This is a genomic window from Pseudomonas sp. 91RF (assembly GCF_003576265.1).
In the GTDB taxonomy this organism is placed as follows: Bacteria; Pseudomonadota; Gammaproteobacteria; order Pseudomonadales; family Pseudomonadaceae; genus Aquipseudomonas; species Aquipseudomonas kribbensis.
This window is the reverse complement of sequence record NZ_QWFC01000047.1, coordinates 284,472-342,142: the sequence shown is the minus strand read 5'-3', so window position 1 is coordinate 342,142 and position 57,671 is coordinate 284,472. Positions and strand designations below refer to the sequence as shown.

At 62.0% G+C, this 57,671-nt stretch carries 49 protein-coding genes and 1 pseudogene (2 of these 50 cut by a window edge); 28 read left to right on the top strand and 22 right to left on the bottom strand.

Annotation, left to right across the window (positions count from 1 at the left end; all coding sequences use genetic code 11):
• The 13 genes from hutH (DXT77_RS24820) to DXT77_RS24760 form a co-directional block, all read left to right on the top strand.
• Positions 1-1,507, top strand: the 3' portion of a protein-coding gene (hutH, locus tag DXT77_RS24820; protein ID WP_119429556.1) for a histidine ammonia-lyase. The gene continues 17 nt to the left of window position 1, outside the view; the window shows 1,507 of its 1,524 coding nt (coding positions 18-1,524); its start codon lies beyond the left edge, outside the window; the stop codon is at positions 1,505-1,507.
• 129 nt (positions 1,508-1,636) lie between these two features.
• Positions 1,637-3,169, top strand: a complete 1,533-nt coding sequence (gene hutH / locus DXT77_RS24815; RefSeq protein ID WP_119429555.1) for a histidine ammonia-lyase — start codon at positions 1,637-1,639, stop codon at positions 3,167-3,169.
• A gap of 100 nt (positions 3,170-3,269) precedes the next feature.
• Positions 3,270-4,475, top strand: coding sequence for an imidazolonepropionase (gene hutI, locus DXT77_RS24810; RefSeq protein ID WP_114881114.1), 1,206 nt, complete (start codon positions 3,270-3,272; stop codon positions 4,473-4,475).
• Positions 4,476-4,485: 10 nt separating this feature from the next.
• Positions 4,486-5,289, top strand: coding sequence for an N-formylglutamate deformylase (gene hutG, locus DXT77_RS24805; protein ID WP_119429554.1), 804 nt, complete (start codon positions 4,486-4,488; stop codon positions 5,287-5,289).
• 258 nt (positions 5,290-5,547) lie between these two features.
• Positions 5,548-6,495 carry a choline ABC transporter substrate-binding protein gene (locus DXT77_RS24800; protein WP_119429553.1) on the top strand — a complete coding sequence of 316 codons (948 nt, stop codon included), beginning with the start codon at positions 5,548-5,550 and terminating at the stop codon, positions 6,493-6,495.
• Positions 6,495-7,400, top strand: a complete 906-nt coding sequence (locus tag DXT77_RS24795; RefSeq protein ID WP_119429552.1) for an alpha/beta hydrolase — start codon at positions 6,495-6,497, stop codon at positions 7,398-7,400. Before DXT77_RS24800 ends, DXT77_RS24795 begins: the two co-directional genes overlap by 1 nt.
• 104 nt (positions 7,401-7,504) lie before the next feature.
• Positions 7,505-8,476: a prolyl aminopeptidase gene (pip, locus tag DXT77_RS24790; protein WP_119429551.1), complete on the top strand. Its 972-nt coding sequence runs from the start codon at positions 7,505-7,507 to the stop codon at positions 8,474-8,476.
• Positions 8,473-8,910, top strand: a complete 438-nt coding sequence (gene dtd / locus DXT77_RS24785; RefSeq protein WP_065260939.1) for a D-aminoacyl-tRNA deacylase — start codon at positions 8,473-8,475, stop codon at positions 8,908-8,910. The genes pip and dtd overlap by 4 nt, the downstream gene beginning before the upstream one ends.
• 321 nt (positions 8,911-9,231) lie before the next feature.
• On the top strand, positions 9,232-11,046 hold the full coding sequence (locus tag DXT77_RS24780) for a glucan biosynthesis protein G (protein ID WP_119429564.1): 1,815 nt from the start codon (positions 9,232-9,234) through the stop codon (positions 11,044-11,046).
• On the top strand, positions 11,039-13,609 hold the full coding sequence (mdoH, locus tag DXT77_RS24775) for a glucans biosynthesis glucosyltransferase MdoH (RefSeq protein ID WP_119429550.1): 2,571 nt from the start codon (positions 11,039-11,041) through the stop codon (positions 13,607-13,609). Before DXT77_RS24780 ends, mdoH begins: the two co-directional genes overlap by 8 nt.
• Positions 13,610-13,798: 189 nt before the next feature.
• Positions 13,799-14,596: a transporter substrate-binding domain-containing protein gene (locus DXT77_RS24770; protein ID WP_085711037.1), complete on the top strand. Its 798-nt coding sequence runs from the start codon at positions 13,799-13,801 to the stop codon at positions 14,594-14,596.
• A 136-nt stretch (positions 14,597-14,732) separates the two neighbouring features.
• Positions 14,733-15,692: an amino acid ABC transporter permease gene (locus DXT77_RS24765; protein WP_007952431.1), complete on the top strand. Its 960-nt coding sequence runs from the start codon at positions 14,733-14,735 to the stop codon at positions 15,690-15,692.
• A complete protein-coding gene (locus tag DXT77_RS24760; protein ID WP_114881121.1) occupies positions 15,685-16,419 on the top strand; it encodes an amino acid ABC transporter ATP-binding protein in 735 nt (244 codons plus the stop codon). The genes DXT77_RS24765 and DXT77_RS24760 overlap by 8 nt, the downstream gene beginning before the upstream one ends.
• Before the next feature lie 147 nt (positions 16,420-16,566).
• Here DXT77_RS24760 and DXT77_RS30465 read toward each other — a convergent pair whose 3' ends face one another.
• The 11 genes and pseudogenes from DXT77_RS30465 to ubiE all read right to left on the bottom strand — a co-directional run bounded on the left by DXT77_RS30465 (position 16,567) and on the right by ubiE (position 24,661).
• Positions 16,567-17,280 carry a methyl-accepting chemotaxis protein gene (locus tag DXT77_RS30465; protein ID WP_372238689.1) on the bottom strand — a complete coding sequence of 238 codons (714 nt, stop codon included), beginning with the start codon at positions 17,278-17,280 and terminating at the stop codon, positions 16,567-16,569.
• Positions 17,281-17,421: 141 nt separating this feature from the next.
• A pseudogene (locus DXT77_RS30460) lies at positions 17,422-18,366 on the bottom strand (methyl-accepting chemotaxis protein); the annotation flags it as partial.
• Positions 18,367-18,588: 222 nt separating this feature from the next.
• On the bottom strand, positions 18,589-19,296 hold the full coding sequence (locus tag DXT77_RS24750) for a 16S rRNA (uracil(1498)-N(3))-methyltransferase (protein ID WP_085732552.1): 708 nt from the start codon (positions 19,294-19,296) through the stop codon (positions 18,589-18,591).
• The gene (gene tatC, locus DXT77_RS24745; RefSeq protein WP_065261773.1) at positions 19,293-20,081 is read right to left on the bottom strand and encodes a twin-arginine translocase subunit TatC; all 789 of its coding nucleotides are present in this window, start codon (positions 20,079-20,081) and stop codon (positions 19,293-19,295) included. Before tatC ends, DXT77_RS24750 begins: the two co-directional genes overlap by 4 nt.
• Complete coding sequence (tatB, locus tag DXT77_RS24740; protein WP_119429548.1) at positions 20,078-20,545, bottom strand: Sec-independent protein translocase protein TatB; 468 nt, start codon at positions 20,543-20,545, stop codon at positions 20,078-20,080. Before tatB ends, tatC begins: the two co-directional genes overlap by 4 nt.
• Before the next feature lie 10 nt (positions 20,546-20,555).
• Entirely contained in the window at positions 20,556-20,834 is a 279-nt protein-coding gene (locus DXT77_RS24735) for a twin-arginine translocase TatA/TatE family subunit (protein ID WP_119429547.1), read from the bottom strand.
• A 25-nt stretch (positions 20,835-20,859) separates the two neighbouring features.
• Positions 20,860-21,192 carry a phosphoribosyl-ATP diphosphatase gene (locus DXT77_RS24730; RefSeq protein ID WP_007952422.1) on the bottom strand — a complete coding sequence of 111 codons (333 nt, stop codon included), beginning with the start codon at positions 21,190-21,192 and terminating at the stop codon, positions 20,860-20,862.
• The gene (hisI, locus tag DXT77_RS24725; RefSeq protein WP_025110285.1) at positions 21,185-21,586 is read right to left on the bottom strand and encodes a phosphoribosyl-AMP cyclohydrolase; all 402 of its coding nucleotides are present in this window, start codon (positions 21,584-21,586) and stop codon (positions 21,185-21,187) included. Before hisI ends, DXT77_RS24730 begins: the two co-directional genes overlap by 8 nt.
• Before the next feature lie 80 nt (positions 21,587-21,666).
• Positions 21,667-23,271, bottom strand: coding sequence for a ubiquinone biosynthesis regulatory protein kinase UbiB (ubiB, locus tag DXT77_RS24720; RefSeq protein ID WP_085683997.1), 1,605 nt, complete (start codon positions 23,269-23,271; stop codon positions 21,667-21,669).
• On the bottom strand, positions 23,268-23,891 hold the full coding sequence (locus DXT77_RS24715) for an SCP2 domain-containing protein (RefSeq protein WP_039772453.1): 624 nt from the start codon (positions 23,889-23,891) through the stop codon (positions 23,268-23,270). The genes ubiB and DXT77_RS24715 overlap by 4 nt, the downstream gene beginning before the upstream one ends.
• Entirely contained in the window at positions 23,891-24,661 is a 771-nt protein-coding gene (gene ubiE / locus DXT77_RS24710; protein WP_119429546.1) for a bifunctional demethylmenaquinone methyltransferase/2-methoxy-6-polyprenyl-1,4-benzoquinol methylase UbiE, read from the bottom strand. Before ubiE ends, DXT77_RS24715 begins: the two co-directional genes overlap by 1 nt.
• Positions 24,662-24,826: 165 nt before the next feature.
• Between ubiE and DXT77_RS24705 the strand changes: the two genes are divergently transcribed.
• The 3 genes from DXT77_RS24705 (at position 24,827) to DXT77_RS24695 (ending at position 26,550) form a co-directional block, all read left to right on the top strand.
• Positions 24,827-25,102: a polyhydroxyalkanoic acid system family protein gene (locus DXT77_RS24705; protein ID WP_119429545.1), complete on the top strand. Its 276-nt coding sequence runs from the start codon at positions 24,827-24,829 to the stop codon at positions 25,100-25,102.
• 160 nt (positions 25,103-25,262) lie between these two features.
• Complete coding sequence (locus tag DXT77_RS24700; protein ID WP_119429544.1) at positions 25,263-25,685, top strand: phasin family protein; 423 nt, start codon at positions 25,263-25,265, stop codon at positions 25,683-25,685.
• Positions 25,686-25,695: 10 nt separating this feature from the next.
• Complete coding sequence (locus DXT77_RS24695; protein ID WP_119429543.1) at positions 25,696-26,550, top strand: phasin family protein; 855 nt, start codon at positions 25,696-25,698, stop codon at positions 26,548-26,550.
• A 58-nt stretch (positions 26,551-26,608) separates the two neighbouring features.
• On the opposite strand, the gene DXT77_RS24690 is transcribed toward DXT77_RS24695, so the two are convergent.
• The 10 genes from DXT77_RS24690 to DXT77_RS24645 form a co-directional block, all read right to left on the bottom strand.
• Positions 26,609-27,229 carry a TetR/AcrR family transcriptional regulator gene (locus DXT77_RS24690; protein WP_119429542.1) on the bottom strand — a complete coding sequence of 207 codons (621 nt, stop codon included), beginning with the start codon at positions 27,227-27,229 and terminating at the stop codon, positions 26,609-26,611.
• A gap of 30 nt (positions 27,230-27,259) precedes the next feature.
• Positions 27,260-28,942 (bottom strand): class II poly(R)-hydroxyalkanoic acid synthase, encoded by a 1,683-nt coding sequence (gene phaC, locus DXT77_RS24685; RefSeq protein WP_119429541.1) that lies wholly within the window; start codon positions 28,940-28,942, stop codon positions 27,260-27,262.
• Between the two features lie 149 nt (positions 28,943-29,091).
• The gene (gene phaZ / locus DXT77_RS24680; protein WP_065259455.1) at positions 29,092-29,946 is read right to left on the bottom strand and encodes a poly(3-hydroxyalkanoate) depolymerase; all 855 of its coding nucleotides are present in this window, start codon (positions 29,944-29,946) and stop codon (positions 29,092-29,094) included.
• A gap of 155 nt (positions 29,947-30,101) precedes the next feature.
• Positions 30,102-31,781 (bottom strand): class II poly(R)-hydroxyalkanoic acid synthase, encoded by a 1,680-nt coding sequence (phaC, locus tag DXT77_RS24675; protein WP_085711047.1) that lies wholly within the window; start codon positions 31,779-31,781, stop codon positions 30,102-30,104.
• A gap of 257 nt (positions 31,782-32,038) precedes the next feature.
• Positions 32,039-32,410, bottom strand: a complete 372-nt coding sequence (locus DXT77_RS24670; RefSeq protein ID WP_119429540.1) for a gamma-butyrobetaine hydroxylase-like domain-containing protein — start codon at positions 32,408-32,410, stop codon at positions 32,039-32,041.
• Between the two features lie 144 nt (positions 32,411-32,554).
• The gene (hslU, locus tag DXT77_RS24665; protein ID WP_085711049.1) at positions 32,555-33,892 is read right to left on the bottom strand and encodes an ATP-dependent protease ATPase subunit HslU; all 1,338 of its coding nucleotides are present in this window, start codon (positions 33,890-33,892) and stop codon (positions 32,555-32,557) included.
• Positions 33,893-33,940: 48 nt separating this feature from the next.
• A complete protein-coding gene (gene hslV / locus DXT77_RS24660; RefSeq protein ID WP_085683990.1) occupies positions 33,941-34,477 on the bottom strand; it encodes an ATP-dependent protease subunit HslV in 537 nt (178 codons plus the stop codon).
• 155 nt (positions 34,478-34,632) lie between these two features.
• Positions 34,633-35,349, bottom strand: coding sequence for an SPOR domain-containing protein (locus DXT77_RS24655; protein WP_085711050.1), 717 nt, complete (start codon positions 35,347-35,349; stop codon positions 34,633-34,635).
• Between the two features lies 1 nt (position 35,350).
• Positions 35,351-37,087: an arginine--tRNA ligase gene (argS, locus tag DXT77_RS24650; protein ID WP_119429539.1), complete on the bottom strand. Its 1,737-nt coding sequence runs from the start codon at positions 37,085-37,087 to the stop codon at positions 35,351-35,353.
• A 142-nt stretch (positions 37,088-37,229) separates the two neighbouring features.
• A complete protein-coding gene (locus tag DXT77_RS24645) occupies positions 37,230-39,449 on the bottom strand; it encodes a primosomal protein N' (protein ID WP_119429538.1) in 2,220 nt (739 codons plus the stop codon).
• A 169-nt stretch (positions 39,450-39,618) separates the two neighbouring features.
• Between DXT77_RS24645 and rpmE the strand changes: the two genes are divergently transcribed.
• From rpmE to DXT77_RS24630, 3 genes are all read left to right on the top strand, one after another.
• Entirely contained in the window at positions 39,619-39,837 is a 219-nt protein-coding gene (rpmE, locus tag DXT77_RS24640) for a 50S ribosomal protein L31 (RefSeq protein WP_007952398.1), read from the top strand.
• 41 nt (positions 39,838-39,878) lie between these two features.
• Entirely contained in the window at positions 39,879-40,661 is a 783-nt protein-coding gene (locus tag DXT77_RS24635; protein ID WP_119429537.1) for a thermonuclease family protein, read from the top strand.
• A 184-nt stretch (positions 40,662-40,845) separates the two neighbouring features.
• Positions 40,846-42,114: a malic enzyme-like NAD(P)-binding protein gene (locus DXT77_RS24630; protein ID WP_085711053.1), complete on the top strand. Its 1,269-nt coding sequence runs from the start codon at positions 40,846-40,848 to the stop codon at positions 42,112-42,114.
• A 163-nt stretch (positions 42,115-42,277) separates the two neighbouring features.
• On the opposite strand, the gene DXT77_RS24625 is transcribed toward DXT77_RS24630, so the two are convergent.
• Entirely contained in the window at positions 42,278-44,725 is a 2,448-nt protein-coding gene (locus DXT77_RS24625) for a penicillin-binding protein 1A (RefSeq protein WP_119429536.1), read from the bottom strand.
• Between the two features lie 216 nt (positions 44,726-44,941).
• Here DXT77_RS24625 and DXT77_RS24620 point away from each other — a divergent pair, with 216 nt between their 5' ends.
• From DXT77_RS24620 to gltB, 9 genes are all read left to right on the top strand, one after another.
• A complete protein-coding gene (locus DXT77_RS24620; RefSeq protein ID WP_119429535.1) occupies positions 44,942-46,006 on the top strand; it encodes a pilus assembly protein PilM in 1,065 nt (354 codons plus the stop codon).
• Positions 46,006-46,572, top strand: coding sequence for a PilN domain-containing protein (locus DXT77_RS24615; protein WP_119429534.1), 567 nt, complete (start codon positions 46,006-46,008; stop codon positions 46,570-46,572). Before DXT77_RS24620 ends, DXT77_RS24615 begins: the two co-directional genes overlap by 1 nt.
• Positions 46,569-47,192 carry a type 4a pilus biogenesis protein PilO gene (gene pilO / locus DXT77_RS24610; protein ID WP_119429533.1) on the top strand — a complete coding sequence of 208 codons (624 nt, stop codon included), beginning with the start codon at positions 46,569-46,571 and terminating at the stop codon, positions 47,190-47,192. Before DXT77_RS24615 ends, pilO begins: the two co-directional genes overlap by 4 nt.
• The gene (locus tag DXT77_RS24605; RefSeq protein WP_119429532.1) at positions 47,189-47,713 is read left to right on the top strand and encodes a pilus assembly protein PilP; all 525 of its coding nucleotides are present in this window, start codon (positions 47,189-47,191) and stop codon (positions 47,711-47,713) included. The genes pilO and DXT77_RS24605 overlap by 4 nt, the downstream gene beginning before the upstream one ends.
• A gap of 13 nt (positions 47,714-47,726) precedes the next feature.
• Entirely contained in the window at positions 47,727-49,805 is a 2,079-nt protein-coding gene (pilQ, locus tag DXT77_RS24600; protein WP_119429531.1) for a type IV pilus secretin PilQ, read from the top strand.
• Between the two features lie 4 nt (positions 49,806-49,809).
• Positions 49,810-50,328 (top strand): shikimate kinase AroK, encoded by a 519-nt coding sequence (aroK, locus tag DXT77_RS24595; RefSeq protein ID WP_011332081.1) that lies wholly within the window; start codon positions 49,810-49,812, stop codon positions 50,326-50,328.
• Positions 50,329-50,470: 142 nt separating this feature from the next.
• Complete coding sequence (gene aroB / locus DXT77_RS24590; RefSeq protein WP_119429530.1) at positions 50,471-51,571, top strand: 3-dehydroquinate synthase; 1,101 nt, start codon at positions 50,471-50,473, stop codon at positions 51,569-51,571.
• 10 nt (positions 51,572-51,581) lie between these two features.
• Positions 51,582-53,180 carry an AAA family ATPase gene (locus DXT77_RS24585; protein WP_114881134.1) on the top strand — a complete coding sequence of 533 codons (1,599 nt, stop codon included), beginning with the start codon at positions 51,582-51,584 and terminating at the stop codon, positions 53,178-53,180.
• A gap of 350 nt (positions 53,181-53,530) precedes the next feature.
• On the top strand, positions 53,531-57,671 hold the 5' portion of the coding sequence (gltB, locus tag DXT77_RS24575) for a glutamate synthase large subunit (RefSeq protein ID WP_119429529.1). 305 nt of this gene lie beyond the right edge of the window; 4,141 of the gene's 4,446 nt are visible here — the first part of the coding sequence; the start codon lies at positions 53,531-53,533; its stop codon lies beyond the right edge, outside the window.

Below are 57,671 nucleotides of genomic sequence, written 5' to 3'. Positions count from 1 at the left end.
AATCGTTATCGCCGACGCCCCGATGCGTTGGCAGGATGTGGTCGCGGTAGCCCGTCATGGCGCGCAGCTCGAGCTGTCGGCCCAGACCTGGGCGCGCATCGAAAATGCTCAGGGCATCGTCCAGCGCATCGTCGCCAGCGGCGAGCGCGCCTATGGCGTCAATACCGGGCTGGGCGGTCTGTCCAATGTCTCGCTGCAGGGCGAACAACTCAGCCAGTTGTCGCGCAACACCTTGCTCAGCCATGCCTGCGGCGTCGGCCCGGTACTGGCCGACGAGCAGACCCGCGCCATCATGTGCGCCGCAATCCGCAACTACAGCCACGGCAAATCCGGGATACATCGCCAAGTAGTCGAAGCACTGCTGGCGTTGCTCAATCGCGGTATCACTCCGCAAGTGCCGTCCCAGGGTTCGGTCGGATACCTGAGCCATATGGCGCACATCGGCATCGCGCTGCTGGGCGTGGGCAATGTCAGCTATCGCGGGCAAGTAATCTCCGCGCAGCAGGCGTTGGCCGAAGAAGGCCTGCAACCGGTGCAACTCGGGGCGAAGGATGGTTTGTGCCTGGTCAACGGCACGCCGTGCATGACCGGTCTCGGCTGCCTGGCGATTGCCGATGCCACGCGGCTGGTGCAATGGGCCGACGTGGTCGGTGCCATGAGTTTCGAAGCGCAACGCGGCCAGATCGCCGCGTTCGACGCCGAGATCATCGCGCTCAAGCCGCACCCGGGCATGCAGCAGGTCGGCGTCAATCTGCGGGCGCTGCTCGATGGCAGTGAAGTGATCGCGTCGAGCAAAGGCATTCGCACCCAGGATGCGCTGAGCATCCGCTCGATCCCGCAGGTGCACGGCGCCGCACGCGATCAACTGGAGCACGCGATCAAACAGATCGAAACCGAACTCAACGGCTGCACCGACAACCCGTTGCTGCTGGGCACGCCGGATGACTTCCGTGTCATGTCCCAGGCCAACCCGCACGGGCAATCGGTGGCGCTGGCGGCGGACTTGCTGGCGATCTCGATGGCTGAAATCGGCTCGATTGCCGAGCGGCGTCTGGACCGTTTGATCAACCCGCACGTCAGTGGTCTGCCGGCGTTTCTGGTGGCCAATCCGGGGGTTAACTCCGGGATGATGATCGTGCAATACGTCGCCGCGTCGCTGTGCGCGGAAAACCGTCAGTTGGCGCAACCGGCGGTGCTCGACAACTACGTCACTTCCGGCCTGCAGGAAGACCACCTGAGCATGGGCACCAACGCCGCGCTGAAGCTGCATCGCGCACTGGAAAACTGCACGCAGATCCTCGCCATCGAGTACCTGCTGGCGGCTCAGGCCTTTGAATTTCTCAAGGAACAGCGCTTTGGCGCCGGCACCGATGTGGCGTGGCGACTGCTGCGCGAGAAGGTCCCTGCTTACGATCAGGACCGCTGGCTGGCGCCGGATATCGCTGCTGCAGCGAGCGTGTTGAAAGACCCGGATCTGTTGCACAACGTACTGCCGAATTTGCACTGACAATTACCCATACCAGCGTGCCAAGGCGCGGATCGTCCAAAAGACGAGAGGCGACGGATAACGGAATGCTCCGGAGCGACTGGTAGTTTCTCTTTATTCAAGAGACGAACTCACAAAAGGAGCACATAAATGACTGCGCTGAACCTGATCCCCGGCCAACTGAGCCTGGCCCAACTGCGTGATGTCTACCAGCAACCGGTCAAGCTGACTCTCGACAACAGCGCCTCGGCCCAGATCGAAGCCAGCGTCGCCTGCGTCGAGCAGATCCTCGCCGAGAACCGCACCGCCTACGGCATCAACACCGGTTTCGGCCTGCTGGCCTCGACCCGCATCGCCAGCGAAGACCTGGAAAACCTCCAGCGTTCGCTGGTGCTGTCCCACGCTGCCGGCGTTGGTCAGCCGATCAGTGATGAGCTGGTGCGCCTGATCATGGTGCTCAAGGTCAACAGCCTGAGTCGTGGTTTCTCCGGCATCCGTCGCGTGGTGATCGACGCGCTGATCACCCTGATCAACGCCGAGGTTTACCCGCACATTCCGCTGAAAGGTTCGGTCGGTGCGTCCGGTGACCTGGCACCGCTGGCGCACATGTCGCTGGTGCTGCTGGGCGAGGGCAAGGCGCGCTACAAGGGTGAGTGGATGGAAGCGACCGAGGCGCTGAAAGTCGCCGGTCTGACCCCGCTGACACTGGCTGCCAAAGAAGGTCTGGCGCTGCTCAACGGCACCCAGGTGTCTACCGCATTCGCGCTGCGCGGTCTGTTTGAAGGTGAAGACCTGTTTGCCGGCGCACTTGCGCTGGGCGGTCTTACAGTTGAAGCAGTATTGGGCTCGCGCTCGCCGTTCGACGCACGCATCCACGCCGCCCGTGGCCAGAAAGGCCAGATCGACACCGCCGCCGCTTACCGCGATCTGCTCGGTGAGCGCAGCGAAGTCTCCGACTCGCACCAGAACTGCGAAAAGGTTCAGGATCCGTACTCGCTGCGTTGCCAGCCACAGGTCATGGGCGCCTGCCTGACCCAGTTCCGTCAAGCCGCTGAAGTGCTGGTCATTGAAGCCAACGCGGTCTCCGACAACCCGCTGGTATTTGCCGCTGAAGGCGACGTGATTTCCGGCGGCAACTTCCACGCTGAACCCGTGGCCATGGCTGCTGACAACATGGCTTTGGCCATCGCTGAAATCGGCTCACTGAGCGAGCGTCGCATCTCGCTGATGATGGACAAGCACATGTCGCAACTGCCGCCGTTCCTGGTGGCCAATGGCGGCGTGAACTCCGGTTTCATGATTGCCCAGGTGACTGCGGCGGCACTGGCCAGCGAGAACAAGGCGCTGGCCCATCCGCACTCGGTGGACAGCCTGCCGACCTCCGCCAACCAGGAAGACCACGTGTCGATGGCCCCGGCTGCCGGCAAGCGTTTGTGGGAAATGGCCGAGAACACCCGCGGCATTCTCGCGGTGGAATGGCTGGCGGCGGTGCAGGGTCTGGACCTGCGCAACGGCCTGAAGACTTCGACCAAACTGGAACAGGCCCGGGGAATCCTGCGTCGCGAGGTGCCGTTCTACGAGAAGGACCGCTTCTTCGCGCCGGACATCAATGCGGCGAGCGAGCTGCTGGCTTCGCGCATTCTGACTGAACTGGTTCCGGCGAAACTGCTGCCGAGCCTGTGATGCACTCATCGCCAGCAGGCTGGCTCCCACAAGAGCACCGCGCAACCTGTGGGAGCCAGCCTGCTGGCGATTCGATTTTGAATACTGTGGAGACTAAGGGATGAAAACCCTCTGGCAACACTGCCACGTCGCAACCATGGCGCAAGGCGTCTACTCGATCATCGAGGATGCGGCCATCGTGACGTCCGGTGCACACATCGAGTGGATCGGCCCGCGCACTCAATTGCCGTCCGGCGAATACCCGGCGGTCAACGATCTGCAAGGCGCGTGGGTCACCCCCGGCCTGATCGACTGCCACACCCACACCGTGTTCGGCGGTAATCGCAGCGGCGAGTTCGAGAAACGCCTGCAAGGCGTCAGCTACGCCGAGATCGCTGCAGCCGGTGGCGGCATCGCCAGCACCGTGCGCGCCACCCGCGAAGCGTCGGAAGACGAACTGTTCGCCAGCGCCGCCAAACGCCTGAAAAGCCTGATGCGCGATGGCGTGACCACAGTCGAAATGAAATCCGGCTATGGCCTCGATCTGGCCAGCGAGCGCAAGATCCTGCGAGTCATCCGTCGCCTCGCCGACGAGCTGCCGATCAGCGTGCGCAGCACCTGCCTGGCCGCTCATGCGCTGCCACCGGAATACAAGGATCGCGCTGACGATTACATCGATCACATCTGCGCCGAGATGCTGCCTGCGCTGGCTGCCGAAGGGCTGGTGGACGCGGTGGATGCCTTCTGCGAATACCTGGCGTTCTCCCCGGAGCAGGTCGAGCGGGTGTTCATCACCGCGCAAAAACTCGGTCTGCCGGTGAAGCTGCACGCCGAGCAACTTTCGTCGCTGCACGGTTCCAGCCTCGCGGCGCGCTATCACGCATTGTCCGCCGATCACCTGGAGTTCATGGATGAAGACGACGCCATCGCCATGGCCAAGTCCGACACCGTCGCGGTGTTGTTGCCGGGCGCGTTCTACTTCCTGCGTGAAACCCAGTTGCCGCCGATGGAAGCACTGCGCAAGCACAAGGTGAAAATCGCCATCGCCAGCGACCTCAACCCCGGCACGTCGCCGGCGCTGTCGTTGCGCCTGATGCTGAACATGGCCTGCACCTGTTTCCGCATGACCCCGGAAGAAGCTTTGGCCGGCGCCACGATTCATGCGGCGCAAGCCCTGGGCATGGCCGATACCCACGGTTCGCTGGAAGTTGGCAAGGTCGCGGATTTCGTCGCCTGGCAGATCGACCGGCCGGCGGACCTGGCGTACTGGCTGGGCGGTGAACTGGACAAACGCGTCGTGCGTCACGGCGTTGAATCAAGTCTGTAGGAGAGCGGTTGTGGATAAGGTTCTGAACTTCAAACAAGGTCGCGTACCGCTGCTGATCAGCATGCCTCACGCGGGTGTGCGCCTGACCCCGGCGGTCGAGGCCGGGTTGATCCCGGACGCGAAAAGCCTGCCGGACACCGACTGGCATATTCCGCAGCTCTACGACTTCGCCGCCGAACTGGGCGCCAGCACCCTGGCGGCCGAGTACTCGCGGTTCGTCATCGACCTGAACCGGCCGTCCGACGACAAGCCGTTGTATGCCGGTGCCACCACCGGGCTGTACCCGGCGACGCTGTTCGATGGCATTCCGTTGTTCAAGGAAGGCAAGGAACCGTCGAAAGAAGAACGCGCGACCTATCTGGAGCAGATCTGGACGCCGTACCACCGCACCTTGCAGGAAGAGCTGGCGCGGCTGAAGGCCGAGTTCGGTTACGCACTGTTGTTCGATGCGCACTCGATCCGTTCGATCATCCCGCACCTGTTCGACGGCAAGCTGCCGGACTTCAACCTCGGCACCTTCAACGGCGCCAGCTGCGATCCTCAACTGGCCACGCAACTGGAAGCGATCTGCGCACGCCACGGCGATTACAGCCATGTGCTGAACGGACGCTTCAAGGGCGGCCACATCACCCGTCACTACGGCAAACCGGCCGAAAACATCCACGCCGTGCAACTGGAACTGGGCCAGTGCACCTACATGGAAGAGTTCGAACCGTTCCGCTACCGCGCCGATCTGGCGGAGCCGACGCGGGTGGTGCTCAAGGAGTTGCTGCAGGGGCTGCTCGCGTGGGGCAAAACCCACTACGCCGCATAAGGTTCCCCCCTGTGGGAGCGAGCCTGCTCGCGATAGCATCATTACATTCAACATCTCGTTGACTGACAGAACGCTATCGCGAGCAGGCTCGCTCCCACAGTTTTTGGTGGTCACAAGAAAGGGGCCGACAGTCGCCACCGTGCAAATCCCGGTCGCCACAGGTCGCTTTTCCGTCTCGCCTGCTGCGTAATGTTTCGGCCACGGTGCAAGAAGACACCGATCCGAACAATAAACCGCTGCCGCACGAGACGATCCCACATGAAAAAACTGTTCACTCGTTGTGCGTTAATCCTCACCGGCAGTGCGCTGCTCAGCGCCGGCGCCATGGCTTCCGACGATGCTTCCTGCAAAACCGTGCGCATGGGCGTGGTCAACTGGACCGACGTGATCGCCACCAGCGGCATGGCCGACGTGCTGCTCAACGGCCTCGGCTACGAAAGCAAGCAGACCAGCGCCGTGCAGCAAATCATCTTTGCCGGCATCCGCGACAAACGACTCGATATCTTCCTCGGCTACTGGAAACCGGCGATGGACAAGAACATCGCGCCGTTCCTCGCTGCCAATCAAGTCAAAGTGATGGACAAGCCCAGTCTGGCCGACGCCCAGGCAACCCTGGCAGTGCCGGACTACGTTGCGGCGGCGGGGCTGAAGACCTTCGGCGACATTGCGAAATTCAAGGATCAACTCGGCGGCAAGATCTACGGCATCGAGCCCGGCAGCGGCGCCAACACCACGATCAAGACCATGATCGAAACCAACCATTTCGGCCTGAAGGATTTCAAGATCATCGAGTCCGGTGAAGCCGGCATGCTCGCCGCCGTGCAGCGGGCGGTGAATCGCAAGGAGTTCGTGGTGTTCGTTGGCTGGACCCCGCACCCGATGAACATCAACATGAAAATCACCTACCTGACCGGCAGCGAAGACGTCTACGGCCCGAACGAAGGCGCCGCCACCGTTTCCACGGTCACCGCGCCGGATTACGCCGAGCGCTGCCCGAACGTCCATCGACTGCTGGAAAACCTGACCTTCACCGCCGCTCAGGAAAGCCAGTTGATGGTGCCGATCATGGAGCGCAAGACACCGCAGGACGTGGCGAAGAACTGGCTGCGTGAACATCCGCAAGATCTGCAGCGCTGGCTGGCGGGTGTCAGCAGTTTCGACGGCAAGGACGGCGTGGCCACGGTCCAGGCCAGCCTGAAAAACTGATGGGCACTTATCCGCTTTCTCCGGCGATGGCGGCGTTTGTCGCCAGAACCGAAAGCTTCGCCAGCGATGAAAGCAGCTTCGCCGGATTGCGCCGGGGTTATGACGAGATGTGCCGGGCGTTCACTCCGCCGCGCCCGGCAGGACTTGAGGTAGAGGACTTTCGGTTGGGGGCGGTGCCGGTTCGCGCTTATCGCCCACCTGCGGCGTCACCATCCTGCGTGGTGTACCTGCACGGTGGCGGCTGGGTGGTCGGCGGGCTGGATTCCCACGACTTTATCTGCTGCGAACTGGCCATGGCGCTGGGGGCTATGGTGGTGGCGGTGGATTACCGGTTGGCGCCGGAGCATCCGTTTCCCGCCGGGTTCGACGACTGCCTGAGTGTCTGGCGTGCCCTGCGCAGCGGATCGTTCGGCTTCGACCGCGAGCGGATGCTGGTGGCCGGCGACAGCGCAGGTGGCAATCTCGCCGCTGCATTGTGTCTGGCTCTGCGCGATGCCGGCGAGCCGTTGCCCAGTGCCCAAGTGCTGATCTATCCCGGACTGGGCGGTGACGAGCATCTGCCGTCACGCAGCGAATGCGCCGATGCGCCGTTACTCTCCAGCAGCGACGTGGATTGTTATCACGCGTTGTACCTGCGCGGCACACCAAAACCGAATGCCCGGGCCATGCCGTTGCTTGCCGATGACTTAAGCGGACTGCCCCCGGCCTGGATCGCCGTGGCGCAGTTCGATCCGTTGCGCGACGACGGTGTGCGCTACGCCGAACGACTGTCCGCCGCCGGGGGCGAGGCCACGCTGTATTACGGCGAAGGGCTGGTGCACGGCTGCCTGCGGGCGCGGCATCAGGTCGCCGAAGTCGATCGCCTCTACGAAAACCTGCTGGGGTTCATGGCTGACAAAATGTGACAGCGTGCGGGCATGCTCATTGACGTAAATCGGGTTTATGATGCCGGACGGCAGAATAATAGAAGTCCCCCCAGGGATGACCTCGACCCCTTACGGAGCGCGCAATGCAGACTTTGTTTCCGCAGATCAAACCTCACGCACGGCACGATCTGGCCGTCGACGACACCCATACGCTGTACGTCGACGAAAGCGGTTCACCGGAAGGTTTGCCGGTGGCGTTCATCCACGGTGGCCCGGGCGCGGGGTGCGATGCCCAGAGCCGTCGCTACTTTGATCCGAATCTGTATCGCATCGTCACCTTCGACCAGCGTGGCTGCGGACGCTCCACCCCCCACGCCAGCCTGGAAAACAACACCACCTGGGATCTGGTCGAAGACCTTGAGCGCATTCGCAAACACCTGGGCATCGATAAATGGGTGCTGTTCGGCGGCTCCTGGGGTTCGACCCTGGCGCTGGCTTACGCGCAGACCCACCCGGAGCGCGTGCTTGGTCTGATCCTGCGTGGGATCTTTCTCTGCCGCCCGCAGGAAATCGAATGGTTCTACCAGGCAGGGGCCAGCCGTCTGTTCCCCGATTACTGGCAGGACTACCTCGCGCCGATCCCGCTGGACGAGCGCGACGACCTGCTCAGCGCTTTCCACAAACGCCTGACCGGCAACGACCAGATCGCCCAGATGCATGCCGCCAAGGCCTGGTCGACCTGGGAAGGACGCACCGCGACCCTGCGCCCGAACCCGCTGGTGGTCGACCGTTTCTCCGAGCCGCAGCGCGCCTTGTCGATTGCGCGGATCGAATGCCACTACTTCACCAACAATGCCTTCCTCGAACCGGACCAGCTGATTCGCGACATGGGCAAGATCGCTCATCTGCCGGGCGTGATCATCCATGGCCGTTACGACGTGATCTGCCCGCTCGACAATGCCTGGGAACTGCATCAGGCCTGGCCGAACAGCGAGCTGCAGGTGATCCGCGATGCCGGTCACGCCGCGTCCGAACCAGGCATCACCGATGCACTGGTGCGCGCCGCCAGCAAAATGGCCCGGCGCCTGCTCGACCTGCCGCCCGAAGAAGCATGAAGGGGCTTTTGCAGCGCGTGAAAGGCGCGCGGGTCGAAGTGGCGGGAGAGGTAGTCGGCAGCGTCGATCAGGGTTTACTGGTGCTGGTGGCGGTCGAACCCGACGACACGCAGGCCAGCGCCGACAAACTTCTGCATAAGCTGCTTAACTATCGAGTATTCAGTGACGCCGAGGGCAAGATGAATCTGTCTTTGGCGGATGTGGGCGGCGGGCTGCTGCTGGTCTCTCAGTTCACCCTGGCTGCCGACACCAAAAGCGGGCTGCGTCCGAGTTTCTCGACCGCTGCCCCTCCGGCGCTGGGCGAGGAATTGTTCGACTATCTATTAAGCAAAGCGAAACAGATGCATGGCACTGTGGCATCAGGTAGATTCGGCGCGGATATGCAGGTGCACCTGGTCAACGATGGCCCGGTAACCTTCCTGTTACAGACATGAAAGCGCTTGAAACAAGTTTTTAAGGGCTTTTCGACTGAAAACAGGGAATTTTCGCGATAAATACTTTGTTACCCCTGATGCGTTGTCACGCGGGCTACTAGATAATCGCGCGCTACGGGGATCAGCGTTCGTTGGTCCATTTTGACTTAGGTAGAGACTTGTCCGGATCCGATTGGGGAATCATTTTGCCCCAGCGGAGTCGGAACAATGCTCGCCAACTTGGCAAGGGTGCCCTGCAAGGCCGGTATTTTTGTACCGAAAACCTCACAGGCACTTCATCTGGCCGTTGGTTTATTGATCTGTTTTCGGCGAGGGTTGCTCGTGATTGTTAGTCCCTGTAATGCAGCAAAATTGTCTGCCAAACGCTTGCGCAGCGCTCTGGTAGCGGGCTCGGCAGTACTCTGCCTGCTCAGCGCCGGCCAGCTTTGGGCATTCAATCTTGACGATGTGTCGGCCAAGGCCAAAGAGCTGGCCGGGCAGAAATTCGAAGCCCCGCGCAGCAACCTGCCGAACGAATTCCGTGACATGAAGTTCGCGGATTATCAGAAAATTCGTTTCCGCACCGAAAAGGCCGAGTGGGCTGATCAGAAGACCCCGTTCAAGCTGTCCTTCTATCATCAGGGCATGCACTTCGATACACCGGTGAAAATCAACGAAATCACCGCGAACACCGTCGAAGAGATCAAATACGATCCGTCTCGCTTCGATTTCGGCGATCTGCAGTTCGATCCGAAGGCCACCGAACAACTGGGCTACGCCGGTTTCCGTGTCCTGTACCCGATCAACAAGGCGGACAAGCAAGACGAGATCATGACGATGCTGGGCGCGAGCTATTTCCGCGTCGTCGGCAAGGGTCACACCTACGGTCTGTCGGCCCGTGGCCTGGCGATCGATACCGCTCTGCCGTCCGGCGAAGAGTTCCCGCGTTTCCGCGAGTTCTGGGTGCAGCAGCCGAAGCCGGGCGACAAGCACCTGGTGATCTTCGCCCTGCTGGACTCGCCGCGTGCTACCGGTGCGTACCGTCTGATCGTGCGTCCGGGCAGCGACACCATTGTCGACGTCAAAGGCCAGATGTTCCTGCGTGACAAGGTCGGCAAACTCGGCATCGCGCCGCTGACCAGCATGTTCCTGTTCGGCGCCAACCAGCCGTCGAAAGTGCTCAACTACCGTCGCGAACTGCACGACTCCAGCGGTTTGTCGATCCATGCCGGCAACGGCGAGTGGATCTGGCGCCCACTGAACAACCCTAAACATCTGGCCGTGAGCCAGTTCAGCGTCGAGAACCCGCGTGGTTTCGGCCTGCTGCAACGTGGCCGTGACTTCAGCCACTACGAAGACCTCGACGACCGCTACGACAAGCGTCCAAGCGCCTGGATCGAGCCGAAGGGCGAGTGGGGCAAGGGTACTGTCGATCTGGTAGAGATTCCTACCGCCGATGAAACCAACGACAACATCGTTGCCTTCTGGAACCCGGAAAAACAGCCGGAGCCGGGCCAGCCGCTGGACTTCGCGTACCGCATGCACTGGACTAACAACGAGTCCAACATTCACGCCATCGACAGTGCCTGGGTCGAGCAGACCCTGCGTTCTACCGGTGACGTCAAGCAATCGAACCTGATCCGGCAGCCGGATGGCACCGTTGCCTACCTGGTGGACTTCGAAGGTCCGTCCCTGGCGGCATTGGCGCCGGATGCCGATGTGCGTAGTCAGGTCAGCGTCGGTGACAACGCCGAGGTGGTCGAGAACAGCGTGCGTTACAACCCGGAAACCAAAGGCTGGCGTCTGACCCTGCGCCTGAAGGTCAAGGATGCGAGCAAGGCCACCGAAATGCGTGCTGCGCTGGTGCAACACGTGATTCCCGTGGATCTGGCCAAAACCTCGGTGCCGGCGTCGAACTCGTCCGTTGCCAAGGCCGACAAGGTTGCCGCCAAACAGCAGGAAAAAACCGACAAGGAAGCCCAGGCAGCCGAGGCCAAACAGGCCGACGCCAAGCCAGCGGCACAAGCCAAGGACAAGGCCAACAAAGACGCCAAGCAGCCAGCGGCTGCGGACGCGGCCCCAGCCACACCGGAACCGGCCTCGACTGAACAAGTCCTGACCGAGACCTGGAGCTATCAGTTGCCTGCCGATGAGTAACTCTCAAGTACAGCCAGAGACTCTGTCCGAGTATCTGGCGCATCTGCCGATGACCGACGAGCAGCGCGCGGAACTCGCGGGCTGCCAGTCCTTCAGCGAATTGCATCAACGCCTGTCGTCCTCGACGTTCGACGCACCGACCGAAGCCGCCCAGGCTTCGGTGGGCAAGCGCCTGACCCTGAGCACTGCCGAAGAGCTGGAAGACGCGGAAATGCTGGTGCTCGACGCCAGCGGCCGGGTCAGCCTCAAGGCCACGCCGCCGATCCGTCGGACCAAGGTCGTGCCGGAGCCGTGGCGCACCAACATTCTGGTGCGTGGCTGGCGCCGGCTGACCGGCCGGACCAACCCGCCGCAGCCGCCGAAAGACCAGAACGTGCTGCCGGCCGCCCGCTGGCGCACCGTCGGTTCGATCCGTCGCTACATCCTGCTGATCCTGATGCTCGGCCAGACCATCGTCGCCGGCTGGTACATGAAAGGCATCATGCCGTACCAGGGCTGGTCGTTCGTCGATCTGGAAGAAGTCCTGCATCAACCGCTGCTGCAGACCGCCACGCAAGTGCTGCCGTATGCGCTGCAGACCAGCATCCTGATCATGTTCGGGATTCTGTTCTGCTGGGTGTCGGCCGGTTTCTGGACCGCGCTGATGGGCTTCCTCGAGTTGCTCACCGGTCACGATAAATACCGGATCTCCGGTAAAAGCGCTGGCAACGAGCCGATTCCGAAAGACGCGCGCACCGCACTGGTGATGCCGATCTGCAACGAAGACGTGCCTCGGGTGTTTGCCGGTCTGCGCGCGACCTTCGAGTCCGTTGCGGCTACCGGTGACCTGGACCGCTTCGACTTCTTCGTCCTCAGCGACAGTAACGACACCGATATCTGCGTTGCCGAGCAACAGGCCTGGCTGGACGTCTGCCGTGAAGCCAAGGGCTTCGGCAAGATCTTCTATCGCCGCCGTCGCCGTCGCGTCAAACGCAAGAGCGGCAACCTCGACGACTTCTGCCGTCGCTGGGGCGGTGACTACAAGTACATGGTCGTGCTCGACGCCGACTCGGTGATGAGCGGCGAGTGCCTGACCAGTCTGGTGCGTCTGATGGAAGCCACGCCGGACGCCGGCATCATCCAGACCGCGCCGCGCGCTTCGGGCATGGACACGCTGTATGCACGCATGCAGCAGTTCGCCACTCGCGTTTACGGCCCGTTGTTCACCGCCGGCCTGCACTTCTGGCAGCTGGGTGAATCCCACTACTGGGGCCACAACGCGATCATCCGCATGAAGCCGTTCATCGACCACTGCGCCCTGGCGCCGTTGCCGGGCAAAGGTGCGTTCTCCGGTGCGATCCTCTCTCACGACTTCGTCGAAGCCGCGCTGATGCGCCGTGCCGGCTGGGGCGTGTGGATTGCCTACGATCTGCCGGGCAGTTACGAAGAACTGCCGCCGAACCTGCTCGACGAGCTCAAGCGTGACCGTCGCTGGTGCCACGGCAACCTGATGAACTTCCGCCTGTTCCTGGTAAAAGGCATGCACCCGGTGCACCGCGCGGTGTTTCTGACCGGCGTGATGTCTTACCTGTCGGCGCCGCTGTGGTTCTTCTTCCTGGTGCTGTCTACCGCGCTGCTTGCGGTGAACACGCTGATGGAGCCGCAGTACTTCCTTGAGCCGCGCCAGCTCTATCCGCTGTGGCCACAATGGCACCCTGACAAGGCCATCGCGCTGTTCTCGACGACCATCGTGCTGCTGTTCCTGCCGAAGCTGTTGAGCATCATCCTGATCTGGGCCAAGGGCGCGAAAGAGTTCGGCGGCAAGTTCAAGGTGACCCTGTCGATGCTGCTGGAGATGCTGTTCTCCATGCTGCTGGCGCCGGTGCGGATGATTTTCCACACCCGTTTCGTTCTGGCCGCGTTCCTTGGCTGGGCCGCGACCTGGAACTCGCCGCAGCGTGACGACGACTCCACGCCATGGAGCGAAGCGGTCAAGCGTCACGGTCCGCAGACCCTGCTGGGCTTCTTCTGGGCGCTGCTGGTGATCTGGCTGAACCCGAGCTTCCTGTGGTGGCTGGTGCCGATCGTCGGTTCGCTGATGCTGTCGATTCCGGTGTCGGTGATTTCCAGCCGTGTGGGCCTGGGCCTCAAATCCCGTGACGAGAGCCTGTTCCTCATCCCCGAGGAATACAATCCGCCACAGGCACTGCTGGCCACCGATCAGTACACCCACGAAAACCGCTGGCATGCGCTGAACGACGGCTTCGTCCGCGCCGTGGTCGATCCACAGCAGAACGCCCTGGCGTGCTCGCTGGCGACCTCGCGTCACGGTCAGGCCGAGCCGATCGAGTGGCTGCGTCAGGAACGTGTGCGTCACGCGATCAAGGTCGGCCCGGCCGGGCTGAACAACCATGATCGCCTGCAACTGCTGAGCGACCCGGTGGCCCTGGCCCGTCTGCACGAGCAGGTGTGGGCCGAAGGTCACGCCGAGTGGCTGGACGCCTGGCGGGCGTCGGTGAAAGCCGATCCCCATGCGCCGCTGTTGCCGCTCAAGCCTGTGAGCTTGCAGGCACAACCGGCCTGATGAAGAAACCCCGCGCAAGCGGGGTTTTTTTTGCCTGCCGAATGCTGGCATCGGTCAGCCACCCATCAAAAAACCTTGTGCAAACGGACGAGTGCGTTAGCATCCGTCCCCGAATTGGCGCACCCGGACGCTTTTGTCCATCTCTGTCGGTTTTCGCGCCGCAAACGCAATGGTTTTGGGGACTTGAAGATGAAGAAGTATCTGTCGATGCTGCTGGTCGGCGTCACGGCACTGGTTGCAGTCAATGCGGCGCAGGCCGGCGCAATCGATGACGCGGTCAAGCGCGGCACATTGAAAGTCGGCATGGATCCGACCTACATGCCGTTCGAGATGACCAACAAGCGCGGCGAGATCATCGGTTTCGAAGTCGACATCCTCAAAGCCATGTCCAAGGCCATGGGCGTCAAGCTGGAGCTGGTTTCGACCGGTTACGACGGCATCATCCCGGCGCTGATGACCGACAAGTTCGACATGATCGGCAGCGGCATGACCCTGACCCAGGAACGCAACCTGCGCCTGAACTTCAGCGAACCCTTCATCGTGGTCGGCCAGACCCTGCTGATCCGCAAGGAGCTGGAAGGCACTATCAAGTCCTACAAAGACCTGAACACCGCCGACTACCGCATCACCTCCAAGCTCGGCACCACCGGTGAAATGGTCGCCAAGAAGCTGATCGCCAAGGCCAAGTACCACGGCTACGACAACGAGCAGGAAGCCGTGCTCGACGTGGTCAACGGCAAGGCCGACGCCTTCATCTACGACGCGCCGTACAACGTGGTCGCGGTGAACAAGGTCGGCGCCGGCAAACTGGTGTTCCTCGACAAGCCGTTCACCTACGAGCCGCTGGCCTTCGGTCTGAAGAAGGGTGATTACGACAGCATCAACTTCATCAACAACTTCCTGCACCAGATCCACGAAGACGGCACCTACGATCGCATCCATGACAAGTGGTTCAAGAGCACCGAGTGGCTCAAGGACATGGAATAAGCGCTGGTCAGACTGACCGCGTCGCGCCCATCGCCAGCAGGCGGGCTCCCACATTGGAATGCGTTTCCCTGTGGGAGCGAGCCTGCTCGCGATAGCGGCCTCCCCGGCGACACAACTTTCGGATTTCGCTAAACCCATGAAACAGAAAAAAGCCCAATGGCCCTGGCACGTCCTGACCGTGCTGGTGCTGGTCGGCCTGGCTGGCGCGCTGTATTACGCCACGTCGCTGATGTCCTACGAATGGCGCTGGAACCGCGTGCCGCAGTACTTCGCCTATCAGGCCGAGGAAACCCAGCGCGCCACCGACATCTCCACCGTCAGCGAACTGGTGCGCAAGGGCGGCAGCGCGCAGGTCACCCTGCGCAACGATGCCGGTGACGAGCAGCACCTGACCGTCGACGAAAACAGCCTGCAATTCGCCCAGGGCGACGATGTGGCCGAAGGCGACGTCGTGGGCGTGACCCGGCATTGGGCGGCGGGGCCGCTGCTGTGGGGCCTGTGGACGACGCTTTGGCTGTCGGTGGTGTCCGGCGTGCTGGGGCTGCTGATCGGTCTGGCGACCGGGCTGTGCCGCTTGTCGAGCAACCCGACCCTGCGCGACCTGTCGACGATCTATGTCGAACTGGTACGCGGCACGCCGCTGCTGGTGCAGATCTTCATTTTCTACTTCTTCATCGGCACGGTGATGAACCTGTCCCGGGAGTTCGCCGGGATCGCCGCGCTGTCGCTGTTCACCGGCGCCTACGTGGCAGAAATCATCCGTTCCGGCGTGCAGTCGATTGCCCGTGGGCAGAACGAAGCGGCCCGCTCGCTGGGTTTGAGCGCCGGCCAGTCGATGCGTCATGTGGTGCTGCCGCAAGCGTTCAAACGCGTGCTGCCGCCGCTGGCCGGACAGTTCATCAGTCTGGTGAAAGACACCTCGCTGGTGTCGGTGATTGCGATTACCGAGCTGCTGAAAAGCGGTCGTGAAGTCATCACCACCTCGTTTTCGCCGTTCGAAATCCTGTTCTGCGTGGCCGGCCTGTACCTGTTGATCAACCTGCCGCTGTCGAAAATCGCCAGCCGGCTTGAGCGGAGGCTCGCGCAAAGTGATTGAAGTCCGCGATCTGGTAAAAGTCTTCGACACCCGTGGCCAGGTAGTCCGCGCCGTGGATCACGTCAGCACCAACGTCGCCAAGGGCGAGGTGCTGGTGGTGCTCGGTCCTTCCGGCTCCGGCAAGTCGACCTTCTTGCGCTGCCTGAATGGTCTGGAGGAATTCGATTCCGGTTCGGTGAGCATCGACGGCCTGCAACTGGCCGACCCGAAAACCGACGTCAACGCCTACCGCCGCGAAGTCGGCATGGTGTTCCAGCATTTCAATCTGTTCCCGCACATGACCGTGCTGGAAAACCTGTGCCTGGCGCAGAAAGTCGTGCGCAAGCGCGGCCAGAAGGAAAGTGAGGCCAAGGCTCTGGCGTTGCTGGAGAAGGTTGGAATTGCACAGAAGGCCCGCGAATACCCTTCGCGTCTGTCCGGCGGTCAGCAGCAGCGCGTGGCGATTGCCCGGGCGCTGGCGATGGACCCGAAGGTCATGCTGTTCGACGAGCCGACCTCGGCCCTCGACCCGGAAATGGTCGGTGAAGTGCTGGACGTGATGAAGAACCTGGCCGTGGAAGGCATGACCATGGTCTGCGTGACCCACGAAATGGGCTTTGCCCGTGAAGTGGCGGATCGGGTGCTGTTCTTCGATCACGGCAAACTGCTGGAAGATGCTTCGCCGACGGAATTCTTCGATGCGCCGAAGGATCCGCGAGCCCAGGCGTTCCTGCGGCAAGTCCTGTAACTGCGGCGTCTCCCGGGACGCCTTCGCGAGCGGGCTCGCTCCCACATTGGACCGCGTCCGCTCGGACAACTCGGTCGACTGTGGGAGCGAGCCTGCTCGCGAATGGCATCACCTCGGTTCACAGTGAGCCGAGGCCAATGAATCACTTCAAACCTTGAACCGCCCCACCAGCGTTTGCAGGTGAGTGCCCAGGCGCGCCAGCTCGACGCTGGACGCCGCCGTCTCTTCACTCGCTGCCGACGTCTGATCCGACACATCCCGCACGTTCAGCACGCTGCGGTTGATCTCTTCGGCCACGGCGCTCTGCTGCTCGGCCGCCGCGGCGATCTGCTGGTTCATCGCCTGAATCGCCGAGACGGTGCGGGTGATGCTTTCCAGCGAACCACCGGCACGGCGGGTCAGCTCGACGCTGTTGTCGGTCAGGGTGCGGCTGTTGTCCATGATCGTCGCCACTTGTTGGGTGCCGTTCTGCAGGCCGACGATCAGCTCTTCGATCTCTTCGGTGGACTTCTGGGTGCGCTGGGCGAGGCTGCGGACTTCATCGGCGACCACCGCAAAACCGCGACCGGCCTCACCGGCACGGGCCGCTTCGATGGCGGCGTTGAGGGCCAGCAGGTTGGTTTGCTGGGCCACGGATTTGATCACGTCGAGCACGCTGCCGATCTTGTCGCTTTCGCGCTTGAGCTCGCCCATGGCCTCGGTGGAATGGCCGACTTCAGTGGCCAGACGTTCGATCTGGGCAATCGCTTCACCGACGACCTTGTCGCCTTCGCGGGCCTGCTGGTCAGCGGCGACAGCGGCTTCCGAAGCTTCCTCGGCGTTACGTGCGACTTCCTGCACGGTGGCGGCCATTTCGTTCATGGCGGTGGCGACCTGATCGGTCTCGACTTTCTGATTGTTCACGCCGGCGCTGGTCTGTTCGGTCACGGCGGACAGCTCCTCGGCGGCGCTGGCGATCTGGGTGACGCCGTCGCTGATGCCGCCGATCAGTTCGCGCAGACCCTGGGTCATGCTCTGCATCGAGCGTTGCAGCTGGCCGAGCTCGTCGCGGCGCTGGGAGATCAGGTTGTGGGTCAGGTCGCCGGAAGCTACGCGCTCGGCGACTTTCAGGGTCTGGTTCAGCGGAATGATGATCTGCCGGGTGATCGCCCAGGCGGCCAGCAGGCCGAAAGCCACGGCCAGCAGGGTGGCGATCAGCAGCTGGTTCTTGGCGCTGGCGGCATCGGTGTCGCGTACGACGGTCTGGGATTCGGTGAGCTGCTTGCTGACATCGAGCAGGATGTCGCCCTGCACCGACATGCGGGCCAGAGCCTTGGCGCTGGCCACCTGGGAGTCGCGGAACTGGCTGACGGCAACGCGATAGGCCTTGAGCGAATCGGTGGCCTGTTGCAGGTTGGCGATGTGTTGCTCGGGCAGCTTGGCCGGCAGGGTCTCGAGGTTTTTCAGGGCGTTGTCGATGGCATCGAGGGCCGGTTGCTCGGCTTCGGTCTTGCCGCTGTAGGTGTAGCCACGGACCTGGAAGCGCGCCTGCTGGATCAGTTTGCTCAGGTCGATCACCGCGTTGAACTGGGCAACGCTGTCACCCTGCAGCATGGATTTTTCGACTTCGGCGACCTTGGCCACGGCGTTGTCGGCGGTGGCGCCCAGCTTGCTGCGGGCATCTTCGCGGTTGGCGCCGGCCTGCACCATGTCGGCGAAGGCGCGTTTGTACTCGGCGACGGCCGCCAGTTGCTGATCGACTTTCGCCGCGTCCGACGGTTGCTCGATCAGGCCGCGAGCGGTCTGCAGACCGCTGTCGAGTTTGCCGAGCAGGTCATTGACTGTGCCCGGGCCTTGTTCGCCACGACGCATTTCGTAGTCCAGACGCGCCAGGCGCAGGTCCTTGGTCAGCTCGTTGAGGCTGGAGATGAAGCCGAGTTTGTCACCGCGGCTGATGATGCCGCTCATGCCGGTCCAGCCGGTGAAGGTGATCAACAGCGTCAGCAGCAGCACCAGGCCGAAACCGATGCCCAGCTTGCGTTTGACGCTGACGTTTCCAAGATTCTCGGCTAACCAACGGTACATGCGACGACTCCCCTCGGACCACTAATTGGACTTATGGAGACTGTATCGGCTGGATGATGGCAATCTGTAACGCGATTTGTCCGGCGCCGAATGGCGCCGGCAGGTTCAGAACAGGCGGGCGAGCAGGGCGGTGACGGCGGTTTCGACCCGCAGGATGCGATCGCCGAGTTGCACCGGTTGCAGGCCGGATTTGGCCAGCAGGTCGATTTCGTAGGGAATCCAGCCACCCTCGGGGCCGATGGCCAGGGTCACCGGTTCGCTCAGGGCACGCGGGCAGGGCGGGAAGTTGCCCGGATGGCCGACCAGGCCGAGGGTGCCGTCGGTGATGGCCGGCAGGCGATCTTCAACGAACGGCTTGAAGCGCTTCTCGATGATGATTTCCGGCAGCACGGTATCGCGGGCCTGTTCGAGGCCGAGGATCAAATTCTCGCGAATCGCTTCCGGCTCCAGGAACGGCGTCTGCCAGAAGCTCTTCTCGACGCGATAGCTGTTGACCAGAATCACCTTCGACACACCCATGGTCGCTACGGTCTGGAACACCCGACGCAGCATCTTCGGGCGTGGCAGGGCGAGTACCAGGGTCAGCGGCAGCTTGGCCGGCGGTGGCTGATCGAGGGTGACCCGCAGTTCGGCTTCGCCCGCTTCCAGACGCAGCAGCTCGGCCGAGCCCATCAAGCCGTTGATACGCCCGACCCGCAGGCTGTCGCCGACTTCCGAGCGATGGACTTCCTGCATGTGAGTCAGGCGCCGGTCGCGCAGCACGACGCGGTCGGCCGCAATGAAATCGGCCTCTTCGAGCAACAGCAGGTTCATGGCTGGGTCGCTGGCGGCTGGTCGTTATGGTCGTCGACGGTTTCGTCCGGGCGCTCACGCTTGCTGACCAGGCTGCCGAACAGGATGCCGACTTCAAACAGCATCCACATCGGTACGGCCAGCAGGGTCTGGGAGAAGATGTCCGGCGGGGTCAGGATCATGCCGACCACGAAGCAACCGATGATCACGTACGGGCGGATCTTCTTCAGGTATTTGACGTCGACCACGCCGATCCACACCAGCAGCACCACGGCCACCGGGATTTCGAACGCCACGCCGAAGGCGAAGAACAGCGTCATGACGAAATCGAGATAGCTGGTGATGTCGGTCATCATTTCCACGCCGGCCGGGGTGGCCGAGGCGAAGAACTTGAAGATCAGCGGGAACACGAAGAAGTAGGCGAACGCCATGCCGGTGTAAAACAGCAGGATGCTGGAAATCAGCAACGGCACCGCCACACGCTTTTCGTGCTTGTACAGGCCCGGCGCGATGAAGCCCCAGATCTGGTGCAGGATCACCGGGATCGCGAGGAACAGCGAGACCATCATCGTCAGTTTCAGCGGCGTCAGGAACGGCGACGACACGTCGGTGGCGATCATCGTCGCGCCGGCCGGCAGGTACTGGCGCAGCGGGGTCGAGACGAAGGTGTAGATCTGCTGGGTAAAGGCGAACAGCCCGGCGAAGATGATGAAGATCGCCGCGACGCAACGCAGCAGGCGGGTGCGCAACTCGGTGAGGTGCGAAACCAGCGGCATGTGCTGGTCGTTTTCGGGAAGATCGCTCATTGTGCTCGCGGAGGCTGTGTTGGGTCGTGAGGGGCTGGCGTGGTTGGCGCAGCCGCAGGTGCTACGGGTTCGATCGGTTTCATGACCGGGGCAGCTTCAGTGGCGGTGGCAGAGACATGCTCGACGCTCGCCGTCGGTGCATGAATCGTTTGCTCCGCTACAGGTGGTGTTGGCGTCTGCTCTGCCACCGGCTGCACCGGCGTCGGCTCCTGCTGAACCGGTGGCGTGAAGATTTTCCGCGCCTCCTGTTCCAGCGACAGGATGTGTTCGTTGTGCAGTTGCCGACGGATTTCGTCGGCACCGATTTCACGTTCAACTTCCTGTTTGATCGCGTTGAAGCTGCGCTTCAGCCGCCCGACCCACAGGCCGGCGGTGCGTGCAGCGCCCGGCAAACGCTCGGGGCCCAGCACCAGCAGGGCAACGAGGCCGACGAGCAGCAGTTCAGAGAAGCTGATACCAAACATTAGTCAGTGCTCACACGTCTTTGCGGATCGGCTCTTCGACTTTCTGCGCCTGCACGTCGATGGTGTGCGGCGGGTTGGCCTGAGCGGTGGCTTGCGGCTGCGCCGGTGGCACCGGCTGCGCAGGCGTGACCGTCGGATCGGCCGGTTTTTCGTCGTCGTTCATGGCTTTACGGAAGCCCTTGATCGACTCGCCGACGTCGGTGCCGAGGTTTTTCAGTTTCTTGGTGCCGAACACCAGCACCACGACAACCAGAATGACGATCCAGTGTTTCCAGTCAAAAATGCCCATGTTGCTGTTCCTCTCTAAAAGTTGTTCAGGCGGACGGACGCGAGGCTTTCTCGACGTGTCCGGACAGGCCGAAGCGACGATCCAGTTCGTCGAGTACAGCCTGCGGATGCTGCCCCAGCTGGGCGAGCATGACCATGCTGTGGAACCACAGGTCGGCGGTTTCGTAGATTACGTCGCTGCAGTCGCCGCTGACGGCGGCGTCCTTGGCGGCGATGATCGTTTCGACCGACTCTTCGCCGACCTTTTCCAGAATCTTGTTCAGGCCCTTGTGATACAGACTAGCTACATATGAGCTGTCGGCAGCAGCGCCCTTGCGCTCTTCAAGTACCTGAGCGAGGCGGGTCAGGGTGTCACTCATGTTTGTGTCCTGCGGAGTAGATGGCGTGCGGGTCTTTCAGGACCGGGTCGACCGTTTTCCAGTCGCCGTTTTCGAAGACGCGGTAGAAGCAGCTCTGACGGCCGGTATGGCAAGCGATGTCGCCAATCTGTTCAACCATCAGGATGATCACGTCGGCGTCGCAGTCCAGACGCATTTCATGCAGGGTCTGCACATGGCCGGACTCTTCGCCCTTGCGCCACAGCTTGCCACGGGAACGTGACCAGTAGATGGCACGGTTTTCGGATGCGGTCAGCTCCAGGGCTTCGCGGTTCATCCAGGCCATCATCAGCACGCGTCCGGTCTTGTGATCCTGGGCAATCGCCGGCACCAGGCCATCGGCGTCCCACTTGATCTCGTCCAGCCAGTTTTTCATCTTCGACTCCGACAGCGAACCCGCACTTCAATAGTCGGGTTCAGGCGTTGAAACAGTGTGCCAGCCGATCACGCAACTGGCTATCGGCGAACGACCAGATACAAGCCGACTGCCACCATGATCCCGGCGGGCCAATGCCCCAGTTCATTCAGCGGGCCACCGGCGGCGAGGATCGTGCCGCCCGCCAGATGGGCGCTGCCGAGCAGGCGCAGGAACCAGTCGTCCTTGCGCTTTTTCCACGGCGGCGGCGGGTCGTTGGCGTGGGGCTGGGACATGCGCTCGAGCAGGTCGCGGGCCATGTTGGCCAGGTGCGGCAGCTGTTCGAACTGGCTCTGCACGTTGCCGATCAAGGCTTTCGGGCTGACGCGCTCGCGCATCCAGCGTTCGAGGAACGGCTGCGCGGTGTTCCACAGATCCAGATCCGGGTACAGCTGACGGCCCAGGCCTTCGATGTTCAGCAGGGTTTTTTGCAGCAGCACCAGTTGCGGCTGCACTTCCATGTTGAAGCGGCGAGCGGTCTGGAACAGGCGCATCAGTACCTGACCAAATGAAATATCTTTTAACGGTTTTTCGAAGATCGGCTCGCACACGGTACGGATCGCCGCTTCGAATTCGTTGAGTTTGGTTTCCGCCGGCACCCAGCCCGAATCGATGTGCAATTGCGCCACGCGGCGGTAGTCGCGCTTGAAGAAGGCGAACAGGTTGCGCGCCAGATAATCCTGGTCTTCCGGGGTCAGGCTGCCGACGATGCCGCAGTCGATCGCGATGTACTGCGGGCTCCACGGATTGACTGTGCTGACGAATATGTTGCCCGGGTGCATGTCGGCGTGGAAGAAACTGTCGCGGAACACCTGAGTGAAGAAGATCTCCACGCCACGTTCGGCGAGCATTTTCATGTCGGTGCGCTGGTCGGCGAGGGTCGCCAGATCCGTCACCTGAATCCCGTAGATACGCTCCATCACCAGCACTTTCGGCCGGCACCAGTCCCAATAGACTTGCGGCACATAGAGCAGCGGCGAGCCTTCGAAGTTGCGCTTCAACTGGCTGGCGTTGGCCGCCTCGCGCAACAGGTCGAGTTCGTCGTAGATGGTTTTTTCGTAGTCGCTGACCACGTCCACCGGGTGCAGCAGGCGGGCGTCGGCGGAGACCTTTTCGGCGGCGCGGGCGAGGATGAACAGCCACGCCAGATCCTGGGCGATCACCGGTTTCAGGCCCGGGCGGATCACCTTGACCACCACTTCTTCGCCGGTCTTCAGCTGTGCGGCATGCACTTGCGCCACCGAGGCCGAAGCCAGCGGTTCGACGTCGAAGCGGCTGAACACTTCGCTGATCTTCTTGCCCAGCTGTTCTTCGATCAGTTTGACCGACAGCTGCGAATCGAACGGTGGCACGCGGTCCTGCAACAGCATCAGCTCATCGGCGATGTCTTCCGGCAGCAGGTCGCGGCGGGTCGAGAGGATCTGCCCGAACTTGATGAAGATCGGTCCCAGGTCCTGCAAGGCCAGGCGCAGGCGTGCGCCACGGCTCAGGTCCAGCGGCTTGCGCGGGAACCAGCGCCACGGAAGGACATAGCGCAGCGCCAGCAGGAACCACGGCAAAGGCAGATCGAACAGCAGATCATCGAGGCGGTAGCGGATCACGACGCGCTGGATGCGCAACAGACGGCGGACGGCGAGCAGCTTCATGCGTTATCGCTTGGGTCGAGGGATCGGGAAAGGCGCTCGAAGCGCGCCTCGAGACGTTCCAGATCGAGTTTGATCCGGTCCAGTTCGCTGAAGCGGGCTTCGGCTTCGCGCTGCCCGACGAGGGTGCGCGATTCTTCGGCCAGGTATTCGGCGAGGTTCTGGTTGAGGCTGGCAAATCCTTGTTGATACCAGCGGGCGCGGCTGCGCAGGTGACCGCCGACCAGTTGCGTGGCGACCGGGCCGAGCCAGCGCGAGAGTTCGTACTCCCAGTCCAGCTCGAGGTCCTGCAGCACGCCCGCCAGTTCCAGCAGCACGCCGCTGTCGCCGTCGAGTTCGACTTCCGGTGCGTGCAGCACCGCGGTCTTGTCCTTGCTCAGGGCCAGTTTCACCAGGCTCGAAGCCGGGGCGCGCAGTGTGCAGTCGACGCCGGTTTCCCAACGGGACGCCAGCATCAGGCCTTCGTCGCTCGGCAGGATGAACAGTTGCAGCGCCGGGCTGCGGCAATCCACGGCAATCACTTTGCCGGTCAGATGCGCCAGTCTCGGCAGCGCCGTGCTGTCGAGACGCAGCACGCGATTCAGGCCGAGTTCGACGCTGGCCAGCAGCCCGGTCAGCAGCATCAGGGCTTGATGCCACGGTGCAGGGCAACGATGCCTGCGGTCATGTTGTGATAGGTCACGCGGTCGAAACCGGCGTCGACCATCATCGACTTCAGGGTTTCCTGATTCGGGTGCATGCGGATCGATTCGGCCAGGTAGCGATAGCTTTCCGAGTCGTTGGTGATCAGCTTGCCCATCAGCGGCATGAAGGCGAACGAGTAGGCGTCGTAGGCCTTGGACATCAGCGCGTTGGTCGGCTTGGAGAACTCCAGCACCAGCAGGCGGCCGCCAGGCTTGAGTACGCGAAGCATGGAGCGCAGGGCGTCTTCCTTGTGCGTCACGTTGCGCAGGCCGAAGGCGATGGTCACGCAGTCGAAATGGTTGTCCGGGAACGGCAGTTTTTCAGCGTCGGCCTGCACGAACTCGACGTTGCCCGACACGCCGACATCCAGCAGGCGGTCACGACCGACTTTGAGCATGGATTCGTTGATGTCCGCGAGAACCACCTGACCGGTCGGGCCGACCAGGTGCGAGAATTTCTTGGTCAGGTCGCCGGTGCCGCCGGCGATGTCCAGCACGCAGTTGCCGGCGCGCACGCCCGACAGCTCGATCGCGAAGCGCTTCCACAGACGGTGCATGCCGCCCGACAGAAGGTCGTTCATCAGGTCGTACTTGGCGGCCACGGAGTGGAACACCTCAGCGACTTTTTCCGCTTTCTGGCTTTCCGGAACGTTTTTGAAGCCGAAGTGAGTGGTGGGTTCGGCATCGCTGCCTTTGCGCTGATCAGTCATATCGCTGTCACCAAAAGAGAATGCGCGACATTCTAATCCCCAAGCCATGCTTTGTCTTGGAATGGCTAAAGGTAAGATGGGCAACCTTCGGGACGATTTGCCGCAGTGGCGGTCAAGATTCGTTGCAGGCATTCATAGCCCCATTCAAAAAGCAGGAGTCATTCAATGGCCCATATCAGTGTTGAGCGTGCCCACAGCCTGGGCAAGGAAGCGGCCCGCGAGAAAGCCGACAAACTGGCGCAGAAACTGTCCGATCAGTATGGCCTCGAGCCGCAGTGGGCGGGTGACACCCTGAACCTCAAGCGTTCGGGCGTGAAGGGCGCGGTGCATGTGGCCGAGGATTCGATCCGGGTCGACGTGGAACTGGGCCTGATGATGTCGGCCATGAGCGGCATGATCAAAGCCGAGATCGAGAAGGCGCTGGACAAGGCGCTGGTCTGATCAGGACAAACGGGGAGCTTCGGGCTCCCCTTTCTTTTCTTGTGCACCTGCCTTTTATGTCAGTTGTTAGGGTGCCGTTTCTAATTTTTCTCCCTACTTTGTGCCTGAGCCCGACACTCGTCAGGGCAGTTCCTCAAACCTTCTGCGCGTGAGGTGCACCATGGCCAAAGTTATTTTGAAGAAAAAAATCGACGCCTCGACTTCTGCTCTGAGCGACGTCAAATCCTATGCCCGCAAGATCTGGCTGGCAGGCCTGGGTGCCTACACCAAGGTCGGTCAGGAGGGCAGCGAGTACTTTCAGGAGTTGATCAAGGCTGGTCAAACTGTTGAAAAGAAAGGCAAAAAAGCCGTCACCGAAAAACTCGAAGCGGCCAATGCCGAGATCGACGAAGCCAGGAGCGAAGTCAGCTCTTTCAAAGGCCGCGTCGAAGTTCAGCTCGACAAGGTCGAGAAGGCGTTCGACACGCGTGTCGCCAGTGCCTTGAATCGTATCGGCATTCCGTCTAAACATGACGTTGAGGCACTCTCTGCTAAGCTCGATGAGCTGACGGCATTGCTCGAACGCGTCGCGCGTAAATCTTAAGGAGAACGGGATGGCTGGTAAAAAGAACACCGATAAAGAAGGCAGCTCGTGGATCGGAAAAGTCGAAGACTATTCCCGCAAGATCTGGCTGGCTGGTTTAGGCGTGTACTCGAAGATCGACACTGACGGCAGCAAGCTCTTCGATACATTGGTCAAAGACGGCGAGAAAGCCGAGAAGCTCACCAAGGCTGCAGTCGGCAAGAAAGTCGATGCTGCCAAGGACAGCGCGAGCTCGGCCAAATCGCGCATCAGCGGCGTGAAAGATCGCGCGCTGGGCACCTGGGATCAACTGGAAGGGGCTTTCGACAAGCGCCTGAACAGTGCGATTTCGCGCCTGGGCGTACCGAGCCGCAATGAGGTGAAGGATCTGCACAAGAAGGTCGATACCCTGACCAAGCAGATCGAGAAACTCACCGGCCTGAAAACTCAGCCTGTCGCGGCCAAAACCGCAGCAGCCAAGCCTGCGGCCAAAACCGCTGCCAAGCCACTGGCTAAAGCCGCCGCCAAACCGGCAGCAAAACCAGCAGCCAAAACCGCTGCGGCCAAGCCTGCAGTAAAAGCCGCAGCCAAACCGGTTGCCGCCAAGGCCGCCGCCAAACCTGCTGCAAAACCGGCGGCCAAGCCAGCAGCGAAAACCGCTGCCGCCAAACCCGCTGCCAAGCCTGCCGCCAAACCGGCTGCAGCGAAAAAACCAGCAGTGAAAAAACCGGCCGCGCCGAAAGCCGCTGCGCCGAAAGCTGCCGCACCAAAACCGGTGACCACACCGCAAGCACTGGCCAGCACGTCGAACTCCGCCTCGGCTCCAACCCCGGCGCCAGTTTCGAGTGTTGCATCGACTCCGTCGACGCCGACCAGTCAGTCCTGATATTCAGGGCACAAGAAAACGCCCGGCCTGTGAAGGTCGGGCGTTTTTGTTTGTGCGGTCACTCGTGATCTTCGAGATACTGCAGCGCCATCCTCTCCGTAGCCGCCTTCACCGGCGGCAACAAATGCGGCGCCACCAGCATCATGATCTGGTAAACCACCAGCCTCACTTCCCCCTCGCGATCGAGAATTCGCTGATAGTCCAGCGAGAACAGCAGCGTCATGGTGATCTGTTCCACCAGTTGTCCCAATGCCTGGGTATCGCTGACCAATTGCCCCGAGGCCTTCAATCGCGCCAGCAGTGACGCCAGCGTGCGTTTCAGGACGTTGAGAAAGTTGCGAATGCCCTTGGCCAGTTTCGGCAGGCGTCCGGCCAGGTTCGACAGGTCCTGGAACAGGAACCGGTACTGCGCCAGCCGTTCGACGATCAGGTGCAGGAACAGCCAGTAATCCTCCGGTGCCAGTTCGACATCGGCGGGCGGGTCGAGCAGGGGCGCCAGTTCGTTCTGGAAGCGCTCGAACAGCCCGAGGATCAACGGCTCCTTGCCGTGGAAGTGGTAGTAGAGGTTGCCGGGGCTGATCCCCATTTCATTGGCAACCTCCATGGTGGAGACGTTCGGCTCGCCCTTCTCGTTGAATAACTGCAGGGCACATTCGAGGATCCGTTCGCTTGTTTTCATCCAGTCTTCTTAAAGGGCGGTTGGGGCCGGTCAGCGCACGCGCACGTAAGTGCCGGGCGCCGCCTCCATCGGTGGATAGTTCGCATTGCCAAGGGCCATCTGGGTTTCGCGCAGGGTGCCGGAGCGCTGCTGAACCCACTCCAGCCACTGCGGCCACCAGCTGCCGTCGACTTTTTTCGCGTCGTAGTACCAGGCGCGCGGGTCGCTGCTCATCTTGCCGTTTTCGACGTAGTTGGCCTTGGGGTTGCTCGGCGGGTTGAGAATGCTCTGGACGTGGCCGCTGTTGGACAGCACGAAGCGCCGCTCGCCACCCAGCAACAGGGTCGAGCGATACACCGCGTCCCATGGCGTGATGTGGTCGTTCATGCCGGCCACGCTGAAACTGTCGACCGTGACTTTCTGCAGGTCGATCGGCGTGCCGCAGACTTCCAGGCCGCCCGAATGAATCAGCGGGTTGTGTTTGAAGAAGTCCAGCAGGTCGCCATGAAACGCGGCGGGCAGGCGGGTGCTGTCGTTGTTCCAGTAGAGGATGTCGAACGCCGGCGGCTCCTTGCCCAGCAGGTAGTTGTTGACGAAGTAGCTCCAGATCAGATCGTTGGGCCGCATCCAGGCGAACACCCTGGCCATGTCGCGACCGTCCAGCACGCCTTTCTGATAGGAACGGCGCTTGGCCGCTTCGAGGGTCTGTTCGTCGGCGAACAGCGTCGCCGGGGAGTCGATCTGACTGTCGAGCAGGCTCACCAGATAGGTCGCGCTGGAGACCCGCCGCAACTGCCGCTTGGCCTGCAAGTGTCCCTGCAGCGCAGCGATGGTCAGCCCGCCGGCGCAGGCACCCATCAGGTTGACCTCGCGGGCACCGGTGATCGCCCGGCAGATGTTCATCGCTTCTTCCACGGCCTCGACGTAGGTCGACAGGCCCCATTCGCGATGACGCACGTCCGGGTTGCGCCAACTGATCATGAAGGTCTGCAAGCCGTTCTTCAGGGCGTACTGGACGAAACTGTTGCTCGGGCTCAGGTCGAAAATGTAGTACTTGTTGATTTGCGGTGGCACCACCAGCAGCGGTTTCGAATACTGCTTTTCGCTCATCGGCTTGTACTGGATCAGCTCGAGCAGTTCGTTGCGAAACACCACCGAACCGGTGGTGGTGGCGACAGTCTTGCCGACTTCGAAAGCCTGTTTGGTCACCTGGCGCGGCAGGCCGTCGTTGTGCAGCAGGTCATCGAAAAGATGACTCAAACCGCGTACCAGACTGTGGCCGCCGGAGTTGAACAGCTCCTTGATCGCCAGCGGATTGAGCAGCGTGTTGGAGGGCGCCACGGCGTCGTTGATCAGGGAAAAAGCGAAGTGCGCACGGGCGCGGTCGTCGTCGCTCATGCTGCTTTCGTCGATCCAGCTCTTCACCTGTTTCTGCCAGCTCAGATAGGCCTGCAAGCCCCGGCGGTAAAACGGGTTGAGGCTCCAGGCCGGATCGGCGAAACGGCTGTCATTGGGGTTGGTCGGATGCAGGGTTTCACCGAGCAGCACGCGTCCGAGCGCGCCGCCGAGTTTCAACGCGTGCTTCGCGCTGTGAATGGGGTTGCGCAGACCATGGGCGGCTACGCTGCGCAACGTCGAAATCAGGTCGCGGCCTCGCAGGCCGGTCATTGCACTTTGTGCATTGATGAAAACGGCGGGACTGGGCACTACGCCCGTCGCTGGTTTGTCGCGCATGACTCAACACTCCTTCGTCTTCAGGTCAAAAACAAACACACCGAACCAGAACACCATAGACGCTGTTGCGGCTTGTTGCCTGCGCGGCGTCCTGCCACGCACGTTGAAAAGCTCTGCAAGGAGCTGTCCAGAAAACCGGACCGGGCCGGTTATCCGCCCAGCGGTGTCGGGTGGGGGTGCATCACTGCGCGAAGACGTTCCTCCTGGAGAAATTTCATGATGATCGGCGCCACGGCTTCGGCCCGGGTGATGAGGAACAGATGCCCGTCATCGATGATGTGCAATTGCGCGTTGGGGATGCGCCAGGCGAGCAGACGCATGTTGATCAGCGGGATCAGCGGATCGTCGTCACCGGCCAGCACCAGGGTCGGCTGGTGGATCTTGTGCAGCCAGTGAATGCTGGTCCAGCCAAGGCCCGCGAACAGTTGCCAGTAGTAGCCGAGCTTGCCCGCCGAACGCACCTTGGCCGCGTGACTGGCGGCGAGCGTCGGGTCGCGACGGAACGAGCCGCCGTAGATCATCGGGGCGATGCGGATCACATGGGACGGCTGGATGTAGCGGCGCGGGCTAGCCATCATCCACAGCACCTTCGGCTTGCCCGGCACCATCACCGCGCCCGCCGCCGTGGCGGCCAGTACCAGCTTCTTGCAGCGCTCGGGATAGTCATGGGCGAACTGCTGCGCCAGCGCACCACCCCAGGACACACCGATCACATTGACCTGGCCGTAGTCGAGGTAATCGAGCATCCGTGCCGTCAGCTTCGCCAGCCCCGGAAAGCGATACGGCCGGCTCGGCGTCGAAGAGCCACCGACACCGGGCACGTCGAAGGCGATCACTTCCAGGTCCGGATCCAGCGCCGCGACAAAAGGAAACACCAGCTCCAGGTTGGCGCCGATGCCGTTGAAAATCAGCAAGGGCGTCAAGTGAGGCTTGCCGGGGCGTACGGCGGTCCGGAGGGTCTGGCCATCCAGCTCGACGGTACGGAAGATGAACGGTTGCGGCATGCTTCAGGGCCCTGTGGATCAATCTCAATGTCAGCCTCGATCCCCTGTGGGAGCGAGCCTGCTCGCGATAGCGGTGTATCAGTCAGCACATTGTTCCGGCTGCCGACGCCATCGCGAGCAGGCTCGCTCCCACATTGTGGGGCGAGGTGTGTCAGTTACCGCTCGTGTACGTAAGTGCCCGGCGAGGCTTCGCCTGCCGGGAACGCTTTGTTGCCCAGCTTCGTCGGCGCCTTTTTCAGTTCGCCCGAACGTGCCGCCTGCCAGGCCTGCCAGTGCAGCCACCAGGAGTCGGCGTGCTTGGTCGAGTTTTCCTGCCAGTCATCGGCATTGGCGGTCATTTCGTCGCTGGTCATGTAGCGCGATTTCGGGTTGCCCGGCGGGTTCAGAATGCTCTGGATATGCCCGCTGCTGGACAGCACGAATTCCACCTTGCCGCCAAACAGCTGCGCCGACTTGTAGCAGGACTTCCACGGGGTGATGTGGTCGTTGGTGCCGGCCAGCGAGAAGATGTCGGCCGTGACCTTCTTGAGGTCGATCGGCGTGCCGCACACTTCCAGTGCATCGGGGCGGGTCAGTGGGTTGTTTTTGAACATCTCGATCAGGTCGCCGTGGAACGCAGCCGGCAACCGGGTGGTGTCGTTGTTCCAGAACAGGATGTCGAACACCGGCGGCTCGTTGCCCAGCAGGTAGTTGTTGACCCAGTAGTTCCAGATCAGATCGTTGGGGCGCATCCAGGCGAAGACCTTGGCCATGTCTTTGCCTTCGAGCACGCCGGCCTGATACGAATGACGCTTGGCCATCTCCAGGGTCTGCTCGTCGACGAACAGGGCGACGTCGCTGTCCAGGGTGGTGTCGAGCACGCTGACCAGCAGGGTCAGGGCATTGACCTTGTTTTCGCCGGTGGCGGCGTAGTGGCCCAGCAGGGCCGTGCAAGTGATACCGCCGGAGCAGGCGCCCAGCATGTTGACGTCCTTGCTGCCGGTGATCGCGGTGACCACGTCGACCGCTTCCTTCAGGGCTTCGATGTAAGTCGAGAGGCCCCACTCGCGCTGTTCCTTGGTCGGGTTGCGCCAGCTGACGATAAAGGTCTGCACATTGTTGCGCAGGCAGAAGCGCGCCAGGCTCTTGTCCGGGCTCAGGTCGAATACGTAGAACTTGTTGATCTGCGGCGGCACTACCAGCAGCGGGCGCTCGTGGACTTGCTCGGTGATCGGCTTGTACTGGATCAGCTCCAGCACGTCGTTGCGAAACACTACTGCGCCTTCGCTCACGCCCAGGGTCTTGCCGACCTCGAAAGCGCCCATGTTGACCTGGCTCGGCATGCCGCCGTTGTGCACCAGATCCTTGGCCAGATGCGAGAGGCCGTCGAGCAGGCTCTTGCCACCGGTTTCGAAGAAGCGTTTGACTGCCGCCGGGTTGGCTGCGGTGTTGGTCGGCGCCATGGCTTCGGTCATCAGGTTGATCACGAAGTGGCCGCGCGCGATGTCCTTGGGCGAGAGGCTGCTGTCGTCGATCCAGGCATGGAGTTCCTTGCGCCACGCCAGGTAGGTTTGCAGGTAACGTTTGTACAGCGGGTTCTGACTCCACGCCGGGTCGACAAAACGACGGTCATCGCCTGCCGGTTGCAGTTCTGATTTGCCGAACAGCACGTTCTTCAGTTCGATGCCGAAATGAGTGACGTGTTTGACGCTATGGATCGGTTGTTTGATGGCCTGGGTCAGCACCATTCGAGCAGAGGCCAGCAGATCCTTTCCGCGAAGCCCAACGACAGGATTCAGCCCCAGGGTGTTTTCCGAGGCTTGGTACTTCAAATCATCGTTATTCTTGTTACTCATCTACGACGCTCCATTGTCCTGAGACGAGTACCCGGTTTCTGCTGTGCAGTTCCACAGCCAATGCCAGGTACTACTGCTCGGGTGACCGTTGATTCTGCATAGCTGCTTTACAGTCGTAGAGCACTGCAGGGAACTTGCCAGCTCCATTGGTTACCCGAGTTTAATTTTTTTCGCAAGCAGCCGATCCCGGGCCGCTTTAGCGGAGCATTCAAACAGATGAATTTAGAAAATGCCCTCTAAACAGTCCGAGGCGCGGACTAGAGCATCAGCTTGACGACGGACTCGTCCGGGTCGCGGGTTTTGCCGGCGGCTTTGAGCTCGGCCAGATAATCCGCCCAGAGTGCGTCATAACGTCGCCCCAGTTCGTAGAGGTAATCCCAGGTGAACAGGCCGCTGTCGTGACCGTCGTCGAAGGTCAGTTTCAGTGCGTACTGACCGGCCGGTTCTACCTTGGTCAGGCCGACGTGGAGCTTGCCGAATTGCAGGATCGGTTTGCCGTGGCCCTGGACCTCGGCGGAGGGGGAATGCACGCGCAGGAATTCGGCGGGCAGGGTGTATTCCTCGCCGGACGCGTATTTGAGCGACAGGGTTTTCGAGGCTTTGTGCAGTTTGATGTCGGTGGGGAGCATGGCCGGGGTATCCGTTTTGTGCGGAACCTTGTGGGAGCGAGCCTGCTCGCGATAGCGGTGGATCAGTCAACGTAAAGGTTGAATGTGCTGCCGTCATCGCGAGCAGGCTCGCTCCCACAGTTCCACTACATCTGTAAGGGTTGCTTACAGGATATAACGGGACAGATCTTCGTTCTGCGCCAATTCGCCCAGGTGGCTGTTGACGTACTCGGCGTCGATCAGGATCGCCTTGTCGTCGTGGGCGCTGGCCAGATCACCGGCACTGAACGACACCTCTTCCAGCAGACGCTCGAGCAGCGTGTGCAGGCGACGGGCGCCGATGTTCTCGGTCTTCTCGTTGACCTGCCAGGCGATCTCCGCCAGACGCTTGATGCCTTCAGGCTGGAACTGGATATTCAGGCCTTCGGTCTTCAGCAGCGCGCAGTACTGCTCGGTGAGCGAGGCGTGCGGTTCGCTGAGGATGCGCTCGAAGTCTTCCGGGCTCAGGGCCTTGAGTTCGACGCGGATCGGCAGGCGGCCTTGCAGCTCCGGCACCAGATCGCTCGGCTTGCTCAGGTGGAACGCGCCGGAGGCGATGAACAGGATGTGGTCGGTCTTGACCATGCCCAGCTTGGTATTGACGGTGCAGCCTTCGATCAGCGGCAGCAGGTCGCGTTGTACGCCTTCGCGGGACACATCGGCGCCGCCGACATTGCCGCGCTTGGCGACCTTGTCGATTTCGTCGATGAACACGATGCCGTGCTGCTCGACCGCTTCCAGGGCCTTGGCCTTCAACTCTTCTTCGTTGACCAGGCGCCCGGCTTCTTCATCGCGCACCAGCTTCAGCGCTTCCTTGACCTTCAGCTTGCGAGCCTTCTTCTTGCCCTTGCCCATGTTGGCGAACAGGGACTGCAGCTGGTTGGTCATCTCTTCCATGCCCGGCGGCGTGGCGATCTCGATGCCGGCCATTTCGGCGACTTCGATCTCGATTTCCTTGTCATCCAGCTGACCTTCGCGCAGGCGCTTGCGGAACAGCTGGCGAGTGTTGGAATCCTGGGTCGGCGCGTCTTCGTTGCCGAAGCCCATGCGTGCCGGTGGCAGCAGCGCGTCGAGGATGCGGTCCTCGGCGGCGTCTTCGGCGCGGTGGCGCACGCGGGTCATTTCCTGCTCGCGCAGCATCTTGATTGCGGCATCGGCCAGGTCGCGGATGATCGATTCGACGTCACGGCCGACGTAGCCGACTTCGGTGAACTTGGTCGCTTCGACCTTGATGAACGGCGCGTTGGCCAGTTTGGCCAGGCGACGGGCGATTTCGGTTTTACCGACACCGGTCGGGCCGATCATCAGGATGTTCTTCGGGGTCACTTCAACGCGCAGCTCTTCAGGCAGCTGCATGCGACGCCAGCGGTTGCGCAGGGCAATCGCGACGGCGCGCTTGGCATCGTCCTGGCCGATGATATGGCGATTGAGTTCGTGGACGATTTCGCGGGGAGTCATGGACATAATAATTGACGGTCCTCAAGCAGAAACAAGCCGTGGCACAGGGCCGCGTCAGGCTTGGTCAGCGAGATCCTGCTCCTCAATGGTCTGGGTGTGGTTGGTGAATACACAGATGTCGCCGGCGATGCCGAGAGCGGTCTCGACGATTTCGCGGGCCGACAGGTCGGTCTTCTTCAGCAGGGCGCTGGCGGCGGCTTGCGCATAGGCGCCACCGGAACCCATGGCGATCAGGCCGTCTTCGGGTTCGACCACGTCACCGTTGCCGGTGATGATCAGGGAGGCGTCCTTGTTGGCGACCGCGAGCATCGCTTCGAGGCGGCTCAGGGAGCGGTCGGTGCGCCATTCTTTTGCGAGTTCGACGGCGGCACGGATCAGGTGGCCCTGATGTTTCTCGAGCTGGCCTTCGAAACGTTCGAACAGGGTAAAGGCGTCGGCGGTGGCACCGGCGAAACCGGCGATGACCTGGCCGTGGTACAGGCGACGAACTTTCTTCGCGTTGCCTTTCATCACGGTGTTGCCGAGAGAAACCTGGCCGTCGCCGCCCATGACGACTTTGCCGTGGCGGCGGACTGAAACGATGGTGGTCAAGGGAAGAGTCTCCACACTGCGGGGCGAAAATGCCTTATGCCCATTCATATGGGGGTGGTGGAGAGGATTTCAACTGCAGGAAGGGAGAGGGGACGAGCGGTGTTGTTGCGCTGATCCTCCCCACGCAGAGCGCGGGAAGGATCATTCGAGGGGAATCAGCGGCTCTGGCGTTGTTGTAACAACAGGTTGCTGAACCCTGCGCCCGCCAGTTGTTTCTGGGCGGTGGTCAGTTGTTCGCGGTTGCTGAACGGGCCGACCAGTACGCGGTACCAGGTTTCATCCTTCACGGTCCCGGATTCAACCGCGACCGCCTGGCCGAGCAGAATGATCTGCGCGCGGACCTTGTCGGCATCTGTCTGCTTGCGGAACGAGCCGGCCTGCAGGAAGAACTTGGTCACCGGTGCAGCCTTGGTCACCGGTGGCGCTGGTGGCGGGGTGATCCCGGCCAGAGCAGCCTGGGCGCGTGCGGTGTCGATCTTCGCCGCTTCCGCCGGGGTGACCGGCGTAGTCGGGATCGCCGGCACCTGTGGCGTCGGCAGGGTTTTCTCCGGCACGGCGTCAGGCGGCACGATCACTTCCGATTCCGGCAGCAGGGTGTAGAAGTCGTACTTCGGCTTCACCGGTTGCGTCGGGCTCGGCGGGGTCTTGTTGGCCTCGGCGATCTTGGTGGCTTTCTGTTGTTGCTGTTGTTCGACCTTCTCGCGCTTGACCGTGTCGCTGCCCTTGCCCGGTTCCAGTTTCATCAGGAACACGATGAACGCACCGACCGTCAGGCCGATGGCCATCCACAGCCAGCCCGGGATCGGTTGCTTCGCAGGAGCTTGGTAACGGCTGGCGCCACGCTTGGGTGCAGGTTTTTTCTTGGCAGCCAACTTACATACGCTCCAGGGTTTCCAGGCCGAGCAGTTCCAGGCCTTGCTTGAGGGTACGGCCGGTCAGCGCGGCAAGGCGCAGACGGCTCTGCATTTGTGCCGGGGTGTCGGCGGCGAGGATCGGGCAGTTCTCGTAGAAGCTGGAGAACAGGCCGGCCACGTCGTACAGGTAGGTGCACAGAGTGTGTGGCGTGCCCTTTTCCGCGACGTTGTTCAGCACTTCACCGAACTGCGCCAGTTTCGCCGCCAGTTCCTGTTCGTGCGCCGCTTCGAGGACGATCTGGCCGTCGACTTCGCTGAAATCCTTGCCCAGTTTGCGGAATACGCCGGCCACGCGAGTGTAGGCGTACAGCAGGTATGGCGCGGTGTTGCCTTCGAAGTTGAGCATCTGGTCGAAGTTGAAGCTGTAGTCGCTGGTGCGGTGCTTCGACAGGTCGGCGTATTTCACCGCGCCGATGCCCACAACCTTGGCGATGCTGCGCAGTTCGTCGTCGGCCAGTGTCGGGTTTTTCTCTTTTACCAATGCGTAGGCACGTTCCTGCGCTTCCGTCAGCAGATCGATCAGCTTCACGGTGCCGCCGTCACGGGTCTTGAACGGACGGCCGTCGGCGCCGTTCATGGTGCCGAAGCCCATGTGCTCCATTTCCATCGGATGGGTCACGAAACCGGCCTTGCGCGCCACGGCGAACACTTGCTGGAAGTGCAGGGCCTGACGCTGGTCGACGAAGTACAGCGCGCGGTCGGCCTTCAGTTTGCCGCTGCGGTAGCGCACGGCGGCCAGGTCGGTGGTGGCGTACAGGTAGCCGCCGTCAGCCTTGACGATGATCACCGGCAGCGGCTCGCCTTCGGCGTTCTTGAACTCGTCGAGGAACACGCACTGGGCGCCATTGCTTTCGACCAGCATGCCGGCGGCTTTCAGGTCGTTGACCACGTTGATCAGGTCATCGTTGTAGGCGCTTTCGCCCATCACGTCGGCCATGGTCAGTTTGACGTTGAGCAGTTCGTAGATCTTCTGGCAGTGCGACAGCGAGATGTCCTTGAACCTGGTCCACAGCGCGAGGCATTCGGCATCGCCGGCCTGCAGCTTGACCACCAGACCACGGGCCCGGTCGGCGAATTCCGGGGACTCGTCGAAGCGCTGCTTGGCGGCGCGGTAGAAGTTTTCCAGGTCCGACAGTTCGTCGCTGGTGATCGGGTTTTCCTGCAGGTATGCCATCAGCATGCCGAACTGGGTACCCCAGTCGCCGACGTGGTTCTGACGGATCACGGTATCGCCGAGGAATTCGAGCACACGGGCCACGCCGTCGCCGATGATGGTCGAGCGCAAGTGGCCGACGTGCATCTCTTTGGCCAGGTTCGGCGCCGACAGGTCGACCACCGTGCGTTGCGCCGGGCCGGCCTTGCGCACACCAACGTGAGCGTCGGCCAGGGCGGCGTCGAGGCGCGAGGCCAGCGCCTGGGTGTTCTGGAAGAAATTGATGAAGCCTGGGCCGGCGATTTCGGCCTTGGTGACGTTCTCGTCAGCCGGCAGGGCGGCGATGATTTTTTCTGCCAGGTCACGCGGCTTCATGCCCGCAGGCTTGGCCAGCATCATGGCGATGTTGCTGGCGAAATCGCCGTGGGTCTTGTCCCGGGCGTTTTCCACCTGGATCGCCGGCGTCAGGCCTTCAGGCAACACACCTTCGTTGACGAGTTGGGTGAGGGCTTGTTGGATCAGCTGGCGAATGGTGTCTTTCATGGTCTTCTCTTTCGACCGCAAGCGCGGCGGCGCATCGATGCGCGGGTGGAAAAACTGGGCATTATCCGTTGCGAAGACGGGCTTGCCAACCTTAGCAGGCAGGATGTGGATGTGTGGTGACAATTCGAGCGGTTTTGCCCGGTCAGTAGAGATCCACCGGATCGACATCCAGCGACCAGCGCACCGCCCGGCCGCTCGGCATCTGCTCCAGCGCCAGCAGCCAGCTCGCCAGCAACCGGTGCAGCGGCGCCCGGGCCGTGGCCTGCAAGAGTAGTTGCGCACGGAAGCGTCCAGCCCGGCGTTCCATCGGTGCCGGCACCGGCCCCAGCAGTTCGATGCCGCTCAGGTTCTGTTCGGCCAGCAAACGCTCGGCCTCGCTGCACGCTTCATCAAGAAAACCTTCGGCCTGCCCCGGTTTGTGCGCTTCGGCGCGCAGCAGCGCCAGATGGGCGAATGGCGGCAAGCCGGCGGCGCGGCGTTCGCTCAGGGCCTGCTCGGCGAAGGCGAAGTAACCCTGCTCGGTCAGTTGCACCAATAAAGGATGGTCGGCCAAGTGGGTCTGGATGATCACCTTGCCCGGTTCTTCTGCCCGCCCGGCGCGCCCGGCAACCTGCACGATCAGCTGCGCCATGCGCTCGCTGGCGCGGAAGTCGCCGGAGAACAGTCCGCCGTCGGCATCGAGGATCGACACCAGGGTGACGCGGGGGAAGTGGTGACCCTTGGCCAACATCTGGGTGCCGACCAGAATGCACGGCTGGCCTTTCTGAATGGTGGCGAACAACTGATTCATCGCGTCCTTGCGCGAGGTGCTGTCGCGATCGACGCGCAGTACCGGATAGTCCGGGAACAGAATCGCCAGCCGTTCCTCGGCCCGTTCGGTGCCAGCGCCCACCGGCCGCAGGTCGACCTTGTTGCACTTCGGGCACTGGCGCGGCACGCGCTCGACGTAACCGCAGTGGTGGCAGCGCAACTCGCCATAGCGCTGGTGCACGGTCATCCGCGCATCGCAGCGCTGGCACTCGGACATCCAGCCGCAGTCGTGGCACAGCAGGGTCGGGGCAAACCCCCGGCGGTTGAGGAACACCAGTACCTGCTGGCCGGCGGCGAGGGTCTGGCCGATGGCTTGCTGCATCGGTCCGGAAATGCCGCTGTCCAGTGGACGGCTTTTCACATCCAGACGCAGGAACCGTGGCTGTTTGGCGCCGCCGGCCCGTTCGTTCAGGCGCAGGAGTCCGTAGCGGCCGCTGTAGGCGTTGTGCAGGCTTTCCAGTGATGGCGTCGCGGAGCCGAGCACGATCGGGATGTTTTCCTGCCGTGCGCGCACCAGTGCCAGATCCCGCGCGTGGTAGCGCAGGCCTTCCTGCTGTTTATAGGAGCCGTCGTGTTCTTCGTCGATGATGATCAGCCCCGGATTTTTCATCGGGGTGAACAGCGCCGAGCGGGTGCCGATAATAATGTCGGCTTCGCCATCCCGGGCAGCGAGCCAGGCATCGAGGCGATCGCGGTCGTTGACGGCCGAGTGCAGCAGGGCGATGCGCGCGTTGAAGCGTTGTTCGAAGCGGGCGAGGGTCTGCGGGCCGAGGTTGATCTCCGGGATCAGCACCAGTGCCTGCTTGCCGGCTTCGAGGGTTTCGCGGATCAGCTGCAAATAGACTTCGGTCTTGCCGCTGCCGGTGACACCGGCCAGCAGGAACGCGTGATAACTGTCGAACCCGGCGCGAATCGCTTCGTATGCGGCGCGTTGCTCGCTGTTGAGCGGCAGCTCGGGCTGGGCCAGCCAGTGTTCGTGGCGCGCGCCGGGAGCGTGGCGGCGCACTTCGACCTGCACCAGATCCTTGGCCAGCAGCAGATCGAGGCTGTCCTTGCTCAGCATCAGTTTGCTCAGCAACTGATGGGCGACGCCGTGAGGGTGCTGGGCCAGCGTTGCCAGGGCTTCACGCTGGCGCGGGGCGCGGGCGATGCGCGGGTCATCGAGGCTGGCGCCGGGGGCGGCGGACCAGAAGCGTTCCTGTCGCGCTTCGGCCAGTTCACCCTGACGCAGCAGCACCGGCAGTGCCCAGCTCAGGGTGTCGCCGAGGCTGTGCTGATAATACTGGGCGGTCCACAGGCACAGCTTGAACAGCGCGGGCGGCAGCGGTGCGGTGGCGTCGAGCAGGGCCAGCGCCGGTTTGAGCTTCTCCACCGGTACTTCGCTGGTGTCAGTGACTTCCACCAGAATCCCGATCATCTCCCGTCGACCGAACGGCACCCGCAGGCGCATGCCCGGCTGCAACTGCGAACGCAGCACGCCGGCCGGGGCCCGATAGTCGAACAGGCGGCGCAGGGGCGAAGGCAGGGCGAGGCGCAGAATGGCGTCGGGCACGCGGGGGGATCTCAATGGACGGGTGGGTAAAGAAGGGCCGGAGCCTAGCAGACGGTCGGTCTCAGTGACAGCTTGCGTGATCGGGATTGTCTGGTAGAATCCGCGGCCTAATTACGTGCGGTATTCAACAATCGTGTTGGATGGCGGCACGCCAGCTGAGGAAAACACCATGAAAGCCGATATCCACCCGAATTACCCAGAAGTTGCAGTAACTTGCAGCTGCGGCAACAAGTTCGAAACCCGTTCGACCTTCGGCAAAGCCCTGGCGATCGACGTTTGCAACGAGTGCCACCCGTTCTACACCGGTAAGCAGAAGACTCTGGACACCGGTGGTCGCGTTCAGAAGTTCGCCGACCGTTTCGGTGCTTTCGGCGCGAAAAAGGCCTAAGGCCCCTCATTCTGGAAAACCTCAGCGGCTTTTCCGGTCTGATGAAAAAGGCGTCCCTTGTGGGCGCCTTTTTTGTGCCCGCGATTTGGCTGTCCAGCGCCCAGGCCTTCTGCCCGACGCCCTCGGGGCTGTCGAGCGTGGTGGTGCAGCGGGTCATCGATGGCGACACGGTGCGCCTGAGTGACGGCCGCAGCGTACGCCTGATCGGCCTCAACACGCCTGAGCTGGGCAAGCAGGGGCGCAGCGACGAGCCGTTTGCCGTGGCGGCGCGCAAACGCCTGGAAACCTTGGTGGCCGACAGTGGCGGTCGGGTCGGTTTGCGCCTTGGTGCGCAAGAAAAAGACCATTACGGGCGTACGCTCGCCCACCTCTACAGCGTCAGCGGCGCCAGCCTTGAAGCGCAAATGCTCGCCGATGGCCTTGGATTCCAGGTCGCGGTGGCGCCGAATGTCGATCTTGTCGATTGCCAGCAGGCCGCCGAGCGCAGCGCACGTCAGGCCGGGCTTGGCCTGTGGAAGCGCTCGCCTGTACTGAAAGCGGAGCAGATCGAACGCTCGGGTTTCGCCATCGTCAGCGGGCGTGTGAGCAAGGTTCAGCGCAATCGTGGCGGAATCTGGATCGAGTTGCAGGACAAGCTTGTACTGCGCGTTGCACCCAATCTGCTGGAGCGCTTCGCTGGCAGCTCCCTGCAAGCGCTGAAGGGCAAGCAGATCGAGGCCCGGGGCTGGGTGGTCGATCGTTCACGACGGGGTGGGTTGAAACCCGGTCAGGCTCGCTGGCTGTTGCCGCTGACCGACCCTTCGATGTTGCAATCGTCCCGCTGAAGAAAAAGTTGTAGACATTTTTTCTGTCGATTGTGAACAGTCTAGCCCTTGTGCGCCGTGGCTCTTGGCCCAAAGTCGTAGGGCAGGGCGCTTGACAGGGGTGACCGGGCAGTCTTGTGGGGACTTTGCGAGGCGCGTATCCTCGCTGACCAGTCTGTCCAACAGTAAAAAGCGGAATGCCAAAATGTCTGATCTGAAAACTGCCGCTCTCGAATATCACGCCAATCCTCGTCCAGGAAAGCTGAGTGTCGAGCTCACCAAGGCCACTGCTACCGCCCGCGACCTGTCGCTGGCCTACAGCCCCGGCGTAGCTGAACCAGTGCGCGAGATCGCCCGCGATCCTGAACTGGCCTACAAGTACACCGGCAAGGGCAACCTGGTTGCAGTCATTTCCGATGGCACCGCGATTCTGGGCCTGGGTAACCTCGGCCCACTGGCTTCCAAGCCAGTGATGGAAGGTAAAGGCGTGCTGTTCAAGCGCTTCGCCGGTATCGACGTCTTCGACATCGAAGTCGACTCCGAAAGCCCGCAAGCCTTCATCGACACCGTAAAACGCATTTCCATCACCTTCGGTGGCATCAACCTGGAAGACATCAAGGCGCCTGAGTGCTTTGAGATCGAACGCGCTCTGATCGAGCAGTGCGACATTCCGGTATTCCACGATGACCAGCACGGCACCGCGATCGTGACCGCTGCGGGCATGATCAACGCCCTGGAAATCGCTGGCAAAACCCTCGGCGAAGCCAAGATCGTCTGCCTGGGCGCCGGCGCTGCCGCCATCTCCTGCATGAAGCTGCTGGTGAGCATGGGCGCCAAGGTCGAGAACATCTTCATGATCGACCGTACCGGCGTGATCCATGCTGGCCGTGACGACCTGAACCAGTACAAGGCTGTGTTCGCTCACGCTACCGAGAAGCGCACCCTGGACGACGCCATCGAAGGCGCTGACGTATTCGTCGGCCTGTCGGGCCCGAACCTGCTGAGCGCCGAGCAACTCAAGCGCATGGCGGCCAACCCGATCGTCTTCGCCTGCTCCAACCCGGATCCGGAAATCTCTCCGGAACTGGCGCACGCCACCCGCAACGACGTGATCATGGCCACCGGCCGTTCGGACTACCCGAACCAGGTCAACAACGTGCTGGGCTTCCCGTTCATCTTCCGCGGTGCCCTGGACGTTCGCGCCAAGCGCATCAACGAAGAAATGAAGATCGCTGCCGCCAACGCCCTGCGCGAACTGGCCAAGCTGCCGGTTCCTCAGGAAGTCTGCGACGCCTACGGCGGTATCTCCCTGGAATTCGGTCGTGAGTACATCATTCCGAAGCCAATGGACAAGCGCCTGATCACCGTGATATCCGACGCCGTGGCCAAGGCTGCGATCGAGACCGGCGTAGCGACCCTGCCGTATCCGAAGAACTACCCGCTGAAAAGCGTGGATGATGTGTTCAACGGCTAAGTCGTTGTAGCGCTTCAAGCGAAAGCCCCGGCTCGTGAGAGTCGGGGTTTTTTTTGTGCCTGAGGGTTTTGTATCGAGTCTGGCCGGTTCATCCACCACAATTCTGAAGGCAATAAAAAGCCCCGCACTTCTCACGAAGGCGGGGCTTTTTGGCAGGTCAGGATCAGAACAAATCGATCGGCGCCTGTTCATCCGCCGGCAGCGGGCTGCCCGGCGCGGTGCCGTTGCCGATCTCGTTGACCGACGGTGGCGTGTCTTCGGCCTTGAACAGTTCGAAGTAGGCGCCTGGTGTGCTCGGCGAAGCCGCGCGGCCACTGACCGGGTCTACCCGCAGGCTGAGGATGCCTTCCGGCTCGGCCTGTACATGCGGCGGCTTGTCCTTGAGCGCGGCGCTCATGTAGTTCATCCAGATCGGCAGCGCCACGGTGCCGCCGAACTCCCGGCGACCGAGGCTTTCAGGCTGGTCGAAACCGGTCCAGACCGTGGTCACGTAATCGGCGTTGTAACCGGAGAACCACGCATCCTTGGATTCGTTGGTGGTACCGGTTTTGCCCGCGATATCGCTGCGGCCCATGGCCAGTGCGCGACGACCGGTGCCGAGCTTGATCACGTCCTGCAACATGCTGTTGAGGATGTAGGTGGTGCGGCCATCGACGATGCGCTCGGCGACTGCCGGAGCCTGTGGCATTGCGGCGCTGCCCGGTGCTTCACCCGGAACCGGTGCCGCGTCGACGGTGATCGGTTGGGTCGCCGGTGCCGCGATGCCGTCGGTGGCTGCGCCGCCTTGTGGCACGGTCGGCGGGTTGGCGACGAACAGCGTGTCGCCATTGCGGCTTTCGATCTTGTCGATGATGTACGGGGTGATCTTGTAACCACCGTTGGCGAAAGTGCTCCAGCCGGTGGCGATTTCCATCGGGGTCAGGGTCGCGGTGCCCAGCGCCAGGGACAGATTTGGCGGCAGGTCCTGCTTGTTGAAGCCGAAGCGGGTGATGTAGTCGATGGTCTTGCCTACGCCCATCGCCTGCAGCAGGCGGATCGAAACCAGGTTGCGCGACTTGTACAGCGCTTCGCGCAGGCGGATCGGGCCGAGGAAGGTGTTGGTGTCGTTCTTCGGACGCCAGACCTTGTCCAGGTACTCGTCGACGAACACGATCGGCGCGTCGTTGACCAGCGTGGCGGCGGTGTAGCCGTTATCCAGCGCGGCACTGTAGACGAATGGCTTGAAGCTCGAACCCGGCTGACGCTTGGCCTGCATGGCACGGTTGTAGTTGCTCTGCTCGAAGGCGAAGCCGCCGACCAGCGAACGGATTGCGCCGTTCTGCGGATCCAGCGACACCAGCGCGCCCTGGGCCTGCGGAATCTGGCTGAACTTCAGCGAATTGTTCGGCTGGCGCTGTACGCGCACCAGATCTCCGACCTGCGCGACATCCGATGGCTGACGCGGCGCGGCGCCCATGCTGTTGGTATTGAGGAACGGACGGGCCCATTTCATGGTGTCCCACGCCACATGCTCTTCACCGGTACGGGTCAGCACTTGCAGGCCATTCTTGTCGACCTGGGTGACGATGGCCGGTTCGAGGCTGCTGATGGTGCGTTGCTTGGTCAGCTCGACGGCCCAGGCTTCGCGGGTCTTGCCCGGCAGGCGTGATTCAGGACCACGGTAACCGTGACGCTGGTCGTAGGTCATCAGGCCTTCGTGCAGCGCGGTGTTGGCCATTTCCTGCAGGTTGCTCGGCACCGTGGTGGTGACGCGGAAACCTTCGGTATAGGCGTCGCTGCCATAGCGGCCGACCATTTCGGCGCGGGCCATCTCGGCGATGTACGGCGCGTTCACTTCCGGGGTCGGCACGTGGTAGCTGGCGTTCAGCGGCTCGTTGATGGCAGCGGTGTAGTCGGCTTCGGTGATCTTGCCGAGCTTGTACATGCGCCCGAGGATCCAGTCGCGACGCTCCTTGCTGCGCGCCGGGTTGGCCAGCGGGTTGAAGCGCGACGGGGCCTTCGGCAGGCCGGCGATCATCGCCATCTGCGCCAGGCTGACCTCGCGGATCGACTTGCCGTAATACACCTGCGCCGCCGCCTCGATGCCGTAGGCGCGGTTGCCCAGATAAATCTTGTTCACGTACAGCTCAAGGATCTCGTCCTTGGTCAGCTGACGCTCGATCTGCAGGGCCAGGAGGATTTCCGTGGTCTTGCGCGAGAAGCTGCGTTCGCTGGTCAGGAAGAAGTTCTTCGCCACCTGCATGGTGATGGTGCTGCCGCCGGACTGGATGTGCCCGCTCTTGACCAGTTGGGTCGCGGCACGCATCAGGCTGCTCGGATCGACGCCATAGTGATTGGCGAAGTTGTCGTCTTCAGCACTTAGTAACGCATTGATGAAATTGGGGGGAATATCGGCGAAACGGATCGGAGTACGGCGCATTTCGCCAAATTCTGCGATCAACTTGTTGTCGCTGCTGTACACCCGGAGCGGAATCTGCAACTGAATGCTTCTCAGCGCCTCCACAGATGGCAAACCCGGACTAAGGTAAAGAAACGCGCCGCTGAGAACTAAAAGCAGTCCGCAGAAAACGGCGACGATGGACCAACCGAAGAATTTCAGCAGACGAATCAAGGCTTTTGGACATCCAGGGCAAAGAATGAATTGGGCGACAGGGTTCCGGGAACACACAGAACGGCCCGCGCCGGCAGTAAAAAGCGGAAAAAATCGCTGGGCATTATAAGCACTTTTCCGCTGGGGGCGTCATTTGCGCTTCTGTCAAGACGGGGCGAGGGAACGCAATGCGCATTACAGAGTCCGTAACTCACGGAAAGTCATAGGGAATTGGTAGTGCTAGGACTCTTCAATAAAAAGACCAATACGTTGCTGGGGATCGATATCAGCTCCACTTCGGTGAAGCTGCTGGAGCTGAGCCGTCAGGGCGAGCGCTACCGGGTCGAGGCGTACGCGGTGGAGCCGTTGCCGGCCAACGCCGTGGTCGAGAAGAACATCGCCGAACTCGAAGGCGTCGGGCATGCCCTGTCCCGGGTGCTGGTCAAGGCGCGCACCGGGCTCAAGAGCGTGGCGGTGGCGGTGGCCGGCTCGGCGGTGATCACCAAGCTCATCGAAATGGACGCCGGGCTGTCCGACGACGAGCTGGAAAACCAGCTCAAGATCGAAGCCGACCAATACATCCCTTACCCGCTGGACGAGGTCGCCATCGACTTCGAGGTCCAGGGCGTTTCGCCGCGCAACCCCGAGCGGGTCAACGTGCTGCTGGCGGCCTGCCGCAAGGAAAACGTCGAAGTCCGTGAGGCGGCGCTGGCCCTTGCCGGCCTGACGGCGCGGGTGGTGGATGTCGAGGCCTATGCGCTGGAGCGCTCGTTCGGCCTGCTGGCCACGCAACTGGCGGCCTCGCAGGAGCGCCTGACCGTTGCGGTGGTCGACATCGGCGCGACCATGACCACCCTCAGCGTCCTGCACAACGGGCGGATCATCTACACCCGGGAGCAACTGTTCGGCGGGCGCCAGCTGACCGAGGAAATCCAGCGCCGCTATGGCCTGACCCTCGAGCAGGCCGGGCTGGCCAAGAAACAGGGCGGTCTGCCGGACGATTATGTCGGCGAGGTCCTGCAGCCGTTTCGCGAGGCGCTGGTGCAACAGGTGTCGCGTTCCCTGCAGTTCTTCTTTGCTTCCGGCCAGTACAACGCAGTCGATCACATTCTGCTGGCCGGCGGCACGGCGTCAGTGCCCGGCCTGGACCGGCTGATCGAAGAGCGACTCGGCACCCCGACCCAGGTCGCCAATCCGTTTTCCGACATGGCCTTGAGCAGCAAGGTCAACGCCGGGGCGCTGGCCAGTGATGCGCCGGCCCTGATGATTGCCTGCGGGCTCGCGCTCAGGAGTTTTGACTGATGGCGCGGATCAACCTTCTCCCCTGGCGCGAGGAGCGCCGCGAAGAGCGGCGCAAACGGTTTCTGCTGACCCTGACCGGCGTGGTGGTCGGTTCGGTCGGCGCGGTGTTCATTGCCGATCAGATATTCAGCATGGCCATCGAGCATCAGCAGGCGCGTAACGATTACATCGGCAAGCAGATCGCCGTGGTCGATGAGCGGATCAAGCAGATCAGCGAACTCAAGGCGCGGCGCCAGCAACTGGTGGAGCGCATGCGCATCATCCAGGATCTGCAAGGCAACCGGCAGGTCAGCGGGCGGATCTTCGATCAACTGGCACGCACGCTGCCCGACGGCGTCTATTTCACCAGCGTGAAGATGGTCGGCAAGACCCTGTCGATCAGCGGTGCGGCGGAATCGAACAACCGGGTCTCCGACCTGATGCGCAATCTTGAGGCGTCCGACTGGTTCGACGCGCCGACCCTGAACGAGGTCAAGGCAACCACGGCGGGGCAACTGGATCAGGCCAACGTGTTTCAGTTGACTGTTCATCAGACCCGGCCGAAAAGCCTGGAGGACGACCAATGAAACCGTCCGAATGGCTGGCCAGCCTGCGCAATATCGACTTCAACGATCTGGATACCAGCAACATCGGCTCCTGGCCGCCGGCCGTGAAAGGCCTGGCCGGGGCGTTGCTGATGATTCTGGTGCTGGCCCTGGGCTACAACTTTTTCGTCAGTGACATGGAAAGCGAGCTCGAAACCAAACGCACGGAAGAAGCCACGCTCAAGGAGCAGTTCTCCAGCAAGGCGCGCATGGCGGCCAATCTGGAGCTGTACACCCAGCAGATGAAGGAGATGGAGAACTCGTTCGGTGTACTGTTGCGGCAATTGCCCAGCGACACCGAAGTGCCGGGATTGCTGGAGGACATCACGCGCACCGGTCTGGGCAGCGGTCTTGAGTTCGAAGAGATCAAGCTGTTGCCGGAGGTGACGCAACAGTTCTACATAGAATTGCCGATCCAGATCACCGTCACGGGCGCCTATCACGACCTCGCCACCTTCGTCAGCGGCGTGGCCGGGTTGCCGCGGATCGTCACGCTGCATGACTTCGAGCTGGCGCCGGCCAACCCGGAAGGCGGGACCAAGTTGCGCATGAGCATCCTCGCCAAGACGTACCGCTACAACGACAAGGGGCTGCAAAAATGAGCCCGATCCGTTTTCTTCTGTTGTCGGCATTGATGCTGGGGCTGAGCGGTTGCGGCGGCAACGACTTCAGCGATCTCGACGCCTACATGAACGAAGTGCGTCTGCGGCCGCCGGGCAAGATCGAGCCAACGCCGACCTTTCGCTCCTACCCGACATTCACCTACAGCGCCGCGAACCTGCGCAGTCCGTTCTCGCGTCAGGTACGGGTCGATCTGGCCGGGCAGCAGCACGGCTCGCGCAACGTCAAGCCGGACCCGAACCGGGTCAAGCAATACCTCGAAGGTTTCAACATCGAGCAGTTCGAGATGGTCGGCACGATTTCCAATGCCTCCGGTTCGTTTGCGCTGCTGCGCGGGGCGGGCGGGGTGCATCGGCTTAAAGTCGGCGATTACCTGGGGCGCAACGACGGACGCATCGTCGCGATCAGCGCCTCCCAGGTCGATGTGGTCGAAATCGTTCCCGATGGCGAAGGCGCCTGGCTGGAGCGGCCGCGCACCATTCCTTTGAAAGAGCACTCATAGTGGAAGTCGAACAATGAACAGGATTTTCTCCACCCTCGGTTTTTCGCTATGGATAGCGCTGCTTTCACCGATGGTTCACGCGGCCAACCTGAAGACGCTGGACGTGGCCGCGCTGCCGGGTGATCGCGTCGAGCTGAAACTGGCGTTCGACGGCCCGCCGCCGCAGCCCAAGGGTTACACCACCGATTCGCCGGCGCGGATCGCCCTCGACCTGCCGGGAGTGGCCAGCCAGCTCGCGACCAAGACCCGCGACCTCGGTAGCGGCAATGCGCGCTCTGCCACGGTGGTCGAGGCCAATGACCGTACCCGGTTGATCATCAACCTCACGCAACTGGCGCCGTATGACGCCCGGGTCGAGGGCAACACGCTGTTCGTGGTGGTCGGGCAGGGCACCAAGGCCTCCGCGCAGCGACCTGCCGCGAAGACACCACGTGCCACGCCAGTGGCAGCGCCGGCGCGGACTTACGCACCCGTCGCCAGGGCCATCCGTGGCGTTGACTTCCAGCGCGGCACGGCGGGTGAGGGCAATGTGGTCATCGATCTGTCAGACCCGACCATCGCGCCGGACATTCAGGAGCACGACGGCAAGATCATCCTCAATTTCGCCCGCACCCAGTTGCCCGAGCCGTTGCGGGTGCGTCTCGACGTCAAGGATTTCGCCACCCCGGTGCAGTTCGTCAATGCTGGCGTGAGCGGGGATCGGGCGACCATCACCGTCGAGCCCGGCGGTACGTTCGACTATTCCACCTACCAGACCGACAACAAACTGACGGTGAGCATCCGTCCGTTGACCATCGACGACCTGCAAAAGCGCAACGCCGACCGCAACAGCTACAGCGGTGAAAAGCTTTCGTTGAATTTCCAGGACATCGACGTGCGCTCGGTGCTGCAACTGATCGCGGACTTCACCAACCTCAATCTGGTCGCCAGCGACACGGTGCAGGGCGGGATCACTTTGCGCCTGCAGAACGTACCGTGGGATCAGGCACTGGATCTGGTGCTCAAGACCAAAGGTCTGGACAAGCGCAAGGTCGGCAACGTGTTGCTGGTGGCGCCGGCGGATGAAATCGCCGCCCGCGAACGGCAGGAACTGGAGTCGCAGAAGCAGATCGCCGAGCTGGCGCCACTGCGTCGTGAACTGCTGCAAGTGAACTACGCCAAGGCGGCAGACATTGCCAAGCTGTTCCAGTCGGTCACCAGCGCCGAGGCCAAGGTCGATGAACGCGGCTCGATCACCGTCGATGAGCGCACCAACAACATCATCGCCTACCAGACCCAGGATCGCCTCGACGAGCTGCGGCGGATCGTGGCGCAGCTGGATATCCCGGTGCGTCAGGTGATGATCGAGGCGCGGATCGTCGAGGCCAACGTCGATTACGACAAGAGCCTGGGTGTGCGCTGGGGCGGGTCGATCCAGAACAAGGGCAACTGGAACACTTCCGGGGTCAGCAATGGTTCGTCGACCACCATCGGCACGCCGGGCAGCACCAGTACCAACTCGCCGTTCGTCGACATGGGCACGGTCAACAATACGTCCGGGATCGGTATCGCGTTCATCACCGACAACGTCTTGCTCGACCTTGAGCTGACGGCGATGGAGAAGACCGGCAACGGCGAAATCGTTTCGCAACCCAAGGTGGTCACCTCCGACAAGGAGACCGCGAAAATCCTCAAGGGCACCGAGATTCCGTATCAGGAAGCCAGCTCCAGCGGCGCTACGTCGGTGTCGTTCAAGGAGGCCTCGCTGTCGCTGGAGGTCACGCCGCAAATCACCCCGGACAATCGCATCATCATGGAGGTCAAGGTCACCAAGGACGAACCGGACTACCTGAACAAAGTGCAGGACGTGCCGCCGATCAAGAAAAACGAGGTCAACGCCAAGGTGCTGGTAAACGACGGCGAGACCATCGTGATTGGCGGGGTTTTCTCAAATACTCAAAGCAAGGTCGTAGATAAGGTGCCATTTCTTGGCGATGTACCGTATCTTGGCCGCCTTTTCCGGCGTGATGTGGTTTCGGAGAAAAAATCCGAGCTGTTGGTATTCCTCACTCCGCGTATCATGAATAACCAGGCGATTGCTGTGAGTCGTTGATTCTGTGCGAAATTTGATTCTTGTAGGACCGATGGGGGCTGGAAAAAGCACCATCGGCCGATTACTGGCCAAAGAGCTGCGCCTGCCGTTCAAGGATTCCGACAAGGAAATTGAACTGCGTACGGGCGCCAATATCCCGTGGATCTTCGACAAGGAAGGCGAGCCCGGTTTTCGTGATCGTGAGCAGGCGATGATCGCCGAGCTGTGCGCGTTCGACGGCGTGGTGCTGGCGACGGGCGGCGGCGCGGTGATGCGCGATGCCAACCGCAAGGCCCTGCACGAGGGCGGGCGGGTGGTGTATCTGCACGCCTCCGTCGAACAGCAGGTCGGCCGCACCTCCCGCGACCGCAATCGCCCGCTGCTGCGCACGGCCAATCCCGAGAAAACCCTGCGCGACCTGCTGGCGATCCGCGATCCGCTTTATCGGGAAATTGCCGATCTGGTGGTGGAAACCGACGAGCGGCCGCCACGCATGGTGGTGCTCGACATTCTTGACCGTCTGGCGCAACTTCCACCCCGTTAAAGCGCCGCCCGAAATGCGCTATCCTCGGCGTCCTGTCGAGGGTTGTGGCGGATCGCACGCAAGCGGCGTCACACCTCTCAAGACCGGGGACATCCGATAATTCAAGGCAGGACGCCTGCTTCCATCTTCACTGTGGGGACACATGCAGACACTCAAGGTCGATCTAGGCGAGCGCAGCTACCCGATTCATATTGGCGAAGGACTGTTGGATCAGCCTGAATTGCTGGCTCCGCACATCCATGGGCGGCAAGTGGCAATCATCTCCAACGAGACCGTTGCGCCGCTCTATCTCGAGCGTCTGACCCGCAGTCTGTCGCAGTTCTCGGTGGTTTCCGTGGTGCTGCCGGACGGCGAAGCCTTCAAGAACTGGGAAACCCTGCAACTGATCTTCGACGGCCTGCTGACCGCCCGTCATGACCGTCGCACCACGGTGATCGCCCTCGGTGGCGGTGTGATCGGCGACATGGCCGGTTTTGCAGCCGCCTGCTACCAGCGTGGCGTCGATTTCATCCAGATTCCTACCACGTTGCTGTCCCAGGTCGATTCGTCGGTGGGCGGCAAGACTGGCATCAACCATCCGTTGGGCAAGAACATGGTCGGCGCCTTCTATCAGCCGAACGTGGTGCTGATCGATACGGCGTCCCTGAAAACCCTGCCAGCGCGCGAGCTGTCCGCAGGCCTGGCGGAAGTCATCAAGTACGGCCTGATCTGCGACGAGCCGTTCCTGACCTGGCTCGAAGACAACGTCGATGCCCTGCGTGCGCTGGACCAGAAAGCCCTGACCTATGCCATCGAGCGCTCCTGCGCCGCCAAGGCGGCGGTGGTCGGCGCCGATGAGAAGGAAACCGGTGTACGCGCCACGCTCAATCTCGGCCACACCTTCGGCCACGCCATCGAAACCCACATGGGCTATGGTGTCTGGTTGCACGGTGAAGCGGTCGCTGCTGGCACGGTAATGGCGATGGAAATGTCCGCGCGCCTCGGCTGGATCAGCGAGCAGGAGCGTGATCGCGGCATTCGTCTGTTCCAGCGTGCCGGCTTGCCGGTGGTTCCGCCGGAAGAGATGACCGAAGCCGATTTTCTCGAACACATGGCAATTGACAAAAAAGTGATCGACGGTCGTCTGCGCCTGGTGCTGCTGCGCCGGATGGGCGAAGCGGTAGTGACCGACGATTATCCGAAAGAGGTTCTACAGGCCACGCTGGGAGCGGATTACCGCGCTCTGGCTCAGCTTAAAGGTTAATAAGATTCCGATGACTAGTTTGCATGCCGACGAGGCGTTCCTCGGCCATTTCCAGTTAAGTCATGACCCTTTCGCTCCACGGGTCCCGGGCTTCAAATTCTTCCCGGCCCAGCGCAAACCGGTGCTGGGTCAACTGCATCACCTGGCGCGTTACAGCCAGTTGCTGCTGGTGGTCACCGGCCCTCAGGGCAGCGGCAAGACTTTGCTGCGCCAGGCGTTGGTGGCGAGCACCAACAAGCAGTCGGTTCAGAGTGTTGTCGTTTCGGCCCGTGGCGCCGGCGATGCAGCCGGCGTGCTGCGTCAGGTCGCTCAGGCGCTGAATGTGGCCCAGGCCGAAGTCGGGGCGATCCTCGATCAGGTGGTGCAACTGGCGCTGACCGGCCAGGAAGTCTATCTGCTGGTGGATGACGCCGAGCAGCTCGACGAATCCGCCCTCGAAGCCCTGATGGCTTTGGGTGCCGGTGCACCGGAAGGCCGTCCGCATGTGTTCCTGTTCGGTGAGTCGTCGCTGATCGCTCAGCTCGAGGCACTGCACCTCGAAGAAGAGCGCTTCCACGTCATCGAATTGCAGCCGTATACCGAAGAAGAAACCCGCGAGTATCTCGACCAGCGGCTCGAAGGCGCCGGCCGTGGTGTCGAACTTTTCACCGCGGATCAGATCTCTGATATTCACGAAAGCTCCGAGGGTTGGCCCGGTAACATCAACCAGGTCGCCCGCGATGCACTGATCGAAGTCATGATTGCCAGCCGCTCTGCGGTGAAGCGTCCAAGTATGGGGTTCAACATGCCGAAGAAACACGTATTGGCGATTTCCGCCGTCGTCGTGGTGGCGGTCGCTGCCGCCTGGCTGATGCCCGGTCGCAACAAGGCGCCGACCACCGGCGCGCCGGCCAATGAACAGGCTCAGTTGCCATTGGGCCAGGGTGGTGCGCCGAACGTGGAGTTCGCCGGTAACACCCAGCCGATGCCGTTGCCGCTGGTCGGCAATTCGCAACCGGTCATGCGCAAGCCGTTGGCCGAAGCGGCCGGCGGGATCACCGAAGGTGACGACGGCGTACCGCTGGAAGGCTCGAGCAATACACCGCCGACCGTGACCACCACCGCGCCACCGGCCGGCGTGCCTGCCGGTCCTGCGCCGACTCCGGTTCCGGTCCCAGCGGCCAAACCGACGCCGGCACCGACCCAGGTTGCCACGGCCAAGCCAGCGCCTGCTCCGGCTGCGCCAGTCGCCAAGCCAGCCCCGGCGCCTGCCAAGCCTGTCGCTGCGGCCAAACCGGCCGAGAAAGCCGCCGAGAAGCCGGTCACCGTCGCCAAGGCTGCCGGTGGCAGCTGGTACGCCGGTCAAGCCCCGGGCAACTACGTGGTGCAGATCCTCGGCACAAGCTCCGAAGCCGCTGCGCAAAGCTTCGTCAAGGAGCAGGGCGGCGAGTACCGCTATTTCAAGAAAGTCCTCAACGGCAAGCCGCTCTACGTGATCACCTATGGCAGCTTTGCCAATCGTGATGCGGCCGTTTCTGCCATCAAGGCCTTGCCAGCGAAGGTTCAGGCTGGTAAACCTTGGCCTCGCACTGTCGCCAGCGTCCAACAGGAACTGGCAACAACTCGCTGAAGATTCGGCGGCCTTACCCAGGCCGCCTCTCCAAGCACCTCAAAATTTCTACAAGTGCGCGCCGCCCCTACGGGCCGCGTGCCTTGTGGTGTCTGCGTCACAGTAGTCTTTGAGTCGTTGCGGTCAGAATTAAAAAAGTTTTGACTAGCACAGCAGATCGCTTTAAACCTTTCACAAATGCGACATGGATTTGCGACATTTCGTCGTCAAATTTGTGAGCGTCTGTGTCGCTGTGTACAATGACCACCCTTTTGCCCCCGCAAAGCCGGCGTACGTTCGGCGCGAGATGCAAGTGGTTGAATTGAAAAGAAATTTGCCTCGAAAAGAGGCAGCCTGGTGAGAAAGTGTCTATGAAAGCAGGTCTGTACCAACCAGATGAATTCAAGGATAACTGCGGTTTCGGCCTGATAGCCCATATGCAGGGCGAACCCAGTCATACCCTATTGCAAACGGCCATCGAGGCCCTGACCTGCATGACCCACCGCGGTGGGATTAATGCCGACGGCAAGACCGGTGACGGTTGCGGTCTGCTGATTCAAAAACCCGACGCCTTCCTGCGCGCCATTGCCCAGGAAACCTTCAGCGTCGAGCTGCCCAAGCAATATGCCGTGGGCATGGTCTTCTTTAACCAGGATCCGGCCAAGGCCGAAGCCGCTCGCGAGAACATGAACCGCGAGATCCTGGCCGAAGGCCTGCAACTGATCGGCTGGCGCAAAGTGCCGATCGACACCAGCGTCCTCGGCCGCCTCGCCCTTGAGCGCCTGCCGCAGATCGAGCAGGTCTACATCGGTGGCGAAGGCCTGAGCGATCAGGACATGGCGGTCAAGTTGTTCAGTGCCCGTCGTCGTTCGTCCGTGGCCAACGCCGCCGACACCGACCACTACATCTGCAGCTTTTCCCACAAGACCATCATCTATAAAGGCCTGATGATGCCGGCCGACCTGGCCGCGTTCTATCCGGACCTGGGTGATCAGCGCCTGCAAACCGCGATCTGCGTGTTCCACCAGCGCTTCTCCACCAACACCCTGCCGAAATGGCCGCTGGCTCAGCCATTCCGCTTCCTCGCCCACAACGGCGAGATCAACACCATCACCGGCAACCGCAACTGGGCCCAGGCCCGTCGCACCAAGTTCACCAACGATCTGATGGATCTGGAAGAACTCGGTCCGCTGGTGAACCGTGTCGGTTCCGACTCTTCGAGCATGGACAACATGCTCGAACTGATGGTCACCGGCGGCATCGACCTGTTCCGTGGCGTGCGGATGATCATTCCGCCAGCGTGGCAGAACGTCGAAACCATGGACCCGGATCTGCGTGCGTTCTACGAGTACAACTCGATGCACATGGAGCCGTGGGACGGCCCGGCCGGCGTGGTGATGACCGACGGTCGCTACGCGGTGTGCCTGCTCGACCGTAACGGTCTGCGCCCGGCGCGCTGGGTCACCACCACCAACGGTTTCATCACCGTCGCCTCGGAAATCGGCGTCTGGAACTACCAGCCGCAGGACGTGATCGCCAAGGGCCGTGTCGGTCCTGGCCAGATACTCGCCGTGGACACCGAAACCGGTCAGATCCTCGACACCGATGCGATCGACAACCGCCTGAAATCCCGTCATCCGTACAAGCAATGGCTGCGCAAGAATGCTCTGCGCATCCAGGCGACCATGGAAGACAACGATCACGGTTCGGCTTTCTACGACGTCGATCAGCTCAAGCAATACATGAAGATGTATCAGGTCACGTTCGAAGAGCGCGATCAGGTACTGCGTCCGCTCGGTGAACAAGGCTACGAAGCCGTCGGCTCGATGGGCGACGACACGCCGATGGCCGTGCTGTCCCAGCGCGTGCGCACGCCGTACGACTATTTCCGCCAGCAGTTCGCGCAGGTGACCAACCCGCCGATCGACCCGCTGCGTGAAGCGATCGTGATGTCGCTGGAAATCTGCCTCGGTGCCGAGCGCAACATCTTCCAGGAATCGCCGGAACACGCGTCGCGCGTGATCCTCAGCTCGCCGGTCATTTCCCCGGCCAAGTGGCGTTCGCTGATGAACCTCGACCGCCCGGGTTTCGAGCGGCAGATCATCGACCTCAACTACGACGAAAGCGTCGGCCTCGAAGCGGCGATCCGCAACGTCGCCGATCAGGCTGAAGAAGCCGTGCGTGCCGGTCGTACCCAGATCGTCCTGAGCGACCGCCATATCGCGCCGGGCAAACTGCCGATCCACGCCTCGATGGCCACCGGTGCGGTGCACCATCGCCTGACCGAAAAAGGCCTGCGCTGCGACTCCAACATTCTGGTGGAAACCGCGACTGCCCGCGATCCGCATCACTTCGCGGTGCTGATCGGCTTCGGTGCGTCGGCGGTCTATCCGTTCCTCGCGTACGAAGTGCTGGGCGACCTGATCCGTACCGGTGAAGTCCTGGGCGACCTCTACGAGGTGTTCAAGAACTACCGCAAAGGCATCACCAAAGGCCTGCTGAAGATCCTGTCGAAGATGGGCATCTCGACCATCGCGTCCTATCGCGGTGCTCAGCTGTTCGAAGCCATCGGTCTGTCCGAAGAAGTCTGCAACCTGAGCTTCCGTGGCGTGCCGAGCCGCATCAAGGGTGCGCGTTTCGTCGACATCGAAGCCGAGCAGAAAGCACTGGCCACCGAAGCCTGGAGTCCGCGCAAGCCGATCCAGCAGGGCGGTCTGCTGAAGTTCGTCCACGGTGGCGAATACCACGCGTACAACCCGGACGTGGTCAACACCCTGCAAGCCGCTGTGCAGCAGGGCGACTACGCCAAATTCAAGGAATACACCTCGCTGGTGGACAACCGCCCGGTGTCGATGATCCGTGACCTGTTCAAGGTCAAGACCCTCGACACGCCGCTGGACATCAGTGAAGTCGAACCGCTGGAATCGGTGCTCAAGCGCTTCGACTCCGCCGGTATCTCGCTGGGCGCCCTGTCGCCGGAAGCTCACGAAGCCCTGGCCGAAGCCATGAACCGCCTCGGTGCGCGTTCCAACTCCGGCGAAGGCGGCGAAGACCCGGCACGCTACGGCACCATCAAGAGCTCGAAAATCAAGCAGGTTGCGACCGGTCGTTTCGGCGTGACCCCGGAATACCTGGTCAACGCCGAAGTGCTGCAGATCAAGGTCGCCCAGGGCGCCAAGCCGGGCGAGGGCGGGCAACTGCCGGGCGGTAAAGTGAACGGGCTGATCGCCAAACTGCGTTACGCAGTGCCGGGCGTGACCCTGATTTCGCCACCGCCGCACCACGACATCTATTCGATCGAAGACTTGTCGCAGTTGATCTTCGACCTGAAACAGGTCAACCCGAAGGCGCTGGTTTCGGTGAAGCTTGTGGCTGAAGCGGGCGTCGGCACCATCGCCGCCGGTGTGGCCAAGGCCTATGCGGACTTGATCACCATCTCCGGCTACGACGGTGGCACCGGTGCTTCGCCGCTGACCTCGATCAAATACGCCGGTGCACCGTGGGAACTCGGCCTGGCCGAAACCCACCAGACCCTGCGCGGCAACGACCTGCGCGGCAAGGTTCGGGTGCAGACCGACGGCGGCCTGAAAACCGGCCTCGACGTGATCAAGGCGGCCATCCTCGGCGCCGAAAGCTTCGGCTTCGGCACTGCACCGATGATCGCGCTGGGCTGCAAATACCTGCGCATCTGCCACCTGAACAACTGCGCCACCGGCGTCGCGACTCAGAACGAGAAGCTGCGCAAGGATCACTACATCGGCACCGTCGACATGGTGGTGAACTTCTTCACCTACGTCGCCGAAGAAACCCGTGAGTGGCTGGCCAAGCTCGGCGTGCGTTCCCTCGAAGAGCTGATCGGCCGCACCGATCTGCTGGAAATCCTCGAAGGCCAGACCGCCAAGCAGCATCACCTGGATCTGACCCCGCTGCTGGGCAGCGATCACATCCCGGCGGACAAGCCGCAATTCTGTGGCGTCGAGCGCAACCCGCCATTCGACCAGGGCCTGCTGGCCGAGAAAATGGTCGAGATGGCGACATCGGCGATCAACGACCTCAGCGGTGCCGAGTTCGAACTGGACATCTGCAACTGCGACCGTTCGATCGGCGCGCGGATCTCCGGCGAAATCGCCCGCAAGCACGGCAATCAGGGCATGGCCAAGGCGCCCGTCACCTTCCGCTTCAAGGGCACGGCGGGTCAGAGCTTCGGCGTGTGGAACGCCGGCGGTCTGAACCTGTACCTGGAAGGCGACGCCAACGACTACGTCGGCAAAGGCATGACCGGCGGCAAACTGGTTATCGTGCCGCCGAAGGGCAGCGCTTATCAGACTCAGAACAGCGCCATCATCGGCAACACCTGCCTGTACGGCGCCACTGGCGGCAAGCTGTTCGCCGCCGGCACCGCAGGCGAGCGTTTCGCCGTGCGCAACTCCGGTGCCCACACGGTTGTGGAAGGCACTGGCGATCACTGCTGCGAGTACATGACCGGTGGTTTCGTCTGCGTTCTTGGCAAGA

What these genes read in the sequence shown, in the direction of transcription:
- hutH (WP_119429555.1), top strand. Translation starts at nt 1,637, where the DNA reads ATGACTGCGCTGAACCTGATCCCCGGCCAACTGAGCCTGGCCCAACTG.
- hutI (WP_114881114.1), top strand. Translation starts at nt 3,270, where the DNA reads ATGAAAACCCTCTGGCAACACTGCCACGTCGCAACCATGGCGCAAGGC.
- DXT77_RS24800 (WP_119429553.1), top strand. Translation starts at nt 5,548, where the DNA reads ATGAAAAAACTGTTCACTCGTTGTGCGTTAATCCTCACCGGCAGTGCG.
- DXT77_RS24795 (WP_119429552.1), top strand. Translation starts at nt 6,495, where the DNA reads ATGGGCACTTATCCGCTTTCTCCGGCGATGGCGGCGTTTGTCGCCAGA.
- pip (WP_119429551.1), top strand. Translation starts at nt 7,505, where the DNA reads ATGCAGACTTTGTTTCCGCAGATCAAACCTCACGCACGGCACGATCTG.
- dtd (WP_065260939.1), top strand. Translation starts at nt 8,473, where the DNA reads ATGAAGGGGCTTTTGCAGCGCGTGAAAGGCGCGCGGGTCGAAGTGGCG.
- mdoH (WP_119429550.1), top strand. Translation starts at nt 11,039, where the DNA reads ATGAGTAACTCTCAAGTACAGCCAGAGACTCTGTCCGAGTATCTGGCG.
- DXT77_RS24770 (WP_085711037.1), top strand. Translation starts at nt 13,799, where the DNA reads ATGAAGAAGTATCTGTCGATGCTGCTGGTCGGCGTCACGGCACTGGTT.
- DXT77_RS24765 (WP_007952431.1), top strand. Translation starts at nt 14,733, where the DNA reads ATGAAACAGAAAAAAGCCCAATGGCCCTGGCACGTCCTGACCGTGCTG.
- DXT77_RS30465 (WP_372238689.1), bottom strand. Translation starts at nt 17,280, where the DNA reads ATGAACGAAATGGCCGCCACCGTGCAGGAAGTCGCACGTAACGCCGAG.
- DXT77_RS24750 (WP_085732552.1), bottom strand. Translation starts at nt 19,296, where the DNA reads ATGAACCTGCTGTTGCTCGAAGAGGCCGATTTCATTGCGGCCGACCGC.
- tatC (WP_065261773.1), bottom strand. Translation starts at nt 20,081, where the DNA reads ATGAGCGATCTTCCCGAAAACGACCAGCACATGCCGCTGGTTTCGCAC.
- tatB (WP_119429548.1), bottom strand. Translation starts at nt 20,545, where the DNA reads ATGTTTGGTATCAGCTTCTCTGAACTGCTGCTCGTCGGCCTCGTTGCC.
- DXT77_RS24735 (WP_119429547.1), bottom strand. Translation starts at nt 20,834, where the DNA reads ATGGGCATTTTTGACTGGAAACACTGGATCGTCATTCTGGTTGTCGTG.
- DXT77_RS24730 (WP_007952422.1), bottom strand. Translation starts at nt 21,192, where the DNA reads ATGAGTGACACCCTGACCCGCCTCGCTCAGGTACTTGAAGAGCGCAAG.
- hisI (WP_025110285.1), bottom strand. Translation starts at nt 21,586, where the DNA reads ATGAAAAACTGGCTGGACGAGATCAAGTGGGACGCCGATGGCCTGGTG.
- ubiB (WP_085683997.1), bottom strand. Translation starts at nt 23,271, where the DNA reads ATGAAGCTGCTCGCCGTCCGCCGTCTGTTGCGCATCCAGCGCGTCGTG.
- DXT77_RS24715 (WP_039772453.1), bottom strand. Translation starts at nt 23,891, where the DNA reads ATGCTGCTGACCGGGCTGCTGGCCAGCGTCGAACTCGGCCTGAATCGC.
- ubiE (WP_119429546.1), bottom strand. Translation starts at nt 24,661, where the DNA reads ATGACTGATCAGCGCAAAGGCAGCGATGCCGAACCCACCACTCACTTC.
- DXT77_RS24705 (WP_119429545.1), top strand. Translation starts at nt 24,827, where the DNA reads ATGGCCCATATCAGTGTTGAGCGTGCCCACAGCCTGGGCAAGGAAGCG.
- DXT77_RS24700 (WP_119429544.1), top strand. Translation starts at nt 25,263, where the DNA reads ATGGCCAAAGTTATTTTGAAGAAAAAAATCGACGCCTCGACTTCTGCT.
- DXT77_RS24695 (WP_119429543.1), top strand. Translation starts at nt 25,696, where the DNA reads ATGGCTGGTAAAAAGAACACCGATAAAGAAGGCAGCTCGTGGATCGGA.
- DXT77_RS24690 (WP_119429542.1), bottom strand. Translation starts at nt 27,229, where the DNA reads ATGAAAACAAGCGAACGGATCCTCGAATGTGCCCTGCAGTTATTCAAC.
- phaC (WP_119429541.1), bottom strand. Translation starts at nt 28,942, where the DNA reads ATGCGCGACAAACCAGCGACGGGCGTAGTGCCCAGTCCCGCCGTTTTC.
- phaZ (WP_065259455.1), bottom strand. Translation starts at nt 29,946, where the DNA reads ATGCCGCAACCGTTCATCTTCCGTACCGTCGAGCTGGATGGCCAGACC.
- phaC (WP_085711047.1), bottom strand. Translation starts at nt 31,781, where the DNA reads ATGAGTAACAAGAATAACGATGATTTGAAGTACCAAGCCTCGGAAAAC.
- DXT77_RS24670 (WP_119429540.1), bottom strand. Translation starts at nt 32,410, where the DNA reads ATGCTCCCCACCGACATCAAACTGCACAAAGCCTCGAAAACCCTGTCG.
- hslU (WP_085711049.1), bottom strand. Translation starts at nt 33,892, where the DNA reads ATGTCCATGACTCCCCGCGAAATCGTCCACGAACTCAATCGCCATATC.
- argS (WP_119429539.1), bottom strand. Translation starts at nt 37,087, where the DNA reads ATGAAAGACACCATTCGCCAGCTGATCCAACAAGCCCTCACCCAACTC.
- rpmE (WP_007952398.1), top strand. Translation starts at nt 39,619, where the DNA reads ATGAAAGCCGATATCCACCCGAATTACCCAGAAGTTGCAGTAACTTGC.
- DXT77_RS24635 (WP_119429537.1), top strand. Translation starts at nt 39,879, where the DNA reads ATGAAAAAGGCGTCCCTTGTGGGCGCCTTTTTTGTGCCCGCGATTTGG.
- DXT77_RS24630 (WP_085711053.1), top strand. Translation starts at nt 40,846, where the DNA reads ATGTCTGATCTGAAAACTGCCGCTCTCGAATATCACGCCAATCCTCGT.
- DXT77_RS24615 (WP_119429534.1), top strand. Translation starts at nt 46,006, where the DNA reads ATGGCGCGGATCAACCTTCTCCCCTGGCGCGAGGAGCGCCGCGAAGAG.
- pilO (WP_119429533.1), top strand. Translation starts at nt 46,569, where the DNA reads ATGAAACCGTCCGAATGGCTGGCCAGCCTGCGCAATATCGACTTCAAC.
- DXT77_RS24605 (WP_119429532.1), top strand. Translation starts at nt 47,189, where the DNA reads ATGAGCCCGATCCGTTTTCTTCTGTTGTCGGCATTGATGCTGGGGCTG.
- pilQ (WP_119429531.1), top strand. Translation starts at nt 47,727, where the DNA reads ATGAACAGGATTTTCTCCACCCTCGGTTTTTCGCTATGGATAGCGCTG.
- aroB (WP_119429530.1), top strand. Translation starts at nt 50,471, where the DNA reads ATGCAGACACTCAAGGTCGATCTAGGCGAGCGCAGCTACCCGATTCAT.
- DXT77_RS24585 (WP_114881134.1), top strand. Translation starts at nt 51,582, where the DNA reads ATGACTAGTTTGCATGCCGACGAGGCGTTCCTCGGCCATTTCCAGTTA.